This window comes from Lentzea sp. NPDC037011 (assembly GCF_055607425.1).
The window spans coordinates 55,821-112,268 of the sequence record NZ_JBVJRT010000015.1 but is presented as its reverse complement, the minus strand read 5'-3'; the positions used below and the strand labels follow the sequence as shown (position 1 = coordinate 112,268).

Sequence of the window (56,448 nt, the reverse complement as noted above, 5' to 3'; positions counted from 1 at the left end):
GCGGTCGACGCCGGTGGCCGGGCGACGTACCGGCCGCCGCTGTCGGGAACTTTTCTCGGCTACGGGGTCGACGTGCCGGTGACCCTCGGGGGTGATGCTCCCGCCGACCCCCGGCTGCCGCTGCCGGTGCTGGTCACCGCGTGGCTGAGGGAACGCTGCGCGGTCGAGGTGTCACGCGTCGAGCTCGTCCCGCCCGGCTGGTCCGCGGCCGACTGCGTCTCGTTCGGACGGCAGCTCGCGGACGAGGAGTGCGGTCTGCTCGTCCTCGGCGACGGCTCCACCCGTCACGGCCCGCGCTCACCCGGTTCGGACGACGAGCGTTCGGGACCGTTCGACGAGCACGTCCACCGCCTGCTGGCCGCCGCGGACACCGCCGGCCTGCTCGCACTCGCCCCCGGCCTCGCCCGCGAGCTGGGCGCGCAGGGCCGCGCGGCGTGGCAGGTCCTCGCCGGCGTGCCCGGTCCGTGGCGCTGCGCGAGCGCCGAGTTCTTCGCACCGTTCGGCGTGGGCTACCACGTCGCAGTCTGGGAGCGCCCGTGATCAGTCCGATCGCCGTCGTCGGCCCCACCGCGACCGGCAAGTCCGACCTGGCCGTCGCCCTCGCCGAGCGGTTCGGGGGAGAGGTCGTCAACGCCGACGCCCTGCAGCTCTACCGCGGCATGGACATCGGCACGGCCAAGATGCCCCTCGCCGACCGCCGCGGCGTCCCGCACCACCTGCTCGACGTGCTCGACGTGACCGAGACCGCCTCCGTCGCCGCCTACCAGCGCGAGACCCGCGCCGTGGTCGAACGCCTCCTGGCCGCCGGACGCCCGCCGGTCCTCGTCGGCGGCTCGGGGCTGTACGTGCAGGCCGTGCTCGACGACCTGAAGTTCCCCGGCACCGACGACGCCGTGCGCGAGCGGTTCGAGGCCGAGCTCGCCTCGGCCGGCCCCGAGGTGCTGCACCGGCGCCTGCGGGAGCTGGACCCGGTCGCCGCGATCGCGATCCTGCCGTCGAACGGCCGCCGCATCGTGCGCGCGCTGGAGGTCATCGAGCTCACCGGCCAGCCGTTCTCGGCGAACCTGCCCAAGCCCGGTCCCGCCCGCTACGGCACCGTCCAGATCGGCATTGACCGCGAGGTGTCCGAACTGGACGCGCGCGTGGACCGGCGGGTGGACCTGATGTTCGAGGCGGGCCTGGAGGACGAGGTCCGCGCGCTGGTGAAGCTCGGCCTGCGCGACGGCAGGACCGCCTCGCGGGCGCTGGGCTACCAGCAGGTGCTGTCCGCGATGGACGGAGCCTGCACGATCGACTTCGCCGCCGAGGAGACCAAGCGCGCCACCCGCCGGTTCGTGCGCAGGCAGCGGTCCTGGTTCCGGCGCGACCAGCGCATCACCTGGTTGGACGGTGCGCGCCCCGACCTGGTGGCGGCCGCCGGTAACCTGGTGCCGTGGAGTTCCTGAAGGGGCACGGCACGGAGAACGACTTCGTCGTCCTGCCCGACCTCGACGACCGGCTGGACCTGACGGTGGCGCGCGTGCAGGCGCTGTGCGACCGGCAGCGCGGCCTCGGCGCGGACGGCGTGCTGCGCGTCGTGCGGACCGACGGCCAGTGGTTCATGGACTACCGCAACGCCGACGGCTCCATTGCCGAGATGTGCGGCAACGGCCTGCGCGTCTTCGCCCGCTACCTGGTCGACGCAGGCCACCAGCCGCAGGGCACGTTCGTCGTCGCCACGCGGGCGGGGGACCGGACCGTGACCACGCACCCGGACGGCTCGGTCACCAACGACATGGGCCCGGCGCGCGTCACCGGCACCTCCATCGCCGCGGTCGACGGCCACGGCATCGGCGGCTTCGCGGTCGACGTCGGCAACCCGCACCTCGCCTGCGTCACCGACGTCCCGGTCGACGGCTTCGACCTCACCGTCCCGCCCGGCCACGACCCGGTGATGTTCCCGCACGGCGTCAACGTCGAGCTGGTCAACGTCCTCGACGCCGGCTCCGGCGGCACCACCCGCGGTGCGCTGAAGATGCGCGTCCACGAACGCGGCGTCGGCGAGACCCGCTCCTGCGGCACCGGCACCGTCGCGGCCGTCGCGTCGTGGCTCGCCGGTCAGGGCAGGACGACCGGCTCGGCCACCGTCGACGTCCTCGGCGGCCAGGTCACCGTCACGATCGAGCCGACGACGTCGACACTCACCGGTCCCGCGGTGTTCGTGGCACGCGGTGAGCTCGACAAGTCGTGGTGGGACGCCCTCGCCTAGGGCGATATCCGATATATCAGTTCCGGTTCACCTCAGGTCGCAGACCTCGACCCGGCCGAGCCGTTCCGCCCTGACCACGTTCGGGTGCGAGTCGGGTGCGGTGAGGCAGACGAGCTTGTCGCCGACGACGGCGACGGCGAAGCAGTTCTGCGTCGTCTCCACCCGGTGCGTGACCGTGCCGCCCTCGGTCACCCGGAACACCGCCGGTTGCACCGACGGCGCCACCCACACGCCGTCCCCGTCGCCGGCGATGCCGTCGGGCGCGATGCCGAGCTCCGCCACCTCCGCCCACGTCCCGCGGTTGTGCAACGATCCGTTGCGGTCGACCGCAAACGAAGTGAGCTTGAACGCAACGGTCTCCGCGACGACGAGGATGTTGCCGCTCTCCGACTCACCGGTCGGGTCGGGCAGCAGCGCCATGCCGTTCGGGAACTTGAGGTCCTCGGCGGCGGCGGAGACCGACCCGTCGGGCCGCACCAGCGCGAGCGCCGCGCCCTGCGGGACGAAGTCCGGTTCGAGCAACCGCGGCAGGCCGACCTCGTCGATCAGCCCGTGCAGGTCGAAGCCGAAGTTGCCCACGTAGGCGCGGCCCTCGTCGTCGACGAGCATGTCGTTGGCGTGGTAGCTCGCGATATCCGATATATCGGCGTGCAGGACGAGGTCGTCGCCTTCCAACCGCCGCACGGTGCGGTCGAGCATCGACACGACGAGCAGCCGGCCGTCGGGCAGCCAGCCGAGCCCGGACGGCTGGCCGTCGAAGGCGACGACGACCTCGTCCGCACCGGACGCGAGGTCGAGCGCGTGCACCTCGCCCGCGTAGAAGTCCGAGTAGTACAGGCGACCGTCGGGGCCGCGCCGCGGTCCCTCGCCGAAGTGCAGACCGTCCCGCAGCACCGTCGTGTCAGCCATGGGCGTCGACGCTAGTAGCGGCCGGCAGGTCCCGCATAGACCGCAGCGGCGACACCAGCAGCCACACCATCCCGAGCACCGCGCCGACCAAGGAGACCCACAGCGTCGGCACCACGCCGATCCACGACCCGAGCGCACCACCGGTGAGCGCGCCCAGCGGCGTCGCACCCCACACCACCCAGCGGATCGAGGCGTTCATCCGGCCCAGCAGGTGGTCGGGGCAGATCGCCTGCCGGTAGCTCACCTGGCCCACGTTGTAGACGACGACGCCGAACACCGAGATCGCGAGCCCCACCATCGGCAGCACGAGCCCCCAGCCGCCGGAGACGAACGGCAGCGCCAGGGTGAACGGCCAGGTCAGCACCGGCACGAGCCAGATCATCCTGGCCTGCCCGAACACCGTGCCCAGCCGGAACGCCACCGCCACGCCGCCGACGCCGCCCGCGCTCAGCACCAGCCCCGCGGTGCCCTCGCTGAGCCCAGCGACGTTCAGCAGGAAGAGGACCAGCACGGCGTTCTGGACGCCGTGGAAGAAGTTCGACGTGCCGGTGCAGGCCACGATCGCGCGCAGGTTCACGTTGCCGAAGACGAACCGCAACCCCTCCATGACCTCGCGGCGCAGGTTCGGTGTGGCGTGCCGGTGCGGCACCGGCTCCACCGCGGAGATCCGGAACAGGAAGAACGCCGAGCTCAGGTAGCCCACACCGGTCGCGAGCACGCCGTTGGCGGCGCCGAGGAACTGCGCGACGTACCCGCCGATCGCGGGCCCCGAGACCTCCGCGACCGACATGCTGGCCTGCAGCTTCGAGTTGCCCTCGACGAGCTGGTCGCGCCCCACCAGCGACGGCAGGTACGACTGGTAGGCCACGTCGAAGAACACCGTGCACACGCCCACCGCCAGGCTCACGACGACCAGCTGCGGCAGGTCGAGCACGCCCAGCCACCACGCCACCGGCACGCTGAGCATGAGCACGGCGCGGGCGATGTCCATCGCGATCATCAACGGCTTGCGGCGCACCCGGTCGACCCACACGCCCGCGGGCAGCCCGATCAGCAGGAACGCCATCGTGCCCGCCGCCGCCAGCAGGCCCATCTCGAACGGAGTCGCGTTCAGCACCCCCGCCGCGAGCAGCGGGATCACCGTCAGGCCGATCGTCGACCCGAACTGGCTGATCGTGTCGCCGGCCCACAGCCTGCGGAAGTCCCGATGCCCCCAAAGCGTCATGGCGGCGAGTCTGCGCCCAGTGATTGGAAACTGTCAATCACTTAGACTGCGCCTGTGCCCCTCTACAAGGACCGGCGTCCCGCGACGAGCGAGGAGGCCGCCGCGCTCAGCTCCGACCTGCGGCTGCGGATGATCCGCATGACGTTCGAGCGCCCCCTCACCAACAAGGAGCTGGCGCAGCGCCTCGGCAAGGACCCGGCCACGACGCTGCACCACGTGCGCAAGCTCGTCGCCGCCGGGTTCATGGAGGCGATGCCCCCGCGCGCGGGCAACCGGGGCGCGAAGGAGATCCCCTACCGGTCGACCGGATTGTCACGGGAGCTCGACAACAGCGAAAACATGGTGGCCGTCGGCGAGGCGATGTTGCACGCTTTCCTCGGCGAGGTCGCCGACATCGGGCTCAGTGACGTGGATCAGAGCCGTCTGGTCGTCACCGTCGACCCCGAGGAACTAAAGCAGCGGCTCGCAGCGTTGATGGATGAGCTGGCCGCGCAACCGGTCAGACCGGACGTTCCCCGTGTGGCGATCTACCTCGCGGTGTATCCGGGGGACTGACGGTCCATGGGACGATGAAGGGCAAATGACGGAAAACATCCAGAGCACAGAGTTCGACCCGGAGTTCGACTCGACGTGGGAAGAGGAGAACCTCTCCACGGGCGACTTCGAACGCGCCGAACGCGCCGCGCTGCGCCGTGTCGCGGGGTTGTCCACCGAACTCGAGGACATCACCGAGGTCGAGTACCGGCAGCTCCGCCTGGAGCGGGTCGTGCTCGTCGGGGTGTGGACCGAGGGCACGGCCGCCGACTCCGACGCCTCGATGGCCGAGCTCGCGCGCCTCGCCGAGACCGCGGGTTCCGAGGTCCTCGAAGGCGTCGTGCAACGGCGTGACAAACCGGACGCGGCGACGTACATCGGCTCCGGCAAGGTCTCCGAGCTGCGCGACGTGGTGCAGGCGACCGGCGCGGACACGGTGATCTGCGACGGTGAGCTCTCGCCCGGCCAGCTGCGGCAGCTGGAGGAGAAGCTCAAGGTCAAGGTCATCGACCGCACCGCGCTCATCCTGGACATCTTCGCGCAGCACGCGCAGTCCAAGGAGGGCAAGGCGCAGGTCGAGCTGGCCCAGCTGCAGTACCTGATGCCGCGGCTGCGCGGCTGGGGTGAGTCGCTGTCCCGGCAGGCCGGTGGTCGTGCCGGCGGCGGCAACGGCGGCGTGGGTCTGCGCGGTCCCGGTGAGACCAAGATCGAGACCGACCGCCGCCGGATCCGCGCGCGCATCTCGAAGCTGCGCCGCGAGATCGCCGCGATCGGCGTCATCCGCGAGACCAAGCGGGGCCGCCGCACCGCGAACGAGATCCCGAGCGTCGCCATCGCCGGGTACACGAACGCGGGCAAGTCGTCGCTGCTCAACGCGCTGACGGGCGCCGGTGTCCTGGTGGAGGACGCGCTGTTCGCCACCCTCGACCCGACGACGCGCCGCGCGCTGACGCCCGAGGGCCTGCCGTACACGCTGACCGACACGGTCGGCTTCGTCCGGCACCTGCCGCACCAGCTGGTCGAGGCGTTCCGCTCCACGCTGGAGGAGGTCGGCCAGGCCGACCTGCTCGTGCACGTGGTCGACGGCTCCGACGCCATGCCGGAGAGCCAGGTCAAGGCGGTGCGCGAGGTGCTCGCCGAGATCAACGAGCGCAACGACGTGCCCATGCCGCGCGAGCTGCTGGTCGTCAACAAGATCGACGCGGTGGGCGACCTGGGCCTGGCCCGGCTGCGGCACCTGTTCCCGGACGCGTCGTTCGTGTCGGCGCACTCGGGCGTGGGCATCGAGGAGCTGAAGGTCCGCGTCGCCGAGCTGATGCCGCGGCCCGAGGTCGTGGTCGAGGCGCACGTGCCGTACGCGCGCGGCGAGGTCGTCGCCCGCGTGCACCGCGACGGCGAGGTGCTGTCCGAGAAGCACACCGAGTCGGGCACGTTGCTCAGCGCTCGCGTGCGCCCGGACCTCGCGGGTGTGCTTGAGGAGTTCGCGACGAACGGGTCACCTGCTTGATCCTCCCGCCTCCACCGGTGGACGTGTGCCCGGTAGCCATGCAGGAGCTCTCCGGGCTCACGTCCGACGGCAAGCAGTTCTACGCCGTCAGCGACAGCGACAACGGGACGCTGCGCATCCAGGTCATGGGCCGCGACTGCGTCGTGAAGCGCACGATCACCGCGGCCGTCGACCCCTACGACGTCGAGGACCTGGCGATGGCGCCGGACGGCACCCTGTGGGCGTCCGACACCGGCGACAACGGCAAGACCCGCTCCACGGTCGCCCTGCACAAGGTCTCACCGACAGGTGCCGTGGAGCGGTTCCGCCTCACGTACCCGGACGGCAAGCACGACGCCGAGGCGTTGCTCCTCGACAAGTCCGGCACGCCGTACATCATCACCAAGGAACCGCTCGGCTCCGCGCTCGTCTACCGCCCGGCAGCAGCACTGCGCACTGATATATCGGTGCCGTTGGAGCAGGTGGCGCGCGTGTCGCTGTCGACCACCGACACGCCGGGCGGCCCGCTGGAGGGCACCCTCGACTCGCGCCTGGTGACGGGTGCCGCGTCGACGGCCGACGGTTCCGTCATCGCCCTGCGCACCTACACCGACGCCTACCTCTACCCGGTCCCCGACGGAGACCTGGTGAAGGCGCTGTCCGGCGACCCGGTCCGCGTGCCGCTGCCGAACGAGCCGCAGGGCGAGGCCATCGCCTTCGACCCCGACGGCACCCTGCTCTCCGCCTCGGAAGGCGCCGGCACGCCGATCCGCGCGGTCGCGGGCGCCGCCGCTCTGGCGAAATCAGCTCCGCCGCCGCCGACGACGGCCCCGGCACCCGCCGCGGACCAGCCGCAGGCGTCGCCGGCGGAGACCGCGACGAGCTCGTCGTGGCAGAACTGGCCGCTCGCGCTGAGCCTCGGCGGCATCGTGCTCGTCGTCGCTCTCGTCGTCGGCCTGCGCCTGCGCCGCCGAGCCTGAGAACCGGTGTATCAGCTGCTCAGTCCCAGGCGACGGGCAGCCGCTCCAAACCGCCGATCACCAAGCTCGCGCGGTGCGGCAGCTCCTCCTCCGCGACGGCGAGCCGGAGCTTCGGGAACCGCGTGAACAACGCGGGGAACGCGATCCTCAGCTCGACCCGCGCCAGGTGCTGCCCGATGCACTGGTGGATGCCGTGCCCGAACGCGACATGTCCCGCCGAGCCGCGAGCCAGGTCGAGGACGTCGGGATCGGCGTAGCGCGCCGGGTCGCGGTTCGCGGAGCCCAGCTCGACCTTGACGGTGTCGCCCTTGCGCACGAGCACGCCGTCGAGCTCGACGTCCTCCAACGCCGTGCGCACGGTCACCGGCGTCAGACTGATATATCGCAGCAGCTCCTCGACTGCGGCGTCGGGACCGGCGAGCATCGCGTCGACCCGTGCCCGGTCGCGCAGCAGCTCCAGCGTGCCGAGCGACAGCATGTTCGTCGTCGTGTCGAGTCCACCTCCGAGCAACGCCATGCCCATCGTGGCCATCTCGTCGTCGGAGAGCGGGTCGGCAGCTCCGCCGTCGGCCTCGGAGTTGACCAGGTCGCTGAGCACGTCGTCGGTCGGCGCGGCCCGCTTCGCCGCGACCATCTCCAGCATGAACCGCTGCAACCGCTCGAACGCCGCGAACATCGCCTCGGCCTCACCGGCCTCCGCGCCGCTGGCACCGGTCAGCAGCACCGCGTCCTGCTGGAACTCGGCGCGCCGCTCGTAGGGCACGCCCAGCAGCTCGCAGATCATCAGCCCCGGCACCGGCGACGCAACGTGCTCGACTAGGTCCGCCAGCGACCCCGCACCCGCGAGCTCGTCGAGCTGCGCCGCGGTGATCTCCTCCAGCCGCTGCGCGAGCAACCGCATCCGCCGCACGGTGAACTGCCCGGTCAGCCGGCCGCGGTAGCGGGTGTGCTCTGGCGGGTCGTGGTCGGTGAACGCACCGGGCGGCGACGGCGGCGCGTCACCGGGACTGCCCGGCCCGAGCGGGTTGTGCATCAGGTCCGGCCGGATGCTGAACCGGTGGTCCGCGAGCACGGCACGCACGCTCGCGTGGTCGTGCGCGCGCCAGCCGACGTGCCCGTCCGGGTACGTCATCGGACTGAGCGGCATTGCTCCCCCTTGCACCGAGTCCGTTTCCCTCCCGTTCAAGCTAAAAACGTTTGCGGACGTCGTCAAAAGACTCGTTGCAATGGCTTGAAGGGCAAGGCACGATGAGGTCGTGCCTGGTAAACGGCTGGATGAAGAGGAACGGCAGCTCATCGCCCAATGGCTGTGGGACGGGCTGGGGTACTCCGAGATCGGCAGGCGGTTGCAAAGGCCGGCCTCGACGATCCAGCGCGAGGTGCTGCGCAACGGCGGCCACAACAACTACCTGCCGGGCGCCGCGCACCGGGCCGCGAGCGAACGGGCCATGCGCCGGATGCCGGCGGTGGACGACCTGGACGTCGACGACGAGGCCTACTCGTTCGACCGCAGCCCCGGCGAGGTGCAGGAGTTCCACCTGCGGCTGGTCGCGGTGTTCCGGCAGACCGGGCTGACGCGCACGGCGGCGCGGATCCTCGCCGAGGTCTTCATGTGCGACAGGGGCAGCCTGACCGCGACGGAGCTGGTGCTGCGGCTGTCGGTCAGCCCGGGCACGATCTCACGCTCCACCGCTCACCTGCAGGAGCTCGACCTGCTGCGCGCCGAGCGCGACGGCAAGCGCATGCGCTACTACCTCGACGACGACATCTGGTACCGGGCGTGGCTGTCGAGCGCCCAGCGCAACTCCACCTGGGCGCGCACCGCACTGGACGGTGCCGAGATCTTCGGTCTCGGCACGCCAGTGGGTGCACGCCTCAAGGACATGGGGCAGTTCTTCAGCTTCGTCGTCGTGGACATGGAGGCCACGCGGCAGAAATGGCTCGACTTCTTCGAGAAGAAGAAGCGCGCCCGCGGAGACAGCCCGAGCAGCTAGGGAAGCCGCCGCAGCACGGTGACGACCTTGCCGAGGATGGTGGCCTCGTCGCCGTTGATCGGCTGGTAGGCCGGGTTGTGCGGCATCAGCCACACGTGGCCGTCCTTGCGCTTGAACGTCTTCACCGTGGCCTCGCCGTCGATCATGGCGGCCACGATCTCGCCCTGGTCGGCCGTCGGCTGCTTGCGGATCACGACCCAGTCGCCGTCGGTGATCGCGGCGTCGATCATCGAGTCGCCGACGACGCGCAGCAGGAACAGCTCGCCCTCACCGACGATCTCGCGCGGCAGCGGGAACACGTCCTCGATCGACTCCTCGGCCAGGATCGGGCCACCTGCCGCGATCCGGCCGACCATCGGCACGTACGCGGGCGTCGGCTTGGACATCGGGTCGAGACCGGCGTCGATCTCGGTGGGCAGCATCCCCACCGCGCGCGGGCGGTTCGGGTCGCGGCGCAGGAAGCCCTTCCGCTCCAGCGCGCGCAGCTGGTAGGCCACCGACGAGGTCGAGGTCAGGCCGACGGCCTCACCGATCTCCCGCACGCTCGGCGGGTAGCCGAAGCGGTCGACCCAGTCGCGGATCACGTCGAGCACCTTGCGCTGCCGCAGGGTCAGACCGGCGTTGCCCGCGATCTCACTCACCGCCGGCTCGACAAGAGCGGGGTCTGGGTCGATCGTCTTGCCTGCCACGGTCGCTGTCCTCCTCGCCGCCCCCAGTTCGAATGGGATTCCGGCCTCCGTCGATCTTCCTGCCCGACGGTAGTCGTGTTTGCTGCGCAGATCAAACACCTGTTCGAGGTATTTGACGGCGTGTTGTGGCGTCCCGGGAGGCGGTCTGGTAGAAATTCGCACGGACGTTCGATAGAACGCATGTTCGATCGAGGTGCTTGACCTGCGATGGAGGGCGTCATGGCGGTTCTGGTCGAGAAGCGGTTGCGCGTTGTCGAAGACGCGGACGTCGCAGCGGGCCGCCCACTCCGTTCGGGTCCCCGCGTCATGCCCAGGCGCCCCGCCACCAAGCCGCACCCGGTTGTCGTCCCGGACGCGCGCGAGTCGAGCTCGTGCGACGTCCGGTCGAAGCGCGAGTCCACCCTGGAGCTCATCGCCGTCGGCGTGCTGAGCGCGCTGACCGTCGTCGCCCTTGGGGTGCTCTACCTCCAGCAGATGGGGGTCACGCCGTAAGGCGCCCCCACATCTTGTGTCCGACACGCCCGCAGTGACGTCAACGCAGCGTCATGTGCGGGCGTCTTTGCGTAATCACCGCTGATCATTCGCGGTTCCGCCAACCGGGTGATGGCCGACGCGTCGTGTCGACTTGCATCCCCGCAGGCGTCGATCTAGGTTCTACCCCTACATCTAGTGGTTGCACCGTTGTAAGTAGTCCACAGGTTGTGGGTAACCCGACCAGTGTGGTTACTGCGACGAATGCTGCGCGGGGGAAGGGGTGAGGTGGCGTGCGGTGTCCGTTCTGCCGCCATTCGGACTCGCGGGTGGTCGACTCCCGTGAGGTGGACGAGGGTCAGGTGATCCGTCGTCGCCGCTCCTGCAACAGCTGCAGCCGCAGGTTCACCACGGTCGAGGAAGCGGTTCTCGCCGTGGTCAAGCGCTCCGGGGTGACGGAGCCCTTCAGCCGCGACAAGGTGGTCGTCGGCGTGCGCAGGGCGTGCCAGGGCCGCCCGGTCGACGAGGACGCGTTCCAGGTGCTCGCACAGCGGGTGGAAGAGTCGATCCGGTCGACGGGATGTGCGGAAATCCCGAGCCACGAGGTGGGGCTGGCCATTCTGGGGCCCCTGCGCGAGCTCGACGAGGTCGCTTATCTGCGCTTCGCGAGCGTCTACAGGTCCTTCTCGTCCGTCGAGGACTTCGAGAAGGAAATCCTCGATCTTCGCACTGCCCGGGCCGAAGCGGCCCAGGAGCAGTGATTCGCGCGCATTGAGAGCGCGCGACAACACCATCTTTCTGAAGCACCAGCACGAGGGAGATCCACCGTGACCGAGACCGTCGGCGGCTCAGCCAAGAAGACAGCCGCACGGGCGGCTGCCAAGCCTGCTGCCGCGCTGAAGGTCCAGCGCGTCTACACCACCGAGGGCCGCCACCCCTATGACGAGGTCACGTGGGAGCGCCGCGACGTCGTCATGACGAACTGGCGCGACGGCTCGGTGAACTTCGAGCAGCGCGGTGTCGAGTTCCCCGAGTTCTGGTCGGTGAACGCCACGAACATCGTCACCAGCAAGTACTTCCGCGGTGCCGTCGGCAGCGAGAAGCGCGAGCAGTCGCTGCGCCAGCTCATCGACCGCGTGGTGAAGACCTACGTGGGCGCCGGCAAGGAGCACGGGTACTTCGCGGGCGAGCAGGACGCGGAGATCTTCGAGCACGAGCTGACGTACATGCTGCTGCACCAGGTGTTCAGCTTCAACTCGCCGGTGTGGTTCAACGTCGGCACGTCGTCGCCGCAGCAGGTCAGCGCCTGCTTCATCCTCGCGGTCGACGACACCATGGAGTCGATCCTGAACTGGTATCGCGAGGAGGGCCTGATCTTCAAGGGCGGCTCCGGTGCCGGCCTGAACCTCTCGCGCATCCGCTCCTCCAAGGAGCTGCTGTCCTCCGGCGGCACCGCCTCCGGCCCGGTGTCGTTCATGCGCGGCGCCGACGCGTCCGCGGGCACCATCAAGTCCGGTGGCGCCACCCGCCGTGCCGCGAAGATGGTCGTCCTCGACGTCGACCACCCCGACGTCGTCGAGTTCATCGAGACCAAGGCGCGCGAGGAGGACAAGATCCGCGCGCTGCGCGACGCCGGGTTCGACATGGACCTCGGTGGCGCGGACATCGTGTCGGTGCAGTACCAGAACGCGAACAACTCGATCCGCGTGTCGGACGAGTTCATGCACGCCTACGAGAGCGGCGGCGACTTCGGCCTGCGCGCCCGCCAGACCGGCGAGGTCATCGAGCGCATCGACGCCAAGGAGCTGTTCGGCAAGCTCGCCAAGGCCGCGTGGGAGTGCGCCGACCCCGGCATCCAGTACGACGACACGATCAACGACTGGCACACCTGCCCCGAGTCGGGCCGCATCACCGCGTCCAACCCGTGCTCGGAGTACATGCACCTGGACAACTCCAGCTGCAACCTCGCCTCGCTGAACCTGATGAAGTTCCTCGGCGCCGACGGCAAGTTCGACGCCGTCACGTTCGCCAAGGCCGTCGAGCTGATCATCACCGCGATGGACATCTCGATCTGCTTCGCGGACTTCCCGACCGAGCCGATCGCGGACACCACCCGCAGGTTCCGCCAGCTCGGCATCGGCTACGCCAACCTCGGCGCGCTGCTGATGGCCACCGGCCACGCGTACGACTCCGAGGGCGGCCGCGCGCTCGCCGCGACCATCACCTCGCTGATGACCGGTGTGTCCTACCGCCGTTCCGCGGAGCTCGCGGGCATCGTAGGCGCGTACGACGGCTACAAGCGCAACGCCACCGCGCACCAGCGCGTCATGCGCAAGCACGCCGCCGCGAACGACCTGATCCGCACCTACCACGCGAACGACTCGGCGGTGCACAAGGTCGCGACCGAGGCGTGGCAGCAGGCCCTGGAGGTCGGCGCGAAGAACGGCTGGCGCAACGCCCAGGCGTCCGTGCTGGCCCCCACCGGCACCATCGGCCTGATGATGGACTGCGACACCACCGGCATCGAGCCCGACCTGGCGCTGGTCAAGTTCAAGAAGCTCGTCGGCGGCGGCTCGATGCAGATCGTCAACCAGACGGTCCCGCGCGCGCTGAAGGCACTGGGCTACCAGGACGAGCAGATCGAGGCGATCGTCGAGTTCATCGGCGAGCACGGCCACGTCGTGGACGCGCCGGGCCTGCGCCGCGAGCACTACGAGGTCTTCGACTGCGCCATGGGCGAGCGTTCCATCGCGCCCATGGGCCACGTGCGGATGATGGCGGCCACGCAGCCGTTCCTGTCCGGCGCGATCTCCAAGACGGTCAACATGCCGGAGACGGCGACCGTCGAGGACGTCGAGGGGATCTACTACCAGGGCTGGAAGCTCGGTCTGAAGGCGCTCGCGATCTACCGCGACAACTGCAAGGTCGGCCAGCCGCTGTCGGCGGGCAAGGGCGCGAAGGCGACCGAGGAGAAGAAGGCCGCGACCGAGACGGTCGTCGAGTACCGCCCGGTCCGCAAGCGCCTGCCGAAGAAGCGCCCGTCGCAGACCGTGTCGTTCACCGTCGGTGGCGCCGAGGGCTACCTGACCGCCGGCTCCTACCCGGACAACGGTCTCGGCGAGGTGTTCGTCAAGCTCGGCAAGCAGGGCTCCACGCTGGCCGGTGTGATGGACGCGTTCTCGATGTCGATCTCGGTGGGCCTGCAGTACGGCATCCCGCTGGAGTTCTACGTCTCGAAGTTCCAGAACCTGCGCTTCGAGCCGGCGGGCATGACCGACGACCCGGACGTGCGCATCGCGACCTCGGTGCTGGACTACCTGTTCCGCCGCCTGGCGCTCGACTACCTGCCGTACGACAAGCGCGCGCAGCTCGGCATCTTCACCGCCGACGAGCGTTCGGCGCAGGTCGCCGGCGAGTACGGCGCCCCGGTGACGTCCGATGTGGACCTCGAGGGCCTGCGTGGTTCCGTCGAGGCGGCGCCGACCCAGGTCGACGCGCCCGCGGAGGCGCCGAAGCAGGTCGGCAGCTCGACCGAGCTGCTGGAGCTGCACCTGGGCAAGGCGGCGGACGCGCCGTTGTGCATGACCTGTGGCACGAAGATGCGTCCGGCCGGCTCGTGCTACCTGTGCGAGGGCTGCGGCAGCACCTCCGGCTGCAGCTGACGCGGTCTGGCGGGAGGAACGGCATCGGTCCTCCCGCCAGCGGCTAGGTCGTGTTTTAGATGTGGCGTAGCCAGATGTTGATGGCGGCGATGTGGACGGTGGCCTGGTAGCGGGTGGCGAGTTTGTCGTAGCGGGTGGCCACGGCCCGGTGTTGCTTGAGCAGGTTGATGCCGCACTCGACGGCGTGGCGCTGTTTGTAGATCTGCCGGTCGATCGCGGGTGGCCGCCCGCCTGCGGAGCCTTTGGCCTTGCGGTGGGCGGCCTGGTCACGGGGCTGGTCGATGGTCGCCTTGATCCCGCGGCGCCGCAGGTAGGCACGGTTGGCTTGGGAGCTGTAGGCCTTGGCCGCCAGAACCCGGTCCGGACGGGTCCTGGCGCGTCCGGGCCCCATGCGTGGAACCGAGATCTGCTCGATCACCGGCACGAACCGCGGGCTGTCGCCCCGTTGCCCGGCGGTGATCAGCAGTGACAACGGCCTGCGGCCCTGCTCGCAGGCCAGGTGCAGCTTGCTGGTCCAGCCACCGCGCGAGCGGCCCAGCCCGTGATCGTCGGGCTCGGCCCCGCCGGCCGGGGTAGAGGGTGGTTCGACCTGCAGATCCCCCTTTTCCGTGCGCCGGCGGCGTGCTGGTGCGCCCGCGTGATGGTGGAATCCACCGACACGTCCCACACGATCAACCCGCCGGCATCGGCACGGGCCTGCAACGCGGTCAGGATCTCCTGCCAGACTCCGGCCCGCTGCCAGCGGCGGAACAACCCGTACACGGTCTGCCAGGGACCGTAGTCAGGCGGGATGTCACGCCACGGGGCACCGACGCGCACCCGCCACCGGATGCCGTCGATCAACTGCCTCTTGCTCCACTTCGGCGGGCGCCCCGGTTTACGCCCGACAGGCAGCAGCGGCTGCAACACCGCCCATTGCGCGTCGGTCAGGTCGGCCCGCCCCGCTGCCGCTACGCTGGCCACGAGGTCTCCGGTATTGCAGGTTTGCTTGGTCGCTAACCCACTTACCGGAGACCTCGCCACGTTCCGGCACCGACACGCCGCCAGTCAGCACCTTTGAAACACGGGCTAGTGCTTGAGGTTTCGCGCTGCCACCAGACCGAGCGCGGTCTTCGCGCCGACTCGCCTGGCCGCGTTCGCCACTCCCGCCAACGTGTCGCCGTGGTGGTAGAAGTCGTCGACGATCAACACGGTTTCGCCGTTGAGGTCCTCGTTCACGATGAACCCGTGCCGTAGCGTTTTTCGCTCTGCTGCGGCCATGTCTTTGGCCGGTTTCCGCGGGCCGTTCCGCAATGTCACTTCGGCGGTCGGGATGTTCAGGTCGCGTGCCAGCGCTTGGCCGATCCGCTGACTTGCGGAGACCGTGTCAGGATCATGCCCCGGCACTGCGAGGATCCGGGTGGCATCGGCCATCCACAGGTGTTCCCTGGCGACTTCGCAAAGCCGTGCGCACAGAGCTCGTCCGGCGACGGCGACGTCGGCAGGCGTGACGCGTTCGTAGCCCTTTACCCTTCGGACCAGGACACCCGTCGAGGTGTAGAACCGCTTCCCGGACCGGTCGAAGCTCTGGTAGAGATCCAGCGCGATGGCCGCGCTGACCGCATCCGGAGGCTTCGTGATCACCATGGCCTTCTTCAGCATGTGCAGGAAGTTGTCGAGTTTCTTGGGCGGTGGGAAGTCGAACCGGATGCGATAGGGCCACCGCTCGGTCGGCTCGAGCACGGGTACGACCTTGGCGCGCGGCAGGGCGCCGAGAATGTGCTGGGACACCTCCAGCGAACTGCGGTATTTCAGGAACCAGGACGATCCCTTTTGTTCGAGTTGCCACTCCTCGAGGCGGTTCGCACGGCGATCTGGCACGAAAGGTCCTGGTCGTGATGAGTCTGCCAAGTGACGAACCCCCTGTGGTGCTGTCCCTCTCACTTCGAGCTTTCCACAACTGGAACGTGTTTCGGGCGACTTTCGGGAAACCGGTGGATAGACTGCGGCTGATGCACACTACTGATCTGGCGCTTGCAATGCTGGCACCTCGTGCTGCAGGAGGAGCGCGCAAGGCGGCCAAGAGCCTGCTGTCCGGCCGTGCCCAGGTGCTCGACCTCGTCATGCGGCTGCCCCAAGCCGAGAGGGACGAGGCGGAGCAGGTCGCAGAAAGCCTGCGGGACAACGGAACGATCGCTGTGTTGTGCGATGACCCCCGCTACCCGGACCGGTTGCGCCGGTTCGCCGGTGCGCCACCCGCGTTGTTCTGCCAAGGCGATGTGGGGCTGCTGAAGTCGGTGTCGGTCGGCGTGTGCGGTTCGCGAGCGGTAGGTGAGGACGGCCTTCGAGCTGCTCGTGCCTGCGGGGAAGAGGCTGCGCGTCTGGGCATAACCGTCGTCTCCGGCTATGCCAAGGGTGTCGACACGGAAAGCCATGTGGCCGTGTTGCGAAAAGGCGGTTCGACCGTCGCCATTCTCGCGGTAGGAATCGACCACTTCCGTCTCAAGAAGCCTTATTGCGATTTGGCTTCCGATACGTCGCGACGAATGCTTGTGGTGTCCCAGTTCCCGCCACAGCAGCGGTGGACGGTGGGAGCGGCGATGACGCGCAACCAAGTGATCGTGGGCTTGACGCAGGCCGTGGTCGTGATCGAGGCGGGGGAGACAGGTGGCACGCTCAAGGCGGGCGAGGTCGCCCTGGCCGGTCAGCGCCGTCTTCTGGTTCTCGACGGAAATGGCGCAACGTTGCCCGGCAACGAGCGGCTCATAGCGGCGGGCGGCCATCGTGTGAGCACCCGCGCGGACCTGGTCGAAGAGCTTCAACGCCTGGTCGCCGTCGAGGCGACGCCGCTGGCGCTGTGGGACGAGAGCTGAGCTCAGCAGGCCTCCGGCAGCTCGATGCCGTGGCGGTCCGCCAGCTTCCTCTCGATCTCCGCGATCACGCACGCGATCGTCGACGGGTTGAGCCTGCCCTCCCCGAACTGCACGACGGTCTTCGCGAACTCGTCAGCCGCCAGCTCGCGGCACTCCGCGTTCAACGTCCCGTGGTCGACCGCGGCTTCTTTGAAGCACTCCAACGGTTTGCGGCCGAAGATGACCTCGAACTCCGCCCACCCGCGGATGGTCCAGTAAGTGTCGTGCGAGGACACCGACGTCGCACGCAGCCATCGCCACAGGTAGCGCGGATCGGTGTGCGTCGGGGCCTCGCGGTGGCAGCGGCCGCACAGCAGCACGAGGTTCGACACCACATCGGTGCCACCCAGCGACGTCGGCACGATGTGGCACTGTTCCAGCGAGGCCCGATATCCGCAGCGCCAGCACCGTTCGCAGGCTTCGCTCCAGTCGACGGCGACCCGCTCCAGCGGCGCCCAGTGCCCGACGATCTGCTCGGCGTCCATCTGCCCTCCCCGGTTGTTGACCATCCTGTCGTCGGTGGAGCCATTTGCGTTTCGCATGTGGGCCGTCTGATAGAACAACGGCAAAGGGGCGGCCATCTCCCGGCCGTCCCTTTCCGTGTTGTCGCAGGGGGATGGATGCGTTCGTTCGACGACTTGCGCGATTACCTGTCCGAGCAGCTCAACGCCGCGATCAGGCGGCCGGGCATGCACGGCGGCGAGCCGGTGATCCTGACGTTGTTCGACGCCTTGGCGTTCGCCGACAGCCGCACGGACCGGTGGCAGGCCGAGCTGGAGGCACTGGTGACGCGCGGTGCGGCGAACGCGGCGATGGTGACCGGTGCCGTGCACGAGGTGCTCGGGTACCGCAGCGAGGACGTGATGGCGTCGGTGTACGCCGACCTCGCGCACCGGCAGGGCTGGCTGACGCTCGACACCGACAGCCGGATCCCCGGTGTGCTCGGGGAGGGCGACTGCGTGCTGACCGAGGTGGTAGAGGAGTTCGGGGCGCCACCGCTGTGGTTCGGCGGCACGAACCCGGCGTTCCCGAAGACGCTCGGCTACCCGGACCGGTCGGGTGCCCTGGTGTTCTTCCACTTCATGCCGGAGCTGCGGCTGATGGCGACGAGGCGGGGTGACGGCGACTTCCGCGACAGCTTCCTGTTCACCCCCGCCGGGCGGTCCCGGTGAACCGCTTCACGCCCAGGGCGGCGCGCTAGTCCTTGTGCCGCTGGTAGTACCGCGCCACCCGCACCCGGTTCCCGCACGTCGCGGGGTCGCACCACCGGCGTCGCGGGTGCGCGGGCACGAACAGCAGCCGGCAGCCCGGCCCCTCGCACGTCTTCACCTTCCGCACGACCGGTGACGCCAGCAGCTCCGCCGCCGCACCCGCGAGCAGGCCGAGCGCCCGCGCGACCTCGTCCCCGGCGCGTTCGCGGGACACCACGACGCCGTCGGACCACGACAGCACCTCGAACGCCGGAGCGCCGCGCAACGCCGCGTTCAACGGCGCCAGGTCCGGTTCGGTGCCGTCACGGGCGGCGAGCACCGCCGCCTCCACCTGCCCCCGCAGCTCCACCACGGCCTCCGACCAGGGCAGACCCTGCTCGGCCAGCCCCTGCGGCAGCCGGATCACCGTCTTCTACCGGGAGGCGGGCGATCCCGCGGCGCCCAAACTCCTGCTGCTGCACGGCTTCCCGTCCGCGTCGCACCAGTACGCGCGGCTCATCGAGGAGCTGAAGGACGACTTCCACGTCGTGGCGCCCGACCACCCCGGCTCCGGCCACACCGTGGTGCCGGGGGAGCGGCACCACACGTTCGACCTCCTCGCCGACACCGTCGAGAAGTTCCTGCAGGAGCTGAACTCCACCGGTTTCACCATGTGCGTCTTCGACTTCGGCGCACCGGTCGGCTTCCGCGTCGCGACCCGGCACCCGGAGTGGGTGAAGGGGCTCGTCGTCCAGAACGGCAACGCCTACGAGGACGGCCTCTCCGACGTCGCCAAGGGCTTCATCGGCAACAGCGACCCGCAGGCCGCGCGCGCCCTGCTCGCGCCGGAGCACACGAGGTTCGGCTACCTGGAGGGTGCCCGCGACCCCGAGTCGATCTCGCCGGACACCTGGACCAGCACCACCTCGACCTGCGCCTGCAGCCCCAGGTGGACCTGCTCCTCGACTACCACACCAACGTCGCCCGGTACCCGCAGTGGCAGGCGTACTTCCGCGAGCACCAGCCGCCCACGCTGATCGTGTGGGGCCAGGGCGACCCGTTCTTCCTCGAACCCGGCGCCAGGGCCTACCTGCGCGACCTGCCCGGCGCGCGGCTGCGCCTGTTCGACACCGGCCACTTCGCGCTGGAGGAGGAGCTGACCGAGATCGCCGCGCTGATCAGGGAGTTCGCCGCGAAGAGGTGATTTATTCATCAGGTGTTGAGTTTTTTGCCGTGTGCTCGTAGCGTCATCCCCTGGGCCAGACCGCGGAGGGGTTGCGATGGCGTTCGTCAGGGACTTCGAGGAGATCGACGGCACGATGGCGGCCGTCGTGGGCGGCAAGGCGGCGAACCTCGGCGAGCTCACCCGAGCGGGCCTGCCGGTGCCGCAGGGCTTTTGCGTCACCACGGACGCGTACCGCGCGGTCGCGGGAGCCGGCGCGCCGGCGGGCACCACACCGGAGAACGCGCGCCGCACCGTGCTGGAAACCCCGGTGCCGCAGGAGATCAGGGACGCGGTCGTCGCCGCGTACCGGGGCCTCGGCGACGACGTCCCGGTCGCGGTGCGTTCCAGTGCCACGGCCGAGGACCTGCCGTTCGCGAGCTTCGCGGGCCAGCAGGACACGTTCCTCAACGTCGTCGGTGAGGACGCCGTGGTCGACGCGGTGCGCCGGTGCTGGGCCTCGCTGTGGACCGGCCGCGCCGTCAGCTACCGCGAGACGAACGGCATCGACCACCGCACGACCTACCTCGCCGTCGTGGTGCAGCGGATGGTGCAGTCCGCGGTGTCCGGCGTGCTGTTCACCGCGAACCCGGTCACCGGCACGCGCGACCAGGTCGTCATCGACGCGAGCCCCGGCCTGGGCGAGGCGGTCGTGTCCGGGGCGGTGAACCCGGACCACTTCGTCGTCGACGGCACCGAGATCGTGCAGAGGCGCCCGGGGGACAAGCGGTTCCTCATCAGGTCGCTGCCCGGCGGCGGCACCGAGCACGTCGAGGTCGACGCCGACGACGGGCCGTGCCTGACCGACGACCAGGTCCACGCGCTCGCCGAGCTGGGCCGCAGGACGCAGGCGCACTACGGCAGCCCGCAGGACGTCGAGTGGGCGATCGACGCCGCCGGCGCGCTCCACCTCACCCAGGCGCGGCCGATCACGACGCTGTTCCCGTTGCCGGAGAACAACAAAGCCGGGCACGCCTACTTCTGCTTCAGCCTCGCCCAGGGGCTGGAACGGCCGATCACGCCGATGGGTCGCGCGGTGTTCCGGGAGATCGCCGGGTCGGCGTTCGAGATCGTCATCGGTGACCCGGCCAGTCAGTCCTATGTGGAGTGCGGTGAGCGCATCTTCTTCGACGTCACCAAGGTGCTGCGCAGCCGGGTGGGCCGCGAGTTCGTCACCCGGCTGCTCGGGGTCATGGAGGCGCGGTCGGCGGAGGTGCTGCGCGGGCTGTTCGACGACCCGCGGTTCGCCGTCACGAGCTCCTCGCCGATGCCGGCGCTCCGGCGCGTTTTCCGGCTCGCCCGCCGCTTCCACGCGCCGCAGACCGTGCTGAGGGCGCTCGCCGACCCGGAGAAGGCCGCACGCGGCGCTCGTGCGCTGGAACGCGAAGTCCTGGAGAAGGCCGCCGGTCTGACGGTCGAGCAGGCGTTGCGGCAGTGCGTCGTCCCGGTGCTGCCGCGGCTCGCACCGACCGCTCTCGCCGGGTTCGCGCTGCTCGGGCTCGTCGGCAAGGTCGCCGACGTCAGGCCGGGGGAGCTGCAGGCGGTGCTGCGCGGCCTGCCGAACAACGTCACCACCGAGATGGACCTGGCGATGTGGGACCTCGCGCGGGAGATCCGCCGAGACCCGGCCGCCCTGCGGCAGTTCCGCAACGGTGAACGCCCGGCGGCGCTGGACGCGTTCCTGGCGAAGTGGGGGCATCGGGCGGTCGCCGAGATCGACCTGGGACTGCCGCGCTGGTCGGACGACCCGGCGCACGTCATCGGCGTGGTGCGCAACCTCCTGCTGCTGGAGGACGCGGACGCCGCTCCCGACGCGGTGTTCGCCCGCGGTGCCGCCGAGGCCGAGGCGATGATCGAGACGCTGGCGCGGCGCTCGTGGGGCCGCGGCTGGTTCGTGCGCTTCGCGTTGCGCCGCACGAGGGTGCTCGCCGGTCTGCGGGAGCACCCGAAGTACTTGGTGATCACCCTGTTCGGCGTGCTGCGCGAGCGGATCGCCCGGGCCGGGGCGGACCTGGTGGCGCAGGGCCGGCTCCGGGCCGCCGACGACGTGTTCTTCCTGAACTTCGAGGAACTGCGTTCCACGCAGGGTGATCTGCGCGAGGTCGTGGCACGCCGGCGTGAGGTGTACGACCGTGAGATGCGGCGCCGGCACATCCCGCGCGTGCTGCTCTCCGACGGCACCGACGCCGAAGCCGTGCACCACGGCACCGCGGTGGAGGGCGACCTCGTCGGCACACCGGCGTCGGCGGGCACCGTCACCGGAGCCGCGCGCGTCGTGATGGACCCCGTCGGGGCACACCTCGAACCCGGCGAGATCCTCGTGGCGCCGTCGACGGACCCCGGCTGGACGCCCTTGTTCCTCACGGCGGGCGGGCTCGTGATGGAGATGGGCGGCGCGAACTCGCACGGCGCCGTCGTGGCCCGCGAGTACGGCATCCCCGCCGTGGTCGGTGTGCGCGAGGCCGTGACGCGGATCAGGACCGGTGACCGCATCACGGTCGACGGCAGCACCGGAGCGGTGACCACCTCCGGCTGAGGGCGACGAACAACGCTGCTACCGGCCGTTGACACGTCGCCGCGGCGCCCGGACGCGTAATCTCGGGGTCGTGGCCGACTCCAAGGGTGAGCTGAGCAAGGCTCAGCAGGGCATCGCCGACTACCTGCTGCGCGCCGGTGTGGACGGGTTCGGCCCGTTCAAGAGCGCTCGCGAAGCCGCGACCGACGCCCTGGCGAAGAAGGGCGACGAGACCGCCGCGGTCCGGCACCTGATCCGCACGCACGTGGCGCTGGCCGGTGCGCAGGGGTTCATCACGAACCTCGGCGGTCTGATCACGTTGCCGATCTCGCTGCCGTCCAACGTCGCGGCCGCGTACGTGATCCAGACGCACCTCATCGCGTCGATCGCGTCTTTGCGCGGCCACGACGTGGACAGCGAGGAAGTGCAGACGGCCATCCTGCTGTGCCTGCTCGGCAATGCCGGAACCGAACTGTTCAAAAAGGTCGGCATCAAGCAGTTCACGAAGAAGGCCGCCTCGGCGCTCATCACGAAATACGGTACAAAAAAGCTCGGTTCGGTCGTCGTGAAGGGCGTTCCGGTCCTGGGCGGCGTCATCGGCGGTGGCGTCGACGCCGCTTCCACCAGGGCGGTCGGCGCGTTCGCGAACCGCTATTTCACCCAGACGGACCGCGAGCACCCGTTGCCGAGCGTCATCGACGGTGAGGTGCTGTCCGTGGAGATCGAGGAAGCGGGCGGAACGGCCGAGTCGCGGTAACCGTCAGCTGAGCCGGTCGAGCGTCGAGGTGAACGCGTCCGGTGAGATCTGCACACCGCCGCTGAACGGGTTCTGCAACTGATGTATCGCGAACAGCAGCAGCACCAGCGTCGAGCTCAGCGTGACCGTGATGAGCAGCTGTGACACCAGGTTCGGGCCACCGAACAGGTACGGGAACAGCAGCGACAGGCCGGTGCCGATGAGCAGCGCGAGCCAGACGACGGGGTTGACGCCGCCGTCGGCCGCGTCGACGCGCTCCTGGCGGGCCTGGTAGACCTCCCACAGCTGGTTCGCGGCCTCGGCCTTGCGGTCCTCCTGCCAGCCGCCGTCCGGCGCGGTCGCCGCGATGGTGTCCCGCAGCTGGTTGAGGGTGTTCCAGCCCTTGCCGTCGACGTTCTCGCCCTCGCGCATCTTCGGCCACTCCTCGTCGACGACGGTCTGCACGTAGCTGCGGACCAGCTGGTCGACGCGGGACTTCGCCGGCTCGGGCAGCGAGCCGGTCGACCAGGTGACGGCGACCAGCGCGTTGGCCTCCTTCTGCACCTGCTCCTCGGCGGCGTTGGCCGCGTCGAACAGGGAGATGAGGATGAACGCGGTCAGCACCGCGTGCAGGCCGGCGACGATGCTGAACACCGAGCCGCCGACAGCGAGGTTCTTCTCGCCGACCTCCTCCGAGTTGAACCGGCGCGTGAAGACGACGATGACGGACGAGACCACGGCCGCGCCGAGAACCCAGAGCAGACCGGACACGTAAATACTCAATTCGGCCCCTTTCTGGTGTGGGATTAGACCACGGTCTACTGTGGCCGGTACAGCGCGGTCCGGTCACGAGCAATGGTCAGGTGGGAATGCGCGGCAACAGCAGAATTACCCGGTTGTCGTATCAAGCTGCTCCATTCCGGTGGAGCAGGAATGCGTTCGCCCTGGGTGGCGTCACCGCTCTTCTCGCGCTTTCCACCCCGCTCACCAGCGCTGTTGCCCAAGCCGCGCCGGTGGCGTGCGACGCGTTCCAGGTCCGCGCGGTCCACCGTGGTGGGTGGTCGACGCTCACGCGGCTCGACGTGTCATCCGGTGGGGTGACCCCGGTAGCGCGAATCGACTACTCGGTGAATGCGTTGGGTTATTCCTCCGTGCTGGGCCGCTTGGTCGGTCTCACCTCGAAGGGCCACCACAGCTGGATGCATCCCACGCACGTCGTGCTCATCGACACCAAAGGCGTGGTCAACGATCTCGGGCCGGTCGTGGCGCCGTGGTTCCGCACCGACGACGTGTCCGCGGGCGCGGTCGTGGGGACGACGTTCTACGTGCGCGACAACGCCCGGTTGCACGCGATCGACATCGACCCGGCGAGCGCGTCCTACCTGCGGATCGTGCGGTCGGTGGCGCTGGACTGGCCGGCGCTCGCGCTGGACGACTTCACCCCCGGACCCGGCGGCGGGCTGACCGGGGTCTCGGCGGCGGGCCACGGACCGGGCGAGGTCGTGACGTTCGACCCGGTGTCGGGGCGGTCGGTGCGGCGGGCCGAGGTGGCGGGGCTGCCCGGCAAGTCGACCTACGGTGCCGTCGCGATCGACTCGGCGGGCACGATCTACGCGGTGAACAACGGCTACAAAGGTCGCAGCCGCGTCTACCGGATTGCGGACGGCGCCGCCGTGGAGCTGTCCACCGACCAGCCGTTCGGCCTGATCGACGGCGCCGGGTGCCTGCCCGCGCCGATGCCACCGCAGGTGGTACCGCCCACGCCGAAGCCGGACGTCCCACCGGCGCCCGCACCTGTTCCCGTTGTGCCGCCCTGGGTGTCGACGCCCGCCCCGGTTCCGGCCGCACCGGTCGCCCCCGCCGTCCCGCCCGCCGCGGTGGTGCCATCCGCACCTGCACCCTCGCCGCAGCCGGTCCCGGTACGCGCGGCGCGGCGGGAACCGCAGTCCCGTGCGGAGCTCCCGCTCGACCCGAAGACCACGCCGATGACCAAGTCCCGCAAGTGGGCGATCGTCACGGTTGTCCTGGTGATGCTGGGGGCCGGAGCGGCCGCCGCACGCGCCCGCGGATAAATCGGTTGGCGGCGCCGGTCGGCGCCGCTACCGTTGCCGTCATGCTCATCATCTGAGAAGCCCCGCAGCGCTTCCGCCGCTGCCGCGTGTGCTCTTGGTGACCCTTCTCGCGGGTCCTTTTCCACGGCTGTCGTTTCCGCCGTGCCCTTGCACGCCCTCGTCACAGAGGAGGCTTTCGCATGCCTGCTGCCACCCCGCCCTCGAACCGAGCCGCTCGCCGCGCCCAGAAGCGCGGCCAGCAGCCGGCCGAGCAGAACACCCGGTTCGCGTTGCCCCAGCAACGGGTTCCGGTGGTCCCGCCGCGCCAGTTCGCCGCCCGTCGCCGCGGATCCGCGTAGCCGACGCCCGAACCGGTGCGGCCACGGCAGGGGGACGCGCGTTGCTCGTGTCCCCCTGCTCCCTTCGTGGGACGATCTCCCGTTCTGTCCGGATCCGCTCTAGCCTGAGGTGCTACCGGACCGACAGGATCGGAGGCGCCTGATGAGGATCGCTGACGTGTTGCGGACCAAGGGCTCTGCGGTTGCGACCATCGCCCCGGACGCACCGGTGTCCGATCTCCTCAGAACACTCGCGGAGCACAACGTCGGCGCCATCGTGGTCGTCGGCCCGTCCGGTGTCGTGGGCATCGTGTCGGAACGCGACGTCGTGCGCCGGCTGCACGAAACCGGTGCCGGGCTGCTGACCTCACCGGTGTCGTCGATCATGACCGCCGAGGTCTTCACGTGCACGCCTTCGGACACAGTGGACAGTCTGACCGTCGTGATGACCGAACGGCGGTTCCGCCACGTTCCCGTTGTGGCAGAAGGGGAACTGGTCGGCATCGTGTCCATCGGCGACGTCGTGAAGAGCCGCATCGGACAGTTGGAACAGAGCCAGGACCAGCTCCAGGCCTACATCGCCCAGGGCTGACCTCACCGGGCTCGCCCCTCACTAGGCTCAGCCGGGTGAAGCCTTCTCCCGGCAAGCCCGAACTGGTCGAGGTCGCGCCGTCCGTCCACGCCTACGTCCAGCCCGACGGGTCCTGGATGATCAACAACACCGGTGTCGTCGTCGGCTCCGACGGCACGCTGCTGCTTGTCGACACCACGTCCACCGAGGCCCGCAACCGCGCGTTGCTCGCCTCGGTGGCGACGGTGTCCGACGCTGCGCCCAACTACGTCGTGAACACCCACCACCACGGCGACCACACCTTCGGCAACTGGCTGGTCCCCTCGTCGACGGTGATCGTCGCCCACGACGCCTGCCGCGACGAGGTGCTCACCGCCGGCCTGCTCGCCGCGCAGGTGCTGACCGGCCCGGACTACGGCCACCTCGAAGTGCGCCCGCCGTCGCTCACCTACACCTCGTCCCTGACGCTGCACCTCGGCGACCGCGTCGTCGAGGTGCACCACCCCGGTCCCGCCCACACCCGCGGCGACAGCGTCGTGTGGCTGCCCGCCGAGCGCGTGCTGTTCACCGGTGACCTGGTGTTCGCGGGCGGCCAGCCGTTCCTCGCGGAGGGCAGCATCAGCGGCTACCTGTCGGCCCTGGAGTTTCTGCGCGCGTTCGACGCCGAGGTCCTCGTGCCCGGCCACGGCCCGCTGCTGCGCGGCGCCGACATCACCCGCGTCCTCGACGACCTCGTCGCCTACACGACGTACCTGTCCGAGCTCGCCGCCACCGGTCACGCCGCCGGACGCGCCCCTCTGCAGGTCGTCCAGGACGCGGGCCCGTCCCGCTTCTCGTCGTGGCAGGAGTCCGAACGACTCGTCGGCAACCTCCACCGCGCCTACCACGAGCTCGACGGCAAACCGCTTTCCGAACGCCTCGAACTGCTCCGCGTCTGGCAGGACATGACCACGCTCCACGGCGGCCCCATCACCTGCCACGCCTAGCTCGCGACCGATATATCACCCGCACCACCCGTCCTCACCTGCTGCTTAGCAATGAGTCTTTGGACGACGACGTCCAAAGACTCATTGCAAAAGCGGTTTTCACGTTTGCGCGGTCTCAACGAGCTGCTTGAGCGCGCGAGGACGCCCTTCCAAGTCGCGTCGACCTTGCCGAGCCGCTCGACGCCCTCAGGCCAGCCGGAGCTGCGCAACGTGACGCTTGGTACCGCCGGCGTCCTCAGATGATTGCCCCGCTTCCGGCTCCACGAGCACGCCGAGGATCGCTTCCAGCACCCGAGCGCGTCACAAGACGGGCTCGCGTCTCGTCCGTACCTGCATGAGCACACTCCGCGCAGGTCTCGCGTTCCTCGCCGTCGTCCAAGCCGTCATCGGCGTCTGGCCGTTGGCAGCGCCGCAGAGCTTCTACGACAACTTCCCGCTGCCCACGAACCCATGGGTGTCCTACTTCCCGCCGTTCAACGAACACCTGCTGCGCGACTTCGGCTCACTGAACCTCGCGTTGTGCGTGATGCTGGTGTTCGCGGCGGTGACACTCGAACGCGCGCTGACCCAAGCCGTGCTGGTCGGCTACCTGGTGTTCGCGGTGCCGCACATGACCTTCCACCTGTTCCACCTGGAGCACATGCTGGTGGCTGACCGGATCGGCAACGTCGTCTCGCTGGCCGCCGCCGTCCTGGTCCCGCTGGTGCTGCTACCGCTGACCCGCCGGATCGAACGAAAGCAGGCCCCGGTGCTCACCCGGTGACACGAACCCCGACGTCATCGGAAGCGCAACGAACTGCGCGGCCTATAAGTTCGAGTGATGCTGCACGACGTCGCTGACGCCACGCGCCAATACATTCGTTTGCTCGCCGACGACCAGCGCGACCGAGCTGTCCGCGCGATCACCGACGACGACCTCAGGCACCGCTGGGCCTACACCCCCGGCGACCGCCCCGGCCTCGTGTTCGGCGGGCTACGACGTGATCAGCGCAAAGCCGTTCACGGCATGCTCGCGACCGTGCTGAGCCCACACGCCTACGCACAAGTCGCGGCGGTGATGGCTTTGGAAGACGTGCTCGACCACCGCGAGGGCGGCCACCGCGACCGGCACAGCGGCGACTACTGGACGGTGCTCTTCGGCACGCCCGGCGGCGACGAACCGTGGGGGTGGCGCGTCGAGGGGCACCACCTGTCCGTGAACGTCATCGTCGCCGACGGCCGCGTCTCGGCGACCCCGTTCTTCCTCGGCGCGAACCCGTCCCGCGTCACCTACCGAGGCCGCGTCGTCAGCCAGCCGCTGCGGCTGGAGGAGGAACTGGCCCGCGAGCTGCTCGACCGGATGGGCCCGACCGCCCGCGGCCTGGCCGTCGTCTCGGACACCGCCCCGCACGACATCCGCACCGGCAACGCCCCGCGCATCACGCCGTCCGACCCCGTCGGCGTGACACCCGCACAGCTCGGCAAACAGGCGGGCGAGCTGCTCGTCGACATCGTCCGCCTCTACCTGGACCGGCTCGCGTTCGAGCTCGCCGACGACGAGTTCGCCGCCCTCGACCCCGACCGCCTGCACTTCTCGTGGGAAGGCTCGCTACGCCGCGGCGAAGGCCACTACTACCGCGTCCAAGGTCCCGAGCTGCTCATCGAATACGACAACACGGCCAACGAGGCCAACCACATCCACACCGTGTGGCGCCGCCACTCCGGTGACTTCGGCGCCGACCTCCTCGCCGCCCACTACGACACGTCACGGCACACTGTCGCCCGTGGAATGGCCCAGAACGGTTGACGACGCCATCGCGCTGCAAGAACACCTGCGCAACCAGGTGATCACCACCAGCGCCCCCGACCTGCACATCGACACCGTCGCCGGCCTCGACGTCGGCTACCGCGACACCGGCCTTTGCAACGACTCGGTTGTCGGCGTCTGCGTGGTGTTCGATGCAAAGACGCTGGCCGTCCTCGATGAGGTCGTCGTCGAGGACACCACAGACTTCCCGTACATCCCCGGGCTCTTCGCGTTCCGCGAGATGCCGGTGCTGCTACGCGCCCTCGACCAGCTCACCGTCACCCCCGACCTGCTGGTCGCGGACGGCCAGGGCGTCGCCCACCCGCGCCGGTTCGGTCTCGCCTGCCACCTCGGCGTGCACACCGGCATCCCGAGCATCGGCGTGGCCAAGAACCCGATGGGCAGGTTCGACCCGCCCGGCGACAAGCGCGGCTCGACGAGCGACCTCGTCATGGACGGCGCCGACGGCGACGAGGTCGTCGGCCGCGCACTGCGCACGCAGGACGGTGTGAAGCCGGTGTTCGTGTCGGTCGGGCACAAGATCGACCTGGACCGCGCGTGCGCCGAGGTGCTCCGCCTGGCCCCGCGCTACCGGCTGCCTGAGACGACCCGCCGCGCCGACGCACTCACTCGGCAGGCTGCTTCTGCGGCTGGAAGCTGAGCAGCACGAGCAGGATCGCACCGCAGACCAACGCGATGTCCGCGACGTTGCCGACGAACCAGCCGTTGTAGTCGATGAAGTCGACGACGTGCCCGCGCGCGAAACCCGGCGGCCGGAACAACCGGTCGAGCAGGTGCGTCGTCGCGCCGCCCAGCATCAACGCCAGTGCGACCGCCCGCAGCCGGGTCTGCGGCTGCAGCCCGTACCGCGCCAGGAACACGACGGCCACGGCGGCGACGATGGTGAAGACCCACGTCGACCCCGCGCCGATCGAGAACGCGGCACCGGGGTTGTAGAGAAGCCTGAGCTGCAAGAACTCCCCGAGCACCGGGATGGGCGCGCGCCCGGTCAGCGCGTTCTCGGCCCAGAACTTCGTGGCCTGGTCCAGCAGCAGCACGAGCACGGCGATGCCCATCACGAGCGGCACGCGGCGAGAAGTGGTGGTGTCCATTTGCCGACGAGCGTAGTTAAGCCGCCGGCACCGTGCGGCAACGGCCACCGGTACATCAGTCGCCGCGTGCTCCGAACGCCCCGGACAGCAACGGGTGGGCGTCCACGATCCGTCGAGCAACGTTGACGGAATCAACCAGCGGATGCAGCGCCAGCGCCTTCACTGCATGCGCGCGCTCGCCGCTGACAGCCGCCTTGATCGTCGCGCGCTCGACGACCTTGAGCGCGGTGACGAGCCCGACGCCCTCGTCCGGCAGCTGGCTGACCGCTACAGGCCGCGCGCCGTTGGCGTCGACCAAGCTCGGAACCTCGACGATCGCATCGGCGTCCAGGCACGACAGCGTCGTCCTGTTCGGCACGTTGAGGATCAACGTCGTCCGCTTGTCCGCCGCGATGGCGTGCATCAACGCGAGCGCGACCTGCTCGTACCCGCCACCGTCGAGGTCGTTGCTGTCCCGCTCCTCGTCACGAGTCTCCGCCATGTACGTCTGCTCGCGCTCCAGACGCGTCCGGTCCCAGCTCGCCAACGACGGCGCCGCATAGAACTGCTTCTGCTGCTCCAGCAGGAACGCCCCACGCGACGCACCGGACTCCACCGCCTCGCGGGTGAAGTAGTAGTAGTGCAGGTACTCGTTCGGAATCGCGCCCAGCGTCCGCAGCCACTCCGCGCCGAAGAGCTTGCCCTCCTCGAACGACTCCAACCGCTCAGTGTCGGCCAGCAGATCCGGCAGCACGTCCCGCCCGCGCACGTGCACACCCCGCAGCCAGCCGAGGTGGTTGAGCCCGGCGTAGTCGAGCCACGCGTCGTCGAGGTCCGCGCCGACCGCGCGGGCGACCCGCCGGCCGAGCCCGACGGGGGAGTCGCAGATGCCGATGACCCGGTGGCCGAGATGGGCGGCCATCGCTTCGGTGACCATGCCGGCGGGGTTGGTGAAGTTGATGACCCACGCGTCCGGCGCGTGCACCGAGATACGACGTGCGATGTCGAGCGCGACCGGCACAGTGCGCAACCCGTACGCCACACCGCCGACCCCGACCGTCTCCTGCCCGAGCACCCCGCACCCGGCCGCGATGCTCTCGTCGGCCGCGCGCCCGTCGAGTCCGCCCACGCGGATCGCCGAGAACACGAAGTCCGCCCCGCGCACCGCCTCGTCGAGATCCATCGACATCGTCACCACGGGAGCATCCGGCACATCGGCGGCAAGTTCGGCGAGAACGCCGCTGACCGCCACGAGCCTGGAGGCGTCGACGTCGTGCAGCACGACCTCGGTGACGCGGCCGGGGGACCGGTCGGCGAGCAAAGCGCGATATACGAGCGGCACGCGGAACCCACCGCCACCGAGAACAACCAGCTTCATGCCCACCACTCCGCACCGGCGACATTTCTCCCGCAGTACGCACCGTACAACCAACGCTGCACAGGCATCAGCAAGATCCTTGGGCCGCTTACGACGACGGCAGCAGTTACCGCAGCTTGGACCGCCCACGCATGGCGTTGAAAGTAAGTCCCGAAGGGGTTCCCGCGCACGCCAAATCTGTGCTACAAAGAATGGCTTTGGGGTTTCGGAATGAATATTCCGGAAAGACAGATTTATTGTATCACAGGGGGCAAGGTGTTGGCGAGCGAACAGGCACGGATCACCTCTCTGTATGAAAAGCTCGACCAGGAACGGAACAAAGCGGCCGCCGATCTTGCGGCCGCCCTGCGGGATACCCACACCGGACGGCTGGACCGTGAAGCCAGCGTCCAGGTGCTGACCAGGCAGATCGGCAAGTACCGCGCAGCGGAGGACGGTCTGTGCTTCGGCCGGACCGACTCGGAGAACGGCGAAAGCACCTACATCGGGCGCGTCGGCCTGTTCGACGACGAGTTCCAGCCGCTGTTGCTGGACTGGCGCGCGCCGGCGGCACGGCCGTTCTACACCGCGACCGCCGCGAATCCGGAAGGCCTCGTGTTGCGCCGCCACTTCCGCGTCCGCGACCGGGAGCTGCGCGATTTCCACGACGACGAGCTGCTGGCCGACGCGACCGCATTGCTCGACGCCCTCAACGCGCCGCGGACCGCGACGATGCGCGACATCGTCTCGACCATCCAGGCCGAGCAGGACGAGATCATCCGTTACTCCGGCCCCGGCGTGCTGGTGATCGAAGGCGGCCCCGGCACGGGCAAGACCGCGGTCGCGCTGCACCGCGTCGCGTACCTGCTGTACACGCGCCGCGAGCGCCTTTCCCGCCACGGCGTCCTGATCGTCGGACCGAACACCGGTTTCCTGCACTACGTCAGCGACGTGCTGCCATCGCTGGGGGAGACCGACGTCGTGTTCGCAACACCCGGCGAGCTCTACCCCGGAGTGGTCACCGACGTCGAGGACACCCCGTCGTTGCAACGCCTCAAAGGCCATATATCAGTGCTGGACCTGCTGGCCGTCGCCGTGGCCGACCGGCAGGAGCTTCCCGACGAGCCCATCGAAATCGAGCTCGAAGACGTCGTCGTCCCCCTCGACGCGCACGTCGCCGCCGTCGCACGCGAGAAGACGCGGTACTACGAGCTACCGCACAACGCGGCGCGCAAGTACTTCTTCCTCGCTCTCGCCGAAGAGCTCGTCGCCCCGGCGATGAAGCTGATCGGCGTCGACTGGCCCGAGATCGAGGAGGACGTGCGGCACGAGCTGCGCCACAGCACGGCATTGCGCGACGCCGTCGACCGGTTGTGGCCGGAGCTCACACCCGAGCAGCTGCTCGCCGACCTGTACGCGGGCCGGTGCTACCGCATCGGCGCACCCGAGCTGTACCGCGAAGCCGCCGACACGTGGACGGTGTCCGACGTGCCGCTGCTCGACGAGCTCGCCGACCTGCTCGGCTCGGACGGCTCAGCCGAACGCGCGGCACGGCGGGAGGAAGAGGAAGGACTTGCCTACGCCCGCGGTGTCATGGACGTGCTGTCGATCGATGAACGCGCCGACGACGACGAGTACATCGTCACCGACTTCGTCAACGCCGAGACGCTCGCGTACCGGCACGAGGCACGCGACCACCGCACTCTCGCCGAACGAGCTGCCGACGACCGCACCTGGACCTACGGCCACGTCGTCGTCGACGAGGCACAGGAGCTGTCCGCAATGGACTGGCGCGTCCTGCTCCGCCGTTGCCCCAACAGGTCGATGACCGTCGTCGGCGACCTGGCGCAACGCCAAGCCGCAGGCGGCGCCCGCAGCTGGGGCTCGGTGTTCGACCGCTTCACCTACCGCAGGCTGGAGGTCAACTACCGCACTCCCGGCGAGATCATGGCCGTCGCCACCCCGGTGCTGAAGCTCGTCGACCCCGACGCCGCCGCACCGACGTCAGTGCGCAGCACCGGCGTCCGCCCCTGGGCCCGCCGCGTCACCGACCTCTCGGCGGCGGTCCGCGACGAGCTCGACGCACACGCCGAAGCTCTGCCCGGCCGCACGATCGCCGTGATCGGCGACGGCTGGATGCCGCCGAGGTCGTCCAAGGGGCTGGAGTTCGACGTCGTCATCGTCGTCGAACCGCAGCTCATGACCCCGAGCGAGCTGTACGTGGCGTTGACGAGGGCGACGCAACGACTCGGCGTCCTGCACACCGAGCCGCTCCCGCGTCACCTACGAAGTCTCCTCTGAGACCCAGCGGAGGTAGTCGTCGTTGCCCCCGACGACGGGGGTGACGACGACCTCTGGCACGTCATAGCTGTGCTGGTTCTTGAGGTGCGCGACCAGCTCGTCGACGCGAGCGGCAGAGGTTTTCACGACGCACTGCCACTCGTCGTCGACGCGCACCTCACCGTCCCACCGGTAGACGCTGCGGATCGGCACGATCTGCACACACGCGCCCAGCCGTGCCTCGACGACCCCTCTCGCCAACGACTCCGCCGCCTCGGCGGAGTCCACGGTCGTCGTCACCACGTTCACGGCGTTCATACGGCGTCGATCTCCTTCAACAGCTGCTTCTTCAACGCATCCGGCGCGAACGACGCCCGGACTCCCGCTCGCGCCAGCTCCGCGAGCTCATCGCGCCCGAACCCGAACCGCTCGTGGCACACCAGGTACTCGCGGTCGAGGTCGGTGTGGAACATGCCGGGGTCGTCGGTGCTGACCGTCACCGGCACCCTGGCCTCCACCAACCGCGGCAACGGGTGCTCGTCCAGCGACGCGACCGCGCCGGTCCGGATGTTCGACGTCGGGCACACCTCCAGCACGACGCCCTCGCCGACGAGGTACCGCAGCAGCTCCGGGTCCTGCACCGCGCTGACGCCGTGCCCGATCCGCTCGGCACGCAGGTCCCGCACCGCGGCCCAGATCTCGCTGGGCGGCATCGTCTCGCCGGCGTGCGGCACCATGTGCAGCCCGGCATCACGCGCCATCGCGAACGCCTCGCGGAACCTCGTCCGCGGCGAGTCCGCCTCGAACCCGCCGAGCCCGAACCCGACCAGCCCCTCCGGCCGGTGCTCGGTGGCGAACCGCGCGCTCGTCATGCCCCAGTCGCGATCCCAGATGCCGGGCACGTCGAAGATCCACTGCAATGTCACGCCGTGCAGCTCCAACGCCTCAGCCCGTCCTGCGGCCAACGCTTCGACGAGCTCGTCGGGCGCGATGCCGGCCCGCAGGTGACTTGTCGCACTCACGGTGACTTCCGCGTACCGGACGTTGGTCCGCGCCGCGTCACGCGCGTACCCGACGACCAGCGTGCGAACGTCCTCACCGGTCGTAACGAGGTCGTTGACGATGCCGTACACGGTGATGAAGTGCCGGAAGTCCGTGAACTCGTAGAACTTCCGCAGCTCGGCCTCGTCGGTCGGAACCGGACCGCCTGGGTGGTTGCGGGCGAGCGCGAGGACGGTGTCGACGGAAGCCGCGCCCACGAGGTGGACGTGCAGCTCGGCCTTCGGCAACGCGTGGACGAAGTCGGAAATGGGCACGGTCCATGCTCTCAGGTCAAGAGCCGTTCGACGGGTGACATGTCTTGCAGTCACGGGGAAGGGTGCAGGGCGAATCCCTGTCCCCGGCTTCGCATTGGGGGTGCCTCGTGAGGGGCGCACGAAGAGTCGCACTGCTGACCGCGGTGCTAGTTCTGCCGTTCCTGCCCGCCACGGCCACCGCTGCCGAGGGGCCGGTGTTCAAGGACGGCGAGGCGCAACCCGTCTTCGACCCGAAGGACGTGGTCAAGGAGAGCCTCTGGGTCCGCGCACCGGTCGACAGCGACCGCGACGGCAAGGACGACGAGGTCTACACCGAGGTCGTCCGGCCGCGCGCCACCGAACGAGGGCTCAAGGTCCCCGTCGTCTACATGGTCAGCCCGTACTTCTCCGGCGGCAACGACGTTCCCAACCACAACGTCGACGTCGAGCTGTACGTCCCCGACAAGCGCAACGGCCGTCTGCTCAAGGCCTCCTCCGACGAACGCGTCACCGCGGCCCTCGGTCCCAACCCGATCACGTCGGGTCGTTACGAGGCCTACTTCATCTCACGCGGCTACGCCGTCGTGTACGCCGAGTCGCTCGGCACCGGCAAGTCCACGGGGTGCCCGACGACGGGCGACGTCAACGAGACGATCGGCGCGCGTGTCGTCGTCGACTGGCTCAACGGCCGTGCGTCCGCACGCACCGCCACGGGCGAGGCGATCAAGGCGACGTGGTCGACCGGCAAGACCGGCATGATGGGCGTCTCCTACAACGGAACGCTGCCTAACGCGGTCGCCTCCACCGGCGTCCGCGGCTTGGAAGCGATCGTGCCGATCGCCGCGATCTCCAGCTGGTACGACTACTACCGCGCGGACGGCGCCGTCGTCGCCCCCGGCACGTTCCAGGGCGAGGACGCCGACGTGCTCGCGGACTACGTCTACACCCGCGAGGACCGCGAGATCTGCAAGCCGATCATCGCCGAGATCGCCAAGGACCAGGACCGCATCACCGGCGACTACAGCCGGTTCTGGGACAAGCGCAACTACCTCAACGACGTCCACAAGGTGCGTGCGGCCGTCCTCGCCGTCCACGGGCTCAACGACTGGAACGTCAAGATGACGCACGTCGAGCAGTGGTACTCGGCGCTGAAGAAGGTCGGTGTGCCGCACAAGATCTGGCTGCACCAGTCCGGCCACACCGACGCCGACACGCTCCGCTCGGTCGAGTGGCGCCGCACCCTCAACCGCTGGTTCACCCAGTACCTGTGGGGCCACCGCAACGGCATCGACAAGGAGCCGCGCGCGACGATCCAGCGCGAGGACAAGACGTGGGTCGACGAGAAGGACTGGCCGGCACCCGGCACGTCCGACGTGCGGCTGCGGCTGTCCGCGGGCGGACCGGCCAAGGGCGGCCTCGGCCTGCGACCCGGCCACGGCGTGGAGAACCTGACCGACGACGCGACGAAGACAGCGGAGTCGTTGATCGACCAGGCCACCTCGCCGAACCGCCTGTCCTACGCGACCGAGCCGACGCAGAAGCCGTTGCGCCTGTCCGGCAAGTCGACCGCGCACCTGCGGGTCGCGTTCGACCGTCCCGCCGCCAACGTCACGACGCTGCTCGTCGACCGTGCTCCGGACGGCAAGTCGCACGTCATCACCCGCGGCTGGACCGACCCGCAGAACCGCGAACGCCCCGACAAGACCTCGCCGGTCAAACCCGGCAAGTTCTACGACGTCGACGTGCCGATCGTGCCGGACGACTACGTCCTGCAGGCCGGGCACCGGCTCGAGTTCGTGCTGATCTCCAGCGACTACGACTACACGCTGCGCCCGAAGCCGGGGGCCGGCCTCTCGCTGGACCTCGCCAGGACCTCGGTCGAACTGCCGGTCGTCGGCGGCTGGCGCGCGTTGTTCCAGACGTTCTGAGCTGTGGTGCCGCGCTTCGGTCTCGTGAGGGGCTGAAGCGCGGCACGATAGCACTCACTCCCGAACCCGAGCGCCCCAAGATCTCAACCTGTCCACAACTCACGAGTAATCCACAGCTTCCACAACAGCGAAGCCCCACAGCCCAGCCACCCGCCACAGTGGCACCATGCCCACAACCCTCCCCAAACCGATCCGCCTCCGCGCCCCCGGCGACCTCTACGCGGCCATCCCGCACCTGATGGGTTTCCACCCGACGGAGTCGCTCGTCGTGCTGGTCCTGCGGGACGGCGCGGTCTCCATGACCATGCGCGTCGACCTGCCCCGCCCGCGACATAGAGGGCTTCTGGTGGCCCAGCTGGAAATGCCGCTCCTGGAGCAAGGCGCGGAGGGCGTGATCCTCGCGGTCATCAGCGCACCCTCCGAGCATATGCCGGAGGAGCTTCCGCACGAGCCGCTGATCACCGCACTTGCGAACAGCCTCGGCGGGCACGGTATCGATGTCCTCGAAGCCGTGTGGCTGCACGCGTGCGAGAAGGACGCACCGTGGTACTGCTACTTCGACCTCGACTGCCACGGGCGGCTGCCGGACCCGCAGGTGTCCGCAGTGGCCGCGGCGTGCGCGAGCGACGGCAACGTGACGTTCGAGTCGCGCGCCGCGCTGGCAGCGGTGGTCACACTCGACTCGGTGGAGGCCCGCGAACGCAGGTCCGTGCTGCTCGACGAGCTCATGAACACCGAGGAACCGCCTGAGCCGGCAGCGGAACTCCGTCGCGTGCGTGCCGCGATCGACGCCTCGGACCAACGCAAGGGACCGTTGCCCGACGCGGAGATCGTCGCGTTGAGCAGAGCCCTGGCGCATCCGGAGGTGCGTGACGCCTGCCTGTCGTACGCGGTGCAGAACAACGCCAGGGCGGCCGAACGGCTGTGGCTCGACCTCACGAGGTCCTGCCCGTCACCGGAACGCGCGGAACCCGCGTGTCTCCTGGCGTTCTTCGCCTACCACCGCGGCGACGGCGGACTCGCGTCGGTCGCGCTCGACGTAGCCGAAGAAGCCTGCTTCGGCCACGCGCTGGCGCGGCTGTTGCGCGGCGCACTGAGCGCCGCGCTGCCTCCCGAAGAGCTCAAGACGCTGGCGGACAAGGCAGTCCTGAACGCCCGCAAGCTGCTCTCCGCGGGAACTCAGAGCAGCTCCGGCCGCTCCCACTCCTGATCGAGGACGTGCTCGGCCAGGAACGCCCACACCGTCTCGTACCAGACCCGAGAGTTCCCGGGGGTGAGAATCCAGTGGTTTTCCGTAGGAAAGTAAAGGTACTTCGCGGTGATGCCGTGCCGGACCAGGTCGAAGTACAGCCGCTGCCCCTCGCCGATGGGGACCCGGTAGTCCTTGTCCCCGTGGATGACGAGCATCGGCGTCTTGATGTCGGCGACCCGCAGGTGCGGGGAGTTGGCGAGGACCCGCTCGGGCCGGGTGATGGGGTCACCCATCTCCCGCATCCAGAAGTACGAGTCGTCGGTGGCGCCGGAGAACGCGTCGAGGTGCCACAGCGAGGCGTGGGTGACGATCGCGCGGAACCGGTCGGTCTGGGTGGCGATCCAGTTGGCCATGTAACCGCCGAAGGACCCGCCCATGGCGGCGGTGCGCGAGCCGTCGATCTCGGGCCGCTCGACGGTCACGTCGGTGATGGCCATGAGGTCGGTGTAGGGCTCGGCACCCCAGCGACCCCAGCCGGCCGCGATGAAGTCGGGCCCGTACCCCGTGGACAGCGCGGGGTCGGGCAGCAGGACGGCGTAGCCGCGGGCGGCCATGAGCCACGGGTTCCAGCGCCACGTCCAGCCGTTCCAGCTCATCACGGGTCCACCGTGGACCCAGAGCAGCAGCGGGGCGGGGGAGTCCGCGGAGGCACCGTCGGGCAGCACCAGCCAGGCGCGGACGGTCCTGCCGTCGGCCACGACGGTGGAGACCTCGGTGAGCGTGCCGGGCACCGAGGTCAGGGCACCGGGGGCGGGCAGCCGCGCCGGGTCCTGGTCAGCTCCGGTGCTGGCGAACCGCACGGGCTGTGGCGGGTGGTCGACCGAGTTGCGCAGTGCGTACAGCGTCTCGCCGTCCGGGCTCACGACCACGTCGCTGTAGTAACCCGAGAGCGTCAGCTTCGTGACCTCGCCCGTGGCGAGGTCGAGCCGCCACACCGGCTGGTGCCCGAGGTGGCTCGCGACGAAGAAGACGGCCGAGGAGTCGGGGCTCACCACCGGGTGCGCCGGTTCTTCCTGGAAGTCCGGCGCCAGTGGCGTGATCGAGTCGTCGGCGAGATCGATGCGCACCAGGCTGCTGCGGTACGGCGCGTCCGCGGTGGACTCGCGGAACCGGATGGCGATCACGGCCGAGGAGTCGTGGGTGAACGCGGCGTCGAAGAACGAGAAGCCTTCCTCGGAGGCGATGACCCGCGAGGAGCTGCCGTCGGTGGCGACGAGCCGCAGCTCGGTCCGGCGGCCGTAGGCGGCACTGACGTCGACGGCGTACCCGTGGACGGCCCACCTGCCGTCGGGGCTGAGCGCGATGTCCTCGTCGCTCAGCCTGCTCTCGGAGTCGTCGCTGAGGGCGGTGACGTGCTCGGCAGCCGGGCGCTCCAGCGGGACGGAGAACAGCCGCGGGTAGCTGGGGCCGAGGTCGGAGTCCCAGTACCGGATCGGGTAGGACTCGTGCAGGATCGCCGTCACTCCAGCGTCCTCGCGGGCCTTGCGCTTGGCGTCGTCTTCGCCGCCGAACTCCGCGAGGCGGTGCGCGTACGACGTCAGCAGCAGCGTCTCGCCCGCGACACGCACCTGGCCGACCCCACCGCCGGGCCGCAGCACCTCGGCGGCCTCGCCGCGGACCGGCAGCCTCCACAGCGCCGTCTTGTCCTTGGCCTCATCCGGTTTCGTGAGCGGGTCCGGGCGCTTCGACAGGAACAGCAGCGAACCGTCCGGCGCGAAGACCGGCGCGGCGTCGCTCTTCGTGGAGTAGGTGAGGCGGGTGGCGTCCCGCTCACCGGTGGGGTCGATCTCCCAGAGGGCGCCCTGCCAGGTCTTGCCGTCCGGCGCGAGCGAGGAGACGACGGTGACGAGCCGCGTGCCGTCCGGGGACAGCGCGAGCGACGCGAGCCGCGGGGTGGAGTTGTAGCTCTCGAAAGAGGCGAAGTCGGTCATCGTGGTTCAGGCTCCGTGTCGGGCGCGGGTGAACTCCCACGCGTCGCGGACGATGCCGGCGAGGTCGGCGCGCTCGGGCTTCCACCCGAGCTCGGTGCGGGCCCGCTCGGCGGAGGCGACGAGAACAGCAGGGTCTCCTGCCCGCCGCGGTGCGACGACTGCGGGGATCGGGTGGCCGGTGACCTCGCGGCACGTGTCGATGACCTGCTTCACCGAGAAGCCCATGCCGTTGCCGAGGTTGTAGATCCGGTGCTCGCCGGCAGTAGCGTGGTCGAGCGCCAGGAGGTGGGCGTCGGCGAGGTCCGTGACGTGGATGTAGTCGCGGACGCAGGTGCCGTCCTCGGTCGGCCAGTCCTCGCCGTAGATCGAGATGTGCTCCCGCTGACCGAGCGCGACCTGCAGCACGAGCGGGATCAGGTGGGTCTCGGTCGCGTGCCGCTCGCCGATGCTGCCGTAGGCGCCGGCGACGTTGAAGTACCGCAGGCTCGTCGCGGCCAGCCCGTGGGCGGCGGCGTACGACGTGATCGCGTGGTCGATGGCCAGCTTGGTGGCGCCGTAGGTGTTGGTGGGCTGCGTGGGCGCGGTCTCGGGGATCGGCACCTCCCGCGGCTCGCCGTACGTCGCGGCAGTCGAGGAGAAGACGAGCTTCGGCGTGCCGTGCTCCTTCATCGCGGTGAGCAGGCGAACCGCGGTGAGGACGTTGCCCGTCCAGTACTTCCCGGGGTCCTGCATGGACTCACCGACGAGGGACTTGGCGGCGAAGTGCAGCACACCGTCGAAGCCCTCGGCGAGGACGTCGCCGATCACCTCGGCGATGTCACCCCGCACGAAGCGCGCACCCGCGGGAACGGCGTCCTCGTGGCCGGTGGAGAGGTCGTCGAGCACGACCACCTCGTGCCCAGCTTCGAGCAGGCGCGCAGCGCAGACGCTGCCGACGTAGCCGGCCCCGCCCGTCACGAGCAGCTTCACCACAGTCCTCGCAATCCTCGTCAAGATCGGTTTCCGCTACCTGTCCCGGCCCGCGCCCGCGGAGGGAACCGCCGTGAAAAGTCGCGGCCGCACGAGCGAGCGCGCGGCGAAGGCGGCGAGCACGGCCCGCTCGACCGCGTTGTGCCGTTCGACGGGCACGAGGGCGATCGCGGAACCGCCGAAGCCGCCGCCGGTCATCCGGGCGCCGAGCGCCCCGGCCGCCCTCGACGCCTCGACCGCGACGTCGAGTTCGAGGCAGGAGACTCGGTAGTCTTCGTCAAGGCTCACGTGCGACGCCGAAAGAAGAGGGCCGATCTCGGCGAGCCGGCCCGCGCGAAGCAGGTCGACGGTCCGCAGGACGCGGTCGTTCTCGGTCACCACGTGCCGCACCAGCGGACGCAGCTCTTCGGGCAGCCGGACGAGCGCGTCGTCGAGCTCGGTGATGTCCACGTCGCGCAGCGCGGGAACGCCGAGGATGCCGGCGGCCCGCTCGCAGCCCGCCCGCCGGGCGCCGTAGCCGCCGTCGACGTGGGAGTGGCTGGCGCGGGTGTCGATGACCAGCACCTCGAGGCCGCTGGCGGCGGCGTCGAACGCGACCTGCTCCGACTTGCCGGAGCGTACGTCGTAAAACAGTGCGTGCGCTTCGATGCAGGACAGCGATGCCGTCTGGTCCAGGATGCCGGTCGGCGCGCCCACGAAGTCGTTCTCCGACCGCTGTACCCAGCGCGCGATGTCCGGCCGTTCGGCGGTCACGTCCGCCAGGCCCAGCAGCGCGAGCGCGACTGCGCATTCAAGGGCGTGCGAGGACGACAGGCCCGCGCCGGCGGGCACGTCGCCCGCGATCACGAGGTCCGCTCCTGCGGTCACCGGGAGGCCCTGTTCGCGCAGGGCCCAGGCGACGCCGCCGGGGTACGCGGCCCACCCGCGGATGGTGCGGGGAGTTAGGTCGGCGACCGCGATCGGCGCCGCGTGCTGCACCCCGCCGTCGTCGCCCAGCGTGCTGACAGCAAGCACACCGTCGGCACGGGGTGACGCCGCGACCGCGGTGCGGTGGGGCAGGGCGAACGGCAGCACGTAGCCGTCGTTGTAGTCGGTGTGCTCGCCGATGAGGTTGACGCGGCCGGGAGCCGACCAGACCCCGTGAGGTGCACGTCCGTGCAGGCGGTGGAACGTCTCCGCCGCCTTGGCGGCCGGAGTCGTCGTCGCCTGGGTCACCGGGCGAGCACCAGCACGGCGTGGGCGACCGCCGGGTCGAGTTCGGCCAGGTTGCCGTTCGGGCCGCGCACCTGGATGACCTTGGCGTTGCCGAGCGACTCCACCTGGACGGTGCCGCCGGGGATGACGCCGGCCTCCTTCAGTTCGGCCATCAGGTCCGGGTCGAGCTGGACGTGCTCGGCGATGCGGCGCACCTCGACGGGGCCACCGCCGCGGCGGGCCACCTCGTCGATGCGCACGAGGTCCGCCTCGGCGGGCGGGGCGGGCTCGCCGTCGCCCAGCTTGTCGAGACCGGGGATGGGGTTGCCGTAAGGGGAGGTGGTGGGGTTGCCGAGGAGTTTGATGAGTTTGCGTTCGACCGCTTCGCTCATGACGTGTTCCCAGCGGCAGGCCTCGCTGTGGACGTGCTCCCACTCGAGCCCGATGATGTCCACGAGGAGGCGCTCGGCGAGCCGGTGCTTGCGCATGACGGCGATCGCCAGGTTGCGGCCCTGGTCGGTGAGTTCGAGGTGACGGTCTTCCGCCACGACGACCAGGCCGTCGCGCTCCATGCGGCCGACGGTCTGGCTCACGGTCGGTCCACTTTGGCCGAGGCGCTCGGCGATGCGGGCGCGCAGGGGCACCACGCCTTCTTCTTCGAGCTCGTAGATCGTGCGGAGATACATCTCCGTGGTGTCGATGAGGTCGTTCACACCCGCTCCCCTTCGTGTGGTGTCAATGGTAGTCGTGCCGGGGGACACAGGTGTCCGCGCGGTGCAGGATGTGACCCGTGCATGCCTTGATCACTCCTGAAGCCCTCGCTGACGCGCTGAGTGCGCGGCCGGCGGCCGTTGTGCTGGATGTCCGGTGGCGGCTCGGTGGGCCGCCCGGACGCCAAGACTACGAGGTCAGCCACGTGCCCGGCGCGGTGTACGTGGACCTGGACACCGAGTTGTCCGCCCCGCCTGGGGTGGGCGGCAGGCATCCGCTGCCCGATCCGGAGCGGCTGCAGGAGGTGCTGCGGCGTGCCGGGGTGAGTGAGGGTGGCCGGGTCGTGGCCTATGACGCGGGTGACGGTTCGGTGGCGGCGCGGGTGTGGTGGCTCCTGCGGTGGGCCGGGTTCAGGGACGTCGCGGTGCTGGACGGCGGGTTCGCCGCCTGGGAGGCGGCGGGGTTGCCGGTGAGCGCCGAGGAGGTCGTGCCGGAGGAGGGGGACGTCGTGGTGCGGGCCGGGCAGATGCCGGTGCTGGACGCGGACGGTGCGGCGGCGCTGGCGCGGGACGGGGTGCTGCTGGACGCGCGGGCGCCGCAGCGGTACCGCGGGGAGACCGAGCCCGTGGACCCGAAGGCGGGGCACGTTCCCGGGGCGCTCAACGCGCCGTCGGCCGGGCATGTCGGGGCCGACGGGCGGTGGCTCGGTGCGGAGGAACTGGCGGAGCGGTTCGCCGGGATCGGGGTGCCGGCGGAGGCGGGCGGTGCGGTGGCCGTCGGCGCGTACTGCGGGTCGGGCGTGACCGCGTCGTCCGTGGTGCTCGCGTTGGAGGTGGCGGGGATCACGTCGGCGGAGAAGCCGGCGGCGTTGTACGCCGGGTCGTGGTCGAACTGGTGTGCGTTGGACAGGGAGGTGGCGACGGGCTGACGGGTGACCAGCCGGAGGTGGCTGGTCCGGGGTCAGGCGTTCGGGATGCGGTCGAAGCCGGCGGTGGCGAGTTTCAGGGCGGCGCCGCAGGTGTCCAGTTCGTCGAGGGCGAGGACGCTCACCGAGAAGGCGGTGGTGATGGCGGTGGGGTCGTCGGTCAGCATGACGGTGACCTGGCAGTCCTCTTTGGAGGTGGCGACCTGCCAGGCGGTGTTGCCGCCGATCTCGATCTGCTTCTTCTCGCCCTCCTCGTCGACCACCTCGGGGACGGTGACCATCTGGGTCACCACCACGGAGGGGTTGGAGAGGGTGTGGATGCAGCCGCCGTCCGCCGCGGACTTGCCGCCGGTCGCGGCCTCGACGTCGGCGGCCTTGAGGACGCCGCAGGTTTCGAGGCTGGCGGTCTTCTTCTTGGTGGCGATCTTGATGTCGCCCGGTTTCGTCGGGGCGCTGCTGGTGGAGGGGGTCTTCTGCGTGGTGCTGGTGGACGGCTTCTTCGAGGTGGAGGCCGGGGCCTCCGGTTCGGGGGCCGCGTTGGTGTCGGCGACGGCCGAGCCCTTGACCTGCTCCGCGCAGCCCGTGGCGGCGGTGAGGACGAGGCCCAGTGCGAGGAGGAGGGCTGCTGCTGGTCGCGGGTGCATGTCGCCTCTGACCCCTGTTCGGTGGGTTCGGTTCCGGGGCCGTGGGGGGTTCACGCCCGGCGAGGGGACTGTAGGCGCCGGGCGGGGCACGGGCACACGGGGCGACCATGTTGTGATCACGGGTTGGGCCGATCGGTGGGTAGGTTGCAGGCATGGGTAAGCCAGCCGCTGTTGTCTGGGACAGGTCCTTCCTCGGGTACGACCTCGGTGGCGACCACCCGCTGAACCCCGTGCGGCTCGACCTCACGGTGCGGCTCGCGACGGCGCTCGGGGTGCTGCAGGACGTGGAGCTGCTCGTCCCGGAGCCGGCCGGCGACGAGGAGATCGAGCTGGTGCACCGGCCGGGGTACCTGAGCGCGGTGCAGGCGGCGCCCACCGCCGGGTGGGACGTGGGGCACGGGCTGGGGACGCCGGACAACCCGGTGTTCGAGCGGATGCACGAGGCGTCGGCGCTGGTGGTGGGCGGGTCGCTGAGGGCGGCGCGGGCCATCGCGAGCGGGGAGGCCGACCGGGCGGTCAACATCGCCGGTGGGCTGCACCACGCCATGCCCGACAGCGCGGCGGGGTTCTGCGTCTACAACGACTGCGCGGTGGCCATCGAGTGGCTGTTGCGCAACGGGGTCGAGCGCATCGCGTACGTGGACGTCGACGTGCACCACGGGGACGGGGTGCAGACGGCGTTCTGGGACGACCCGCGGGTGTTGACGGTGTCGTTGCACCAGCACCCGATGAGCCTGTGGCCGGGCACCGGCTGGGCCGGTGAGGTCGGCGGCGCGGGGGCCGAGGGGAGTGCGGTCAACGTGGCGTTGCCGGCCGGTACGAAGGACGGGGCGTGGTTGCGGGCGTTCCACGCGACGGTGCCGGCGCTGCTGACGGCGTTCCGGCCGCAGGTGCTGGTCACGCAGTGCGGTGTCGACACGCACAAGGAGGACCCGCTGGCGGACCTCGAGCTGAGCGTGGACGGGCATCGGGCCATCTACCAGGCGTTCCGCGAGCTGGTGACCGAGCACGGGTTCAAGTGGCTGGCGCTCGGCGGCGGCGGGTACGAGCTGCTGCGGGTGGTGCCGCGGTCGTGGACGCACCTGCTCGCGACGGTGCTGGACCGCGATGTGGACGTGCACCGGCCGTTGCCCGCGGAGTGGGTGGCGCACGCGACGCGCATCGCGCCCGGCTGGCCGCTGCCTGCGTCGATGACCGATGAGTGCGACCCTGGACACCAACCGTGGGGCGGGGACGCGGAGGAGCCGGTGGACCGGGCGATCCGCGAGACGCGTCGTGCGGTGTTCCCCCTGCACGGACTCGACCCGGACGACCCGAGGGACTGACACCAGTGGCCGACGACACGAACGGGCACAGGGATCCGTTCGACTTCCCGCGGCACTGGGAGGCCGACGTCGTCCTCAGCGACGGCGGCACCGTGCACCTGCGGCCGATCACGCCGGACGACGCCGAGCAGCTCAGGGAGTTCCACGGCAGGCTGTCCGAGCGGACGCGGTACTTCCGTTACTTCGGGCCCTACCCGCGGATCCCGCAGCGCGACCTCGAGCGGTTCAGCACGGTCGACCACCACGACCGGGTGGCGCTCATCGCGGTGCTCGGCGACGACATCGTCGCGGTCGGCCGGTTCGACCGGCTGCACCGCGGGGAGTCGGCGGAGGTCGCGTTCGTCGTCGAGGACGCGCACCAGGGGCGCGGGCTCGGCAGCATCCTGCTGGAGCACCTCGCGGCCGCGGCCAGGGAGGTCGGGCTCGCCCGGTTCGAGGCCGAGGTGCTGGCCGAGAACGGGCAGATGGTCCGGGTGTTCCGCGACGCCGGCTACCAGGTCAGCAGGGCGTTCGAGGAGGGCGTGCTGCACCTGGAGTTCGCGATCGACCCGACCGACGAGTCCGTCGCCGTCGCCAGAGCGCGCGAGCAGGCCGCCGAGGCGCGCAGCGTGCACAACCTGCTGCACCCGCGCAGCGTCGCGGTCATCGGGGCGTCCACCGACCCGACGAAGATCGGGCACGCGGTGCTCAAGAACCTGCTCGAAGCCGACTTCAACGGGCCCGTCTACCCGGTCAACGCCGAGCACCGCGCGGTGCGGGGCGTGCGGGCGTACCCGACCGTGCTCGACATCCCCGACGACGTCGACCTCGCCGTCGTCGCCGTACCGGCGGCCAGTGTCGACGAGGTCATGGACGGGTGCCTCGCGAAGGGTGTGAAGGCGCTGGTCGTCGTGTCGAGCGGCTACGGCGAGACGGGGCCCGACGGGCTGTCCGCCGAACGCCGGCTCGCGGCCGAGGCCAGGGCACACGGCATGCGGGTCGTGGGGCCCAACGCCCTCGGCGTGCTCAACCTCGACCCCAGGGTCCGCCTGAACGCGAGCCTCGCGCCGAAGCTGCCGGAGAAGGGCCGCGCGGGGTTCTTCTGCCAGTCCGGCGCGCTCGGCACGGCCATCCTCGCCAACGCCGCCGGCTGGGGCCTGGGGCTGTCGACGTTCGTGTCGGCGGGCAACCGGGCCGACGTCTCCGGCAACGACCTGCTGCAGTACTGGGAGACCGACCCCGCCACCGACGTCGTGCTGCTCTACCTGGAGTCCTTCGGCAACCCGCGCAAGTTCGCCCGGCTCGCTCGCAGGCTCGGCCGCACCAAGCCGATCGTCGCCGTGAAGTCCGGCCGGCACGCCGTCACGCCCGGCCTGGCCGCGACCGGCGTCAAGGTCGACGAGGCGAGTGTCCAGGCGTTGTTCGAGCAGGCCGGCGTGATCAGGGTCGACTCGCTGGCCCAGCTCTTCGACACCGCCCTGCTGCTGGCCCACCAGCCGCTGCCGAAGGGCAAGCGGGTCGCCGTCGTCGGCAACTCCACCGCCATCGGCCTGCTCGCCGCGGACACGCTGCTCGCCCAGGACCTCGCGCTCGCGGGCGACCCGGTCGACGTCGGCGCCCAGGCCACGCCGGAGGAGTTCGCGAAGGCCGTGCGGGAAGCCCTCGAACGGCCCGAGACCGACGCGCTGGTGGTCGTGTTCGTGCCGCCGGTGGCGGTTCCGGGCACCGCCTATGCCCGCGCGTTGAAAGAGGCCGCGCACCGCACGAAACCGATCGTGTCGACGTTCCTCGCGGTCGAAGGAATTCCCGAGGAGCTGAAGGTTCCCGGGAAAGGCTCCATTCCCAGTTACGCGAGCCCGGAACGCGCGGTTCTCGCATTGGCGCGAGCGGTTCGTTATGCACGATGGCGCGCCGCGCCCCAGGGCCACTTCATGCGGCCGGAAGGCATCGACGCGGCCGCGGCCAGATCCATTGTGGACGAGAGGATCGAGGCGACCGACCGCGCGATCGACGACCGCACGGCCGTCGAGCTGCTGAGGTGCTACGGCATCGACGTCGTCCCGTTCCGCATCGCCCACAGCGCGGAAGAGGCTGCTCAGGCCGCGGCCGGGCTCGGCTACCCGGTCGCGATGAAGGCCACCAGCGAACGGCTGCGCCACCGCACGGACCTGGTCGGCGTGCGGCTCGACATCGCCCAGGTGGAATCGGTCAAGGCCGCCTACCGGGACCTCGCGGCGCTGTCCGGCAAACCGGACGTGTACGTGCAACGCATGGCGCCCAAGGGAGTCAGCTGCGTCCTGGGCCTGCAGGACGACCCGAGCTTCGGCACGCTGGTCTCGTTCGGACTGTCCGGCGTCGTCAGCGACCTGCTCGGCGACCGGGCCTACCGGGCGGTACCGCTGACCGACACCGACGCGGCGGAGCTCGTCGCGGCACCGAAGGCGGCACCGTTGCTGACGGGCTACCGCGGCGACGAACCCGCTGACCTGAAAGCCCTCCAGGACCTGGTACTCCGTTTGGCGGCATTGGCGGAGGACCTGCCGGAGGTGCGTTCGCTGAAGCTCGAACCAGTTCTTGCTTCTGCCGCAGGCGCTTTCGTCAGCAGTGCCCGAATAGTGCTCGGACCTCCTCCTTCGTTGCACGACGCGGGTCCGCGGCGGCTGCGCTGACCCCGGTTACGGCAACGATTCCGCAGGTTTCATCCACGCTGAGGTATGGACATGCGTCCACGGGCCGCCTAGGTTTCCGACATCGCCGAGCGCACACAGGAAGTTGCATCGGCGCATGCCCGTGGAACCCAGCTGTAAGAGGGACGAATGACGCCGAGAGCGCTCCTCCGCCTGGTAGCGACGACATGTGCGGCCGTGCTGCTCCTGGCCTCGTGCGCGGGCAGTGACGAGTCCACGATGGTGGGCCGGGTCAGCAAGAACGAACGCATCGTCATCGCCGTGTCCTACGACCAGCCGGGCATGGCGGTGCGCCGGCTCGACGGCACCTACCGCGGGTTCGACGTCGACGTCGCGAAGTTCATCGCGAAGGAGATCGGCATCGACGAGCAGAACATCACCTGGAAGGAGGCGCAGCCCGGCAACCGGGAGACGCTGCTGACCACCGGTGAGGCCGACATGGTCGTCTCGACCTACTCGATCACGGAGAAGCGCAAGCAGGTCATCGACTTCGTCGGCCCGTACTTCGTCGCAGGCCAGGACCTCCTGGTGCGCCTGAACGAGAACCGCATCACCGGCCCGAAGTCGCTCAACGCGACCCTGCGGCTGTGCTCCACTGCCGGCTCCACGTCGGCGGCCTACGTGAAGGAGCAGTTCGCGAAGGACGTGAAGCTGGAGGAGTACGCCAAGTTCAGCGACTGCGTGACCGCCCTGCTGGCCAACAACGTCGACGCCGTCACGACCGACGACGTCCTGCTGGCGGGATACGCGGCGCAGAACCCGGAGCTGCTGCGGGTCGTCGGCGAGCCGTTCAGCAAGGAGGAGTACGGCGTCGGCCTGCGCCGCGACGACCCCGAGAGCAAGGCGAAGGTCCAGGCCGCGCTGCAGAAGATGATCGACACGGGAGCCTGGCGCAAGTCGCTGGAGGCCAACATCGGATCTTCCGGCTACAAGATCCCCGACCCGCCGAAGCTCGCGGCCTGATCACACGGGGCGTGACGTAGGCTCACGCCACGTGAACCGCGTCCCGCCGCACCGCGCTGATCGACCTGTTCGCGCGGGCATCCCAGAACACGGCCGAGTTCCGCGCTACTACGCGGTCAAGGCCGAGCTGTTCGACCTCGTCGAGACCCTCGGCGAAGGTACCGTGCTGCCGTCCGAACGCGAGCTCGCCGAACGGTTCTCCGTCTCGCGCGTCACGCTGCGCCAGGCCGTCAGCGAGCTCGTGCTCGAAGGCAAGCTCCTCCGCCGCCAGGGCAGTGGCACCTTCGTCGCCCCGCCCAAGCTCGTGCAACCGTTGTCGCTGGTCAGCTACACCGAGGGCATGCGAAGGCAGGGGGTGGAGCCCACCCGCACGGTGATGACGCTGGAGGAGCTCAGCGCCGACGAGGGCCTCGCCCGCGACCTGGTGCTCGAACCGGGCGAGAAGGTCGTCCACCTCGAACGCGTGCTGCTCGCCGACGACGAGCGCATCGGCCTGGAGTCGACCTACCTGAGCAGCCGCCGCTTCCCCGACCTGCTCGACAAGCTCGACCCGGGCGGCTCGCTCTACGCGTGCCTCACCGAACGCCTCGGCGTGCGCTTCGCCGAGGCAGAGGAACGCGTCGAGACGGTCCTCGCCACCCCGCGCGAGGCACTGCTGATCGGCACGAACCCCGCTTTGCCGATGCTGTTGCTGCACCGCGTGTCCTACGACGTGGAAGGCCATCCGATCGAACGCGCGCGCTCGCTGTACCGGGGTGATCGGTTCAGTTTCGTCGCACGCCTGCACGCAGACCGTTAGGAACGGAACAAATACATCTCCGCGAGCGTCTAGGGACCATGGCGCTGGAACCGGAGATCGGGCTCGTCGGCAGAGACGAGCTGACCAGACTGGTCGAGTCGCTGGTCGAACGTCGTGGCAACCACCCCCTGCCGGTGGTCGTCGCGTACGGTCCCGGCGGCAGCGGCAAGACCTCGCTGCTCGACCACGTCCGCAGGCGCTACCGCGAGGCCCCGGTCGCCCACGTCGACCTGGACAAGGCCGGCTCCCGCTCCTGCAAGGACATCCTCGACGTCGCCGCCGAGCAGCTGCGCTCCTACCGGCACGCCGACTTCGGCCGGATGCGGCTGCCGCGCTACGACCTCGCCCGTCTCGCGTTCCACGGCGAACCGGCCGACGACCCGCACCACCGCGCCCGCGAGCTCGCCGCCAAGCAGATGACCCGGCTGGTCGCGGTCGCCGACGCCGCGGAGGTCGTCGAGGTGCTGCCCCCGGCCCAGGGCCTGGGCAAGGTGCTGCGGCCGTTGCTGCTGTGGCTCATCGGTCTCGCGGTCGTCGCACCGCAGCCGCTGCGGTGGCTGCTCGGCGGGCCGCGGGTCGCGCGCGCCCTGCGGTGGTTCGAGAACCACACCGGCAAGGAGCTGAAGGGCGGGCACCGGCCCAAGTTCGACGCGGCGCTCGTGCACCTGTGGGGCCTGCACCGCTCCGGGGAGACGCTGGAGCTCGACCGGGTGCTGGTCGCCGCGTTCCTGGCGGACGTCCAGGCCGCGTACCGGTTCCGCCGCTACCGCAGGATGAACTCCCTGCTGCTGCTCGACGGCGCCGACCTGCTCGACGGCATCGACTCCTACCTGCCGCCGAAACGCCCGCGGCCCGCCGCGCGTCCCACCGACTTCCTGCACCTGCTCGCGGAACGCCGGCTCGTGCAACCGGACGTGCCGCTGCTCGTCATCGCGACGAAGCAGGCCGCCCCGCCGCTGCCCGAGGCCGAGCTCGACCACACGGCCTGGCTGGAACGGTGCGAGAACGAGCGGACCGCCCAGTCGATGTTCCTGCCGGTGCAGCTCAAGCCGTTCACACCGGAGCAGACGCGGCAGTTCCTCGCCGAGTGGAACCGGGCCCGCAACAGCACCGTGGAGTCCGAGGCGCTCGTCGAGGAGCTGCACGAGGTCACGCACGGGCACCCGCTCGCGGTCCGCCTGGCCATCCAGCTCGTCCAGTACATGTTCGCGCGCGACCAGGTGCTGCCGTCGGTGCGCGCGGTGTTCGACGAACGCCTGCCGGTCGACGAGACCACGACGTTCCAGGACGCCACGGTCGGCGACTACCTGCTGCTGCGGTTCTTCCAGCGGATTCCCGGTGCGGAGGAGATGCCGGAACGCCAGGCCGCCCGCGAGATCTTCGCCCGCCTGGCCGCGCCGCGCGTGCTGGACCGGCACGTGGTCCACGCGCTGCTGCCGCGGGAGTGGGACCGCGACAACATGCGCGCTCTGCTGGCACAGCTCAGTTTCGCGTCCCGCCACGGCGACGACTTCGTGCTGCACCCGCTGCTGCGCGACCTGCTCGCACGGCGGCTGCGGGAGGCACCGGACGGCGAGTTCTCGCACGTGGGCGTGCACCGGCTGCTGAAGGAGCGCTTCGACAGCCTTGGCCGCCGTGAGGACGCGCTCTACCACGCGCTCGCGCTCGGCGAGGTCCACTTCGTCGCACAACGGCTGCGGCCGCACGTCGACGAACGCGGTGACGGCTGGATCGCCGAGCTCGCCACCATCGCCGAGGCCCCGATGCCGCCGGGTGAGGGAGAAGAGCCACGTGAGGAGGAATCACGCGCGTGGTGGCAGCGGTTGCGCGGCACCAGCGCCCGCCGCACCCTGCACCGCCACGTCGACCGCGTCGTGCGCCCGGAGACCGCGCTGCTCGAAGACGCCGTCCTCGCGACGTGGGACCTGCGTTCCCGCAGCCGCACCGCGCGGCCGACCGTCGAGATGTACGACCGGGTGCTGCGCTCGCACCAGGAGCTCCACGGTCCCGAGGAACGCCTGACCTCCTACCGCGCGACGAAGAGGGCGCTTGAGCACAACACGCCCGCCTCACCGCCCGCGCCGCTGCCGCGCCAGTCCACCGTCGGCGTCCACCCGTACCCGCGGCACTGGCCCGGCCGCAACGGCGTGCGCCGCGTCGTCGTCTACCTCGTCGCGGTGCTGCTCGTGGGGTACGGCGCGGCGTTCTACCTCCAGAACAGCACGCACTGCCTGCGTTACGGCATCTACGAACCCGGTGAGCTCGTCGCCGACCTGTCCGGCCACCGCACCCGTCTGTCCAAAGTGGATGACGTGCAGTGCGTCGGGATGAGCGAGCGACCCGGCCGGTTCGCCCACGGCGACCCGACCCTGCAGAACAGCGACGACGCCGAGGTCGGCGAGCTGGCCCAGCTGATCGCCGACGAGAACGCCAGGGTCGCGAAGGCCAAGGACCGCCCCAGCGTCACGATCGTCGTCGCCACCATGCTCAGCTCCACGGAGCGGGTGAAGCGCGACCTGTCGGCCGGCGTGAACGAGCTGCGCGGCGCCTACCTCGCCCAGCACGAGTGGAACCAGCTCGACGGCATCGCCCGCAACCCGTTGGTGCGCCTGGTGCTCGCGAACTTCGGCGGCGAGTCGGCGCACGCGAGGGTGGTCGCCGAGCAGATCAAGACCTACGCCGAACGCGACCGCACCGTCGTCGCGGTGACCGGGCTCGGGCAGAGCCGCGTCTCCACCGCCGCGGCGCTGCAGGCGCTGGCACCCACGAAGGACCGCCAGGTCGGCGTCCCGATGGTCGGGTCGGCGCTGTCGTCGACGACCTACAGCCAGAAGCCGTACTTCTTCCGCATCGCGCCGTCCAACGACCGGCAGGCGGAGGTCGTCGCGCGGATCATCGAACGCACCGAGGCGTTGCGCGGCCGCCCGCTGCACCTCGTGCACAGCCCGGGAGACGAGTACAGCGCCGATCTGGCGCAGCTCTTCGAACGCCGGCTGCGTCCCAGGATGCACGGCTACGACGAGAGCACGACCGTGGCCGCGCAGCTCGCGCACGTCGTCATGGACATCTGCGGCAAGTCCCGCAACCCGCTCATCCTCTACACCGGCCGCACCGCGGAGATCGGCGGGCTGCTGACCGAGCTCAGCGGCAACGGCAACTGCCAGGACCCCGTCGTCTTCGGCGGTGACGACCTCACCCAGCTGGAGACGACGAACTTCGCGGACCTGGAGGGCGTCAAACAATTCGCCGACGGGAGGTTGTACTTCTCCACGTTCGCGTGGACGCCGAACATGGCGCAAGTTCCGCAAACGACGCAACAGTTCTTCCGGCTTTACGAAACAGCGCAGAACCGGCACGTGCGGCGCGCATTTCTTTCGGGCCCCAACGGACACATCCTCCTCGCCTATGACGCGGTGAAGGTCGTCGCGCGCGCCGCTGAACACGGTGAGGCCCGGCAGGCTGTTTTCCAGTACCTGCGTACTTTGCGTGACTTCGACGGCGCGTCCGGGAGGCTGACGTTCGCCCGGGACGACGCCAGCGGCACGTCCGGCTGCGACCCGGTCGACAAGCTGGTCGTCGCGCAGGTCGTCAAGCTGGACAACGGAGTTCTCGTGTCCCGGCACGTTGCGCACGAGGGCACGTGAACGGCAGGAGAAGTGACTGAAGGTCACCGGAATCCTGCCTGGGCCCGGGAAGATACCGCCCGTTCGCACTCGTTTCCGGGAAAGGCTGCGGAGGTACTGTTGACGGCACGAACTCAAGACGTCCGCAGCGGTGCGGAGGAGCGGGGGTGTGCCGTGTCCTTCAAGGCGGAGTTCCTCGCTGAGCTGGAGGACTGCCTGCGCGGTTATGGCGCGGTTCCGGTGAGCAACCCCGACGCGCTGGCGTTGTTCGTGGAGTTCGTCCGCTCACTTCCGGAGACCGACCAGAGGCTGCGGTGCCTCGAAGGCGTCGACCAGGGGTCCGGGTCGTTCTGGAACAACCCGGCGGTGTGGTGGGAGCAGGTGCCGCGCTTCGGGACGGGACTGGCCCGGTGCGGGTCGGCGGAGTGCCGCAAGCTGCTCGACGACATGCTCGACGAGGCCATCAGCGACGAGATCGACGTGCTGGAGATGGAGATCCGCGAGCTGCCCAGCTGACCGCCGGCGAGCTGGTGCGGACATGCCTGCCGGCGCCGCAACCTGTTACGGCCGCGGCGCCGGGGCGTTGGATCACCTGGTCGCTACGAGCGACCTGAACAGTTCCCGATAGCGGTGGAGCGCGAGTCGCAGCTCCTCGGTCTCGTGCTTGCCCTCGCCCTTCCACTGCTGGGAGAGCGTGCGGTGGCGCGAGGTCAGCTCCTCGATCGCCTTCTGCACGAGGTCGTCCGCCTTGCGCACCGCGGCGTGCGGGTCGTCGACGAACTCGAACTGCACCGCCTGCCACTCGTCCTCGAGCCGGCCCGGCAACCGCTCGGCCTGGGGGCGCTCGGCCTGCGCCGTGTGCGCGGTCTGGGTGTGGGTCTGGCGTCCGGACTCCTGCGCCCGGCCGTCGTGACGCACGGCGTCCTGGCGGTGGGTCTCGTGGCGCTGCGTTTCCTGGCGCTGGGCCTGCTGCGGCACGACGTCGCGCTGGTGGGTTTCCCGTTGCGCGGCCAGGTTCTCGTGCTGACCACCCTCGCGTTGCACGCCTTCACGCTGCGTACCCTCGCGCTGGGCGTCGACCCGCTGAGCGTCGACCCGCTGGGCCTCGGTGCGCTGGGCGTCGGCGCGCTGCATGTCCTCGCGCTGGGCGTGCGCGGCGCGTTCCTCACGCCGCTCCTCGCGCACCGTCTGGTCCTTCTGCTCCTGCTGTGCCTGCGCTGCCGCGGCCCGTGAGTGGACGGCCTCAGACATCGCTCTTCTCCTTCCGGGGAACGTCCTTGCGGGAACCCGCGCCGCGTTCGAGCAGGTCGTCGAACAGCTCGCGGTAGTGCACCATCGCGGTGCGCAGGTCCTCGGTGCTCGCCTCGCCGATCTCCTGGCGTTCGGAGATGTCGTGTGCCTTGCGGTAGTGCTCCAGCGTCCGCGCGTGCTCGACGGACAGCACGCTCAGCTGCGCCTCGTACCCCTCGGTGGGGTACCCGCGCTCGGCCATCAGGTCGGTCACCAGTCGGTCGGCGTCCGCGATCGCCGTGTTCGGCGAGTCGACGAACTTGGCCTGCACGGTGGCCCAGTGCCGACGGTAACTCTCCTGCGCCGCAGGGGAAAGCGGCTTCAGGTCGAACTCGCTGTGGCGGTGCTCCCGCTCGGCGAGCTCCTTCTCCGCGGCCGTCCTGTCGTCACTTTCCGCGACCGCGCGGTCGTACTCGGGGCCGAAGCGGTCGCGCAGCTTCTTGCGCTGCATGGCGGGCCTCAGCACGAACGCGAGGACCACCAGCACCACGAGAACCGCGACCACCAGACCGATGATGGCGCCCGTTGACATGGAAAAACCTCCAAGACAGGCAGGAACTCTGCTGTCCGGAGGCTTTCCAATGCGCGCGCCGGGGAAACATTCAACCCTTGATACAAACCACCTGCTTGAGCTTGGCGACCACCTCGACCAGGTCGGACTGGTTCGCCATCACGGTGTCGATGTCCTTGTAGGCGCCCGGGATCTCGTCCACCACACCGGAGTCCTTGCGGCACTCCACCCCACTTGTCTGGTCGGCGAGATCCTGCGTCGTGAACGTCTTGCGGGCCTTGTTGCGCGACATCCGCCGGCCCGCGCCGTGCGACGCCGACTGGAACGAGTCGGGGTTGCCGAGCCCGCGCACGATGTACGAACCGGTGCCCATCGAACCGGGGATGATGCCCAGCTCACCGCGGCCGGCGCGGATCGCGCCCTTGCGGGTCACCAGCACGTCCTCGCCGAAGTGCGTCTCCTCCACAACATAGTTGTGGTGGCAGGAGATCGGCTCCTCGAACGCGATGTGCGGGAACTCCGCGCGCAGCACGTCGGACACCAGGCGCAGCATGACCGAACGGTTGCGCCGCGCGTAGTCCTGCGCCCAGTACAGGTCGTGCCGGTACGACGCCATCTCCGGCGTGCCCGCGAGGAACACCGCCAGGTCCGGGTCCGGCAGCTCGGCGTTGTGCGCGAGCGTGCGCGCCACCGCGATGTGGTGCTGCGCCAGCTCGTTGCCGATCCCGCGCGACCCGGAGTGCAGCATCACCCACACCCGCTGGTCGCCGTCGAGGCAGACCTCCAGGAAGTGGTTGCCGCCGCCGAGCGTGCCCATCTGGTGCATCGCCTTGTCGGCACGCGCCTTCACGGCCGGCGTCAGGTCGTCGAACCGCCGCCAGAACGATCCCCAGTCGGACGCGTCCCTCTCGGTGAACGCGGTCGCCCTGTGCTGGCCGAAACCGACGGGCACGACCGACTCCATGCGCGACCTGAGACCACGCAACGTCTCCGGCAGATCGCTCGCTGTGAGCGACGTGCGCACGGCGGTCATGCCGCAGCCGATGTCCACGCCGACGGCCGCGGGGGAGACGGCGTCGCGCAACGCGATCACCGAACCCACCGTGGCCCCCTTGCCGTAGTGCACGTCCGGCATCACGGCGATGTGCTTGACGGCCCACGGCAGCGCGGAGATGTTCTGGAGCTGTCGCATGGCGAACTCCTCGACCTC

The 56,448-nt window shown here is 69.9% G+C and carries 54 protein-coding genes (2 of these 54 running past the window's edge); 33 read left to right on the top strand and 21 right to left on the bottom strand.

The features are described from left to right. The 3 genes in view from ACZ7CH_RS35795 to dapF are tightly spaced (each overlapping or abutting the next) and all read left to right on the top strand, a layout consistent with a single transcriptional unit that may run on beyond the window. A protein-coding gene (locus ACZ7CH_RS35795; RefSeq protein ID WP_470375970.1) for a class III extradiol dioxygenase subunit B-like domain-containing protein crosses the window boundary here: on the top strand, nucleotides 1–540 show its 3' portion. It extends 141 nt beyond the left edge of the window; only the last 540 of its 681 coding nucleotides appear in the window; the start codon falls outside the window, past its left edge; its stop codon occupies nucleotides 538–540. After that, a complete protein-coding gene (gene miaA / locus ACZ7CH_RS35790) occupies nucleotides 537–1,445 on the top strand; it encodes a tRNA (adenosine(37)-N6)-dimethylallyltransferase MiaA (RefSeq protein ID WP_470372221.1) in 909 nt (302 codons plus the stop codon). Before ACZ7CH_RS35795 ends, miaA begins: the two co-directional genes overlap by 4 nt. Further along, on the top strand, nucleotides 1,433–2,248 hold the full coding sequence (dapF, locus tag ACZ7CH_RS35785) for a diaminopimelate epimerase (protein WP_458433728.1): 816 nt from the start codon (nucleotides 1,433–1,435) through the stop codon (nucleotides 2,246–2,248). The genes miaA and dapF overlap by 13 nt, the downstream gene beginning before the upstream one ends. A gap of 27 nt (nucleotides 2,249–2,275) precedes the next feature. On the opposite strand, the gene ACZ7CH_RS35780 is transcribed toward dapF, so the two are convergent. Both ACZ7CH_RS35780 and ACZ7CH_RS35775 read right to left on the bottom strand, forming a co-directional pair. After that, on the bottom strand, nucleotides 2,276–3,157 hold the full coding sequence (locus tag ACZ7CH_RS35780) for an SMP-30/gluconolactonase/LRE family protein (RefSeq protein ID WP_360398466.1): 882 nt from the start codon (nucleotides 3,155–3,157) through the stop codon (nucleotides 2,276–2,278). Further along, nucleotides 3,150–4,382: an MFS transporter gene (locus tag ACZ7CH_RS35775; protein ID WP_470375969.1), complete on the bottom strand. Its 1,233-nt coding sequence runs from the start codon at nucleotides 4,380–4,382 to the stop codon at nucleotides 3,150–3,152. The genes ACZ7CH_RS35780 and ACZ7CH_RS35775 overlap by 8 nt, the downstream gene beginning before the upstream one ends. Before the next feature lie 54 nt (nucleotides 4,383–4,436). Between ACZ7CH_RS35775 and ACZ7CH_RS35770 the strand changes: the two genes are divergently transcribed. The 3 genes from ACZ7CH_RS35770 to ACZ7CH_RS35760 are packed head-to-tail and all read left to right on the top strand — an operon-like array spanning nucleotide 4,437 to nucleotide 7,382. Continuing rightward, entirely contained in the window at nucleotides 4,437–4,937 is a 501-nt protein-coding gene (locus ACZ7CH_RS35770; RefSeq protein ID WP_360398462.1) for an ArsR/SmtB family transcription factor, read from the top strand. Nucleotides 4,938–4,962: 25 nt separating this feature from the next. Then, nucleotides 4,963–6,423 (top strand): GTPase HflX, encoded by a 1,461-nt coding sequence (gene hflX, locus ACZ7CH_RS35765; protein WP_360398460.1) that lies wholly within the window; start codon nucleotides 4,963–4,965, stop codon nucleotides 6,421–6,423. 38 nt (nucleotides 6,424–6,461) lie between these two features. Further along, nucleotides 6,462–7,382: an SdiA-regulated/phytase-like domain-containing protein gene (locus ACZ7CH_RS35760; protein WP_470375968.1), complete on the top strand. Its 921-nt coding sequence runs from the start codon at nucleotides 6,462–6,464 to the stop codon at nucleotides 7,380–7,382. Between the two features lie 19 nt (nucleotides 7,383–7,401). Here ACZ7CH_RS35760 and ACZ7CH_RS35755 read toward each other — a convergent pair whose 3' ends face one another. Next, nucleotides 7,402–8,529, bottom strand: coding sequence for a cytochrome P450 (locus tag ACZ7CH_RS35755; protein WP_470375967.1), 1,128 nt, complete (start codon nucleotides 8,527–8,529; stop codon nucleotides 7,402–7,404). Nucleotides 8,530–8,638: 109 nt separating this feature from the next. Between ACZ7CH_RS35755 and ACZ7CH_RS35750 the strand changes: the two genes are divergently transcribed. Then, nucleotides 8,639–9,376: a GbsR/MarR family transcriptional regulator gene (locus ACZ7CH_RS35750; protein WP_470375966.1), complete on the top strand. Its 738-nt coding sequence runs from the start codon at nucleotides 8,639–8,641 to the stop codon at nucleotides 9,374–9,376. Here the strand turns inward: ACZ7CH_RS35750 and lexA are convergent. Next, on the bottom strand, nucleotides 9,373–10,050 hold the full coding sequence (lexA, locus tag ACZ7CH_RS35745; protein WP_360398604.1) for a transcriptional repressor LexA: 678 nt from the start codon (nucleotides 10,048–10,050) through the stop codon (nucleotides 9,373–9,375). The two genes, ACZ7CH_RS35750 and lexA, sit on opposite strands and share 4 nt — an antisense overlap. A 234-nt stretch (nucleotides 10,051–10,284) precedes the next feature. On the opposite strand from lexA, the gene ACZ7CH_RS35740 reads away from it, so the two are divergent. The 3 genes from ACZ7CH_RS35740 (at nucleotide 10,285) to ACZ7CH_RS35730 (ending at nucleotide 14,198) form a co-directional block, all read left to right on the top strand. Next, nucleotides 10,285–10,557 carry a hypothetical protein gene (locus ACZ7CH_RS35740; protein ID WP_470375965.1) on the top strand — a complete coding sequence of 91 codons (273 nt, stop codon included), beginning with the start codon at nucleotides 10,285–10,287 and terminating at the stop codon, nucleotides 10,555–10,557. A 272-nt stretch (nucleotides 10,558–10,829) separates the two neighbouring features. Continuing rightward, complete coding sequence (nrdR, locus tag ACZ7CH_RS35735; RefSeq protein ID WP_065913411.1) at nucleotides 10,830–11,297, top strand: transcriptional regulator NrdR; 468 nt, start codon at nucleotides 10,830–10,832, stop codon at nucleotides 11,295–11,297. 66 nt (nucleotides 11,298–11,363) lie between these two features. Continuing rightward, a complete protein-coding gene (locus ACZ7CH_RS35730; protein ID WP_360398450.1) occupies nucleotides 11,364–14,198 on the top strand; it encodes a vitamin B12-dependent ribonucleotide reductase in 2,835 nt (944 codons plus the stop codon). 55 nt (nucleotides 14,199–14,253) lie between these two features. Here the strand turns inward: ACZ7CH_RS35730 and ACZ7CH_RS35725 are convergent. Both ACZ7CH_RS35725 and ACZ7CH_RS35720 read right to left on the bottom strand, forming a co-directional pair. Next, a protein-coding gene (locus ACZ7CH_RS35725) for an IS5 family transposase (protein WP_470375964.1) occupies nucleotides 14,254–15,161 on the bottom strand; the annotation gives its coding sequence in 2 pieces (ribosomal slippage) (nucleotides 14,254–14,745 and nucleotides 14,748–15,161; 906 coding nt in all). A 105-nt stretch (nucleotides 15,162–15,266) separates the two neighbouring features. Next, nucleotides 15,267–16,058, bottom strand: coding sequence for a phosphoribosyltransferase (locus ACZ7CH_RS35720; RefSeq protein WP_470375963.1), 792 nt, complete (start codon nucleotides 16,056–16,058; stop codon nucleotides 15,267–15,269). A gap of 17 nt (nucleotides 16,059–16,075) precedes the next feature. Here ACZ7CH_RS35720 and ACZ7CH_RS35715 point away from each other — a divergent pair, with 17 nt between their 5' ends. Continuing rightward, nucleotides 16,076–17,050, top strand: a complete 975-nt coding sequence (locus ACZ7CH_RS35715) for a DNA-processing protein DprA (protein ID WP_470375996.1) — start codon at nucleotides 16,076–16,078, stop codon at nucleotides 17,048–17,050. 2 nt (nucleotides 17,051–17,052) lie between these two features. On the opposite strand, the gene ACZ7CH_RS35710 is transcribed toward ACZ7CH_RS35715, so the two are convergent. Beyond that, entirely contained in the window at nucleotides 17,053–17,574 is a 522-nt protein-coding gene (locus tag ACZ7CH_RS35710; RefSeq protein ID WP_470375962.1) for an HNH endonuclease, read from the bottom strand. A gap of 153 nt (nucleotides 17,575–17,727) precedes the next feature. Here ACZ7CH_RS35710 and ACZ7CH_RS35705 point away from each other — a divergent pair, with 153 nt between their 5' ends. Continuing rightward, nucleotides 17,728–18,261 carry a hypothetical protein gene (locus tag ACZ7CH_RS35705; protein ID WP_360398446.1) on the top strand — a complete coding sequence of 178 codons (534 nt, stop codon included), beginning with the start codon at nucleotides 17,728–17,730 and terminating at the stop codon, nucleotides 18,259–18,261. Between the two features lie 25 nt (nucleotides 18,262–18,286). Here the strand turns inward: ACZ7CH_RS35705 and ACZ7CH_RS35700 are convergent, their stop codons facing one another. After that, the gene (locus tag ACZ7CH_RS35700; protein WP_470375961.1) at nucleotides 18,287–18,619 is read right to left on the bottom strand and encodes a CGNR zinc finger domain-containing protein; all 333 of its coding nucleotides are present in this window, start codon (nucleotides 18,617–18,619) and stop codon (nucleotides 18,287–18,289) included. Between ACZ7CH_RS35700 and ACZ7CH_RS35695 the strand changes: the two genes are divergently transcribed. The 4 genes from ACZ7CH_RS35695 (at nucleotide 18,597) to ACZ7CH_RS35680 (ending at nucleotide 22,773) form a co-directional block, all read left to right on the top strand. Beyond that, nucleotides 18,597–19,316, top strand: coding sequence for an alpha/beta fold hydrolase (locus ACZ7CH_RS35695; protein WP_470375960.1), 720 nt, complete (start codon nucleotides 18,597–18,599; stop codon nucleotides 19,314–19,316). The two genes, ACZ7CH_RS35700 and ACZ7CH_RS35695, sit on opposite strands and share 23 nt — an antisense overlap. Then, on the top strand, nucleotides 19,229–19,483 hold the full coding sequence (locus tag ACZ7CH_RS35690; protein ID WP_470375959.1) for an alpha/beta fold hydrolase: 255 nt from the start codon (nucleotides 19,229–19,231) through the stop codon (nucleotides 19,481–19,483). The genes ACZ7CH_RS35695 and ACZ7CH_RS35690 overlap by 88 nt, the downstream gene beginning before the upstream one ends. Nucleotides 19,484–19,559: 76 nt before the next feature. Beyond that, entirely contained in the window at nucleotides 19,560–22,037 is a 2,478-nt protein-coding gene (locus ACZ7CH_RS35685) for a PEP/pyruvate-binding domain-containing protein (protein WP_470375958.1), read from the top strand. Nucleotides 22,038–22,107: 70 nt separating this feature from the next. Continuing rightward, nucleotides 22,108–22,773 (top strand): EcsC family protein, encoded by a 666-nt coding sequence (locus tag ACZ7CH_RS35680; RefSeq protein WP_360398438.1) that lies wholly within the window; start codon nucleotides 22,108–22,110, stop codon nucleotides 22,771–22,773. A gap of 3 nt (nucleotides 22,774–22,776) precedes the next feature. On the opposite strand, the gene ACZ7CH_RS35675 is transcribed toward ACZ7CH_RS35680, so the two are convergent. Next, nucleotides 22,777–23,535: a bestrophin-like domain gene (locus tag ACZ7CH_RS35675; RefSeq protein WP_470375957.1), complete on the bottom strand. Its 759-nt coding sequence runs from the start codon at nucleotides 23,533–23,535 to the stop codon at nucleotides 22,777–22,779. 86 nt (nucleotides 23,536–23,621) lie between these two features. On the opposite strand from ACZ7CH_RS35675, the gene ACZ7CH_RS35670 reads away from it, so the two are divergent. The 7 genes from ACZ7CH_RS35670 to ACZ7CH_RS35640 all read left to right on the top strand — a co-directional run bounded on the left by ACZ7CH_RS35670 (nucleotide 23,622) and on the right by ACZ7CH_RS35640 (nucleotide 29,145). After that, nucleotides 23,622–24,824, top strand: coding sequence for a DUF6923 family protein (locus ACZ7CH_RS35670; RefSeq protein ID WP_470375956.1), 1,203 nt, complete (start codon nucleotides 23,622–23,624; stop codon nucleotides 24,822–24,824). A gap of 179 nt (nucleotides 24,825–25,003) precedes the next feature. After that, nucleotides 25,004–25,162, top strand: coding sequence for a hypothetical protein (locus ACZ7CH_RS35665; protein WP_360398432.1), 159 nt, complete (start codon nucleotides 25,004–25,006; stop codon nucleotides 25,160–25,162). A gap of 142 nt (nucleotides 25,163–25,304) precedes the next feature. Then, nucleotides 25,305–25,733, top strand: coding sequence for a CBS domain-containing protein (locus ACZ7CH_RS35660; protein WP_458433715.1), 429 nt, complete (start codon nucleotides 25,305–25,307; stop codon nucleotides 25,731–25,733). Nucleotides 25,734–25,768: 35 nt separating this feature from the next. Further along, on the top strand, nucleotides 25,769–26,698 hold the full coding sequence (locus ACZ7CH_RS35655; protein ID WP_470375955.1) for an MBL fold metallo-hydrolase: 930 nt from the start codon (nucleotides 25,769–25,771) through the stop codon (nucleotides 26,696–26,698). A 334-nt stretch (nucleotides 26,699–27,032) separates the two neighbouring features. Further along, nucleotides 27,033–27,461, top strand: a complete 429-nt coding sequence (locus ACZ7CH_RS35650; RefSeq protein WP_360398424.1) for a hypothetical protein — start codon at nucleotides 27,033–27,035, stop codon at nucleotides 27,459–27,461. A 57-nt stretch (nucleotides 27,462–27,518) separates the two neighbouring features. Further along, nucleotides 27,519–28,484: a DUF3500 domain-containing protein gene (locus ACZ7CH_RS35645; RefSeq protein WP_360398422.1), complete on the top strand. Its 966-nt coding sequence runs from the start codon at nucleotides 27,519–27,521 to the stop codon at nucleotides 28,482–28,484. Then, nucleotides 28,462–29,145, top strand: coding sequence for an endonuclease V (locus tag ACZ7CH_RS35640; RefSeq protein WP_360398420.1), 684 nt, complete (start codon nucleotides 28,462–28,464; stop codon nucleotides 29,143–29,145). The genes ACZ7CH_RS35645 and ACZ7CH_RS35640 overlap by 23 nt, the downstream gene beginning before the upstream one ends. Here ACZ7CH_RS35640 and lspA read toward each other — a convergent pair. Continuing rightward, nucleotides 29,111–29,596 carry a signal peptidase II gene (lspA, locus tag ACZ7CH_RS35635; protein WP_360398418.1) on the bottom strand — a complete coding sequence of 162 codons (486 nt, stop codon included), beginning with the start codon at nucleotides 29,594–29,596 and terminating at the stop codon, nucleotides 29,111–29,113. The genes ACZ7CH_RS35640 and lspA overlap by 35 nt on opposite strands. Nucleotides 29,597–29,651: 55 nt before the next feature. Then, the gene (locus ACZ7CH_RS35630; protein ID WP_470375954.1) at nucleotides 29,652–30,953 is read right to left on the bottom strand and encodes a 6-phospho-beta-glucosidase; all 1,302 of its coding nucleotides are present in this window, start codon (nucleotides 30,951–30,953) and stop codon (nucleotides 29,652–29,654) included. Between the two features lie 393 nt (nucleotides 30,954–31,346). On the opposite strand from ACZ7CH_RS35630, the gene ACZ7CH_RS35625 reads away from it, so the two are divergent. Next, the gene (locus ACZ7CH_RS35625) at nucleotides 31,347–33,233 is read left to right on the top strand and encodes an ATP-binding domain-containing protein (RefSeq protein ID WP_470375953.1); all 1,887 of its coding nucleotides are present in this window, start codon (nucleotides 31,347–31,349) and stop codon (nucleotides 33,231–33,233) included. On the opposite strand, the gene cutA is transcribed toward ACZ7CH_RS35625, so the two are convergent. Next, nucleotides 33,216–33,530, bottom strand: a complete 315-nt coding sequence (gene cutA, locus ACZ7CH_RS35620) for a divalent-cation tolerance protein CutA (protein WP_470375952.1) — start codon at nucleotides 33,528–33,530, stop codon at nucleotides 33,216–33,218. The genes ACZ7CH_RS35625 and cutA overlap by 18 nt on opposite strands. Beyond that, nucleotides 33,527–34,528, bottom strand: a complete 1,002-nt coding sequence (gene add, locus ACZ7CH_RS35615) for an adenosine deaminase (RefSeq protein ID WP_470375951.1) — start codon at nucleotides 34,526–34,528, stop codon at nucleotides 33,527–33,529. The genes cutA and add overlap by 4 nt, the downstream gene beginning before the upstream one ends. Before the next feature lie 107 nt (nucleotides 34,529–34,635). Between add and ACZ7CH_RS35610 the strand changes: the two genes are divergently transcribed. Both ACZ7CH_RS35610 and ACZ7CH_RS35605 read left to right on the top strand, forming a co-directional pair. After that, nucleotides 34,636–36,435: a Xaa-Pro dipeptidyl-peptidase gene (locus tag ACZ7CH_RS35610; protein ID WP_470375950.1), complete on the top strand. Its 1,800-nt coding sequence runs from the start codon at nucleotides 34,636–34,638 to the stop codon at nucleotides 36,433–36,435. Between the two features lie 166 nt (nucleotides 36,436–36,601). After that, complete coding sequence (locus tag ACZ7CH_RS35605) at nucleotides 36,602–37,645, top strand: DUF4192 domain-containing protein (RefSeq protein WP_470375949.1); 1,044 nt, start codon at nucleotides 36,602–36,604, stop codon at nucleotides 37,643–37,645. On the opposite strand, the gene ACZ7CH_RS35600 is transcribed toward ACZ7CH_RS35605, so the two are convergent. Genes ACZ7CH_RS35600 through ACZ7CH_RS35585 form a run of 4 tightly spaced genes read right to left on the bottom strand, consistent with a single transcriptional unit; the run spans nucleotide 37,615 to nucleotide 42,494 of the window. Further along, nucleotides 37,615–39,618 carry a S9 family peptidase gene (locus ACZ7CH_RS35600; protein ID WP_470375948.1) on the bottom strand — a complete coding sequence of 668 codons (2,004 nt, stop codon included), beginning with the start codon at nucleotides 39,616–39,618 and terminating at the stop codon, nucleotides 37,615–37,617. The genes ACZ7CH_RS35605 and ACZ7CH_RS35600 overlap by 31 nt on opposite strands. Before the next feature lie 6 nt (nucleotides 39,619–39,624). Further along, complete coding sequence (gene galE, locus ACZ7CH_RS35595) at nucleotides 39,625–40,587, bottom strand: UDP-glucose 4-epimerase GalE (RefSeq protein ID WP_470375947.1); 963 nt, start codon at nucleotides 40,585–40,587, stop codon at nucleotides 39,625–39,627. Between the two features lie 36 nt (nucleotides 40,588–40,623). Further along, on the bottom strand, nucleotides 40,624–41,802 hold the full coding sequence (gene galK, locus ACZ7CH_RS35590) for a galactokinase (RefSeq protein WP_470375946.1): 1,179 nt from the start codon (nucleotides 41,800–41,802) through the stop codon (nucleotides 40,624–40,626). After that, the gene (locus ACZ7CH_RS35585) at nucleotides 41,799–42,494 is read right to left on the bottom strand and encodes a metal-dependent transcriptional regulator (protein WP_360398398.1); all 696 of its coding nucleotides are present in this window, start codon (nucleotides 42,492–42,494) and stop codon (nucleotides 41,799–41,801) included. Before ACZ7CH_RS35585 ends, galK begins: the two co-directional genes overlap by 4 nt. Before the next feature lie 77 nt (nucleotides 42,495–42,571). Between ACZ7CH_RS35585 and ACZ7CH_RS35580 the strand changes: the two genes are divergently transcribed. Further along, a complete protein-coding gene (locus ACZ7CH_RS35580; protein WP_470375945.1) occupies nucleotides 42,572–43,420 on the top strand; it encodes a sulfurtransferase in 849 nt (282 codons plus the stop codon). 32 nt (nucleotides 43,421–43,452) lie between these two features. Here the strand turns inward: ACZ7CH_RS35580 and ACZ7CH_RS35575 are convergent, their stop codons facing one another. Next, a complete protein-coding gene (locus ACZ7CH_RS35575; protein WP_470375944.1) occupies nucleotides 43,453–44,061 on the bottom strand; it encodes a DUF3558 domain-containing protein in 609 nt (202 codons plus the stop codon). Nucleotides 44,062–44,213: 152 nt separating this feature from the next. Here ACZ7CH_RS35575 and ACZ7CH_RS35570 point away from each other — a divergent pair, with 152 nt between their 5' ends. From ACZ7CH_RS35570 to ACZ7CH_RS35545, 6 genes are all read left to right on the top strand, one after another. Next, complete coding sequence (locus ACZ7CH_RS35570; RefSeq protein WP_458433698.1) at nucleotides 44,214–45,386, top strand: acetoin utilization protein AcuC; 1,173 nt, start codon at nucleotides 44,214–44,216, stop codon at nucleotides 45,384–45,386. A gap of 5 nt (nucleotides 45,387–45,391) precedes the next feature. Beyond that, entirely contained in the window at nucleotides 45,392–48,034 is a 2,643-nt protein-coding gene (locus tag ACZ7CH_RS35565; RefSeq protein WP_458433697.1) for a bifunctional acetate--CoA ligase family protein/GNAT family N-acetyltransferase, read from the top strand. Between the two features lie 195 nt (nucleotides 48,035–48,229). Then, nucleotides 48,230–49,015, top strand: coding sequence for a glutamate ABC transporter substrate-binding protein (locus tag ACZ7CH_RS35560; RefSeq protein ID WP_360398388.1), 786 nt, complete (start codon nucleotides 48,230–48,232; stop codon nucleotides 49,013–49,015). A gap of 31 nt (nucleotides 49,016–49,046) precedes the next feature. Continuing rightward, on the top strand, nucleotides 49,047–49,814 hold the full coding sequence (locus ACZ7CH_RS35555) for a GntR family transcriptional regulator (protein WP_470375943.1): 768 nt from the start codon (nucleotides 49,047–49,049) through the stop codon (nucleotides 49,812–49,814). A gap of 38 nt (nucleotides 49,815–49,852) precedes the next feature. After that, nucleotides 49,853–53,458, top strand: a complete 3,606-nt coding sequence (locus tag ACZ7CH_RS35550) for an AAA family ATPase (RefSeq protein WP_470375942.1) — start codon at nucleotides 49,853–49,855, stop codon at nucleotides 53,456–53,458. Between the two features lie 153 nt (nucleotides 53,459–53,611). Beyond that, nucleotides 53,612–53,953: a hypothetical protein gene (locus ACZ7CH_RS35545; protein WP_360398382.1), complete on the top strand. Its 342-nt coding sequence runs from the start codon at nucleotides 53,612–53,614 to the stop codon at nucleotides 53,951–53,953. A gap of 72 nt (nucleotides 53,954–54,025) precedes the next feature. Here ACZ7CH_RS35545 and ACZ7CH_RS35540 read toward each other — a convergent pair whose 3' ends face one another. The 3 genes from ACZ7CH_RS35540 to ACZ7CH_RS35530 form a co-directional block, all read right to left on the bottom strand. Next, complete coding sequence (locus tag ACZ7CH_RS35540; RefSeq protein WP_470375941.1) at nucleotides 54,026–54,688, bottom strand: hypothetical protein; 663 nt, start codon at nucleotides 54,686–54,688, stop codon at nucleotides 54,026–54,028. After that, on the bottom strand, nucleotides 54,681–55,259 hold the full coding sequence (locus ACZ7CH_RS35535) for a hypothetical protein (RefSeq protein WP_360398378.1): 579 nt from the start codon (nucleotides 55,257–55,259) through the stop codon (nucleotides 54,681–54,683). The genes ACZ7CH_RS35540 and ACZ7CH_RS35535 overlap by 8 nt, the downstream gene beginning before the upstream one ends. 70 nt (nucleotides 55,260–55,329) lie before the next feature. Next, nucleotides 55,330–56,448, bottom strand: partial view of an RtcB family protein gene (locus ACZ7CH_RS35530; protein WP_470375940.1) — the 3' portion only. Its footprint extends 60 nt past the window's final position; 1,119 of the gene's 1,179 nt are visible here — the last part of the coding sequence; its start codon lies beyond the right edge, outside the window — the gene reads right to left on this strand; it ends in the stop codon at nucleotides 55,330–55,332.

Bases quoted from the DNA above. Each gene is read 5' to 3' on its own strand.
- ACZ7CH_RS35780 (WP_360398466.1), bottom strand. From the start codon at position 3,157: ATGGCTGACACGACGGTGCTGCGGGACGGTCTGCACTTCGGCGAGGGA.
- ACZ7CH_RS35775 (WP_470375969.1), bottom strand. From the start codon at position 4,382: ATGACGCTTTGGGGGCATCGGGACTTCCGCAGGCTGTGGGCCGGCGAC.
- hflX (WP_360398460.1), top strand. From the start codon at position 4,963: ATGACGGAAAACATCCAGAGCACAGAGTTCGACCCGGAGTTCGACTCG.
- ACZ7CH_RS35760 (WP_470375968.1), top strand. From the start codon at position 6,462: ATGCAGGAGCTCTCCGGGCTCACGTCCGACGGCAAGCAGTTCTACGCC.
- ACZ7CH_RS35755 (WP_470375967.1), bottom strand. From the start codon at position 8,529: ATGCCGCTCAGTCCGATGACGTACCCGGACGGGCACGTCGGCTGGCGC.
- ACZ7CH_RS35740 (WP_470375965.1), top strand. From the start codon at position 10,285: ATGGCGGTTCTGGTCGAGAAGCGGTTGCGCGTTGTCGAAGACGCGGAC.
- ACZ7CH_RS35715 (WP_470375996.1), top strand. From the start codon at position 16,076: ATGAGTCTGCCAAGTGACGAACCCCCTGTGGTGCTGTCCCTCTCACTT.
- ACZ7CH_RS35710 (WP_470375962.1), bottom strand. From the start codon at position 17,574: ATGGACGCCGAGCAGATCGTCGGGCACTGGGCGCCGCTGGAGCGGGTC.
- ACZ7CH_RS35685 (WP_470375958.1), top strand. From the start codon at position 19,560: ATGGCGTTCGTCAGGGACTTCGAGGAGATCGACGGCACGATGGCGGCC.
- ACZ7CH_RS35670 (WP_470375956.1), top strand. From the start codon at position 23,622: ATGCGCGGCAACAGCAGAATTACCCGGTTGTCGTATCAAGCTGCTCCA.
- ACZ7CH_RS35665 (WP_360398432.1), top strand. From the start codon at position 25,004: ATGCCTGCTGCCACCCCGCCCTCGAACCGAGCCGCTCGCCGCGCCCAG.
- ACZ7CH_RS35660 (WP_458433715.1), top strand. From the start codon at position 25,305: ATGAGGATCGCTGACGTGTTGCGGACCAAGGGCTCTGCGGTTGCGACC.
- ACZ7CH_RS35650 (WP_360398424.1), top strand. From the start codon at position 27,033: ATGAGCACACTCCGCGCAGGTCTCGCGTTCCTCGCCGTCGTCCAAGCC.
- ACZ7CH_RS35645 (WP_360398422.1), top strand. From the start codon at position 27,519: ATGCTGCACGACGTCGCTGACGCCACGCGCCAATACATTCGTTTGCTC.
- lspA (WP_360398418.1), bottom strand. From the start codon at position 29,596: ATGGACACCACCACTTCTCGCCGCGTGCCGCTCGTGATGGGCATCGCC.
- ACZ7CH_RS35630 (WP_470375954.1), bottom strand. From the start codon at position 30,953: ATGAAGCTGGTTGTTCTCGGTGGCGGTGGGTTCCGCGTGCCGCTCGTA.
- cutA (WP_470375952.1), bottom strand. From the start codon at position 33,530: ATGAACGCCGTGAACGTGGTGACGACGACCGTGGACTCCGCCGAGGCG.
- ACZ7CH_RS35605 (WP_470375949.1), top strand. From the start codon at position 36,602: ATGCCCACAACCCTCCCCAAACCGATCCGCCTCCGCGCCCCCGGCGAC.
- ACZ7CH_RS35600 (WP_470375948.1), bottom strand. From the start codon at position 39,618: ATGACCGACTTCGCCTCTTTCGAGAGCTACAACTCCACCCCGCGGCTC.
- ACZ7CH_RS35575 (WP_470375944.1), bottom strand. From the start codon at position 44,061: ATGCACCCGCGACCAGCAGCAGCCCTCCTCCTCGCACTGGGCCTCGTC.
- ACZ7CH_RS35570 (WP_458433698.1), top strand. From the start codon at position 44,214: ATGGGTAAGCCAGCCGCTGTTGTCTGGGACAGGTCCTTCCTCGGGTAC.
- ACZ7CH_RS35550 (WP_470375942.1), top strand. From the start codon at position 49,853: ATGGCGCTGGAACCGGAGATCGGGCTCGTCGGCAGAGACGAGCTGACC.
- ACZ7CH_RS35540 (WP_470375941.1), bottom strand. From the start codon at position 54,688: ATGTCTGAGGCCGTCCACTCACGGGCCGCGGCAGCGCAGGCACAGCAG.
- ACZ7CH_RS35535 (WP_360398378.1), bottom strand. From the start codon at position 55,259: ATGTCAACGGGCGCCATCATCGGTCTGGTGGTCGCGGTTCTCGTGGTG.